Source organism: Erythrobacter sp. HA7-11 (assembly GCF_055693605.1).
Window position 1 is genome coordinate 2,313,751 of record NZ_JBVFUF010000002.1, and the last position, 56,225, is coordinate 2,369,975.

Here is a 56,225-nt window from a genome sequence, read left to right on the forward strand (position 1 = left end):
CCGTCACGGTGATTGTGAACGTGTCGCTGTCCGGATCGGTCAGCGTGTTGTCGGTCAGCTCGTAGGAATAATTGTAGACGCCATCGACCAGCGTTACCGTCAGCACGCCCTTGTCGGTGGTAACTGTGCCGCCTTCGGTGACATCGACACCGTTGATGACGAGCGATGCGACCGTATCATTGCCGGTGTTGACGCCGATAACGCCAGAGGTCGTTTCGGTATCGCTGGCTGCATCCGAACCCGCAGGCTCATCGCCGCGCGCATCAAGGCCGGCTTCGTCGACGGTGCTACCGCCTTCGAGAGCGAGCGACGGAGTGGAATCCTCAAGCAGATCGATCGTTACAGTCGCGGTGGACGTGTCGCCGTCGCTGTCGGTAATCGTGTAGTCGAAAGTGACCGTGCCCTCTTCGCCGGGCGCGGGTGTGTAGGTGAAGGTGCCGTCTTCATTGTAGACGAGCGTTCCTTCGCCGCTCAGCGAGTTGTCGACGACCGCAATTGCTTCGAGCGCAACACCATCTGCACCTTCGGTATCATTGGCGAAGACATCGACAGTGACCGGTGCATTCTCTTCCGTTTGCGTGGCGCTGTCATCGACCGCAGTCGGCACATCATCAACGACGGTAATGGTCAGAGTGTCTTCCGCGCTGTCGCCGTCAAGGTCGGTTACGACAATGTCGAAGTCAAAGCTCGTGTCATCGCCGTCAGTGTTGTCATCAAGCGTGAATTCGTACGTGATCGTGCCCTCGCCCGTTTCCGGGTCGAAGGTCACTTCCGTGATGATCAGCGTGCCGCCATCGACCTCGACTTCCTGAGGTTCATCGCTGATCGCAACCGGCTGGCCACCGATCGTGATTTCGCTGACGCCATCAGGAGATTCGAACGTGATTGTCGATCCGGTGGACTCGCTTGGATCGCTGTTGTTGTTAGGGTCCGCGTCTGCGCCCTCGCCGCTGCCGACAGGCTCATCGCCGCGCGGCGGCAAGCCAGCTTCCGCGACCTCAGTGCCCTCGCCAACGACCGGCACAAATGTGATCGCTGCCGGGGAATCGGCAATATCGATCGTCAGCGTCGCAGTTGAAGTCGAGCCATCAGAATCAACGATCGTGTAGGTGAATGTATCGGTTACACCGCCCGGCGTGTTCGGATCGCGGACATAGGTGTAGGTCCCGTCCGGATTGAGCGTCAGAACGCCGAACTCGCCTTGCAACGGCTGGCCAGGTTCAGCCGATCCGCCATCATTACTGAAGCCGGAAACCGCGCCACTGGCAGGGAAGCCATCCGCGCCCGGGACGTCGTTAACAAGCACGTCTCCCGAAATTGGATCAAAGCTGCCCGCGGGTACGCTGCCCGTATCATTGGCTGCGATTGGACCGTCATCCGCAATATTAATGGTCAGCGTCGCATTCGCTTCGTCGCCATCGGCGTCGATCACGGTGACATTAAAGATGTCGGCATCGCCGGGATTAGTGGTGTTGTCACCCAGCGTGTATTCAAAGCCGATTTCGCCGGTTACAGGATCAAAGCTCGTGATCAGAAGCGTGCCAAACGGGCTTGGAATTGTCTGACCCGGACCGGTGATTTCCGTGCCGTTGATCAGAATCTGCGAAGGACCATCGGGCGAGTCAAAAACGATTGTACCAGCGGTCGTCTCAGAGTCGCTTTCTTCATTCGTTCCGGCAGGCTCACCCTCGCGTGGTGGGAGCCCGTCCTCACCAACATTGGCGACAGCATTTTGCACACCAACAGGGTTATCCGGGGTCTGGATAACCACTTCCGGCTCTTCGTCACCCAGCGTCGGAAAGACTTCTTCTTCGCGCTCTTCGGGAAAGCTGAAATCGGTAAACGGAAGCAGATCACCGATTTCATAAGCCGCCTGGATCTCGCCTTCGTCGCCGGCAAAATTACCGCCTGAGCTCTGCGTTTGTCCGGCAGCAGGTTCCGGCTCGTTGCCGGTCAAAAGCTGGGCGATGTTGAAAGGCGGGACAGCGACACCGTTGACGACGATCTGCGGGACGAACACAGCTCCATCGGCAACAACAACGCGCGATCCATCCGACATGATGATGATCAGATCGCGACCATCAACCTCGAGATTTTCAAGCTCTACACCTGGGGGAAGCGTAACCACCCGATCTTGCGCCGGAACAACGACATCCTCGGCTGTCGTATCAGCATCAAAAGATGCATCGGCAGCGACATCTTGCGCGCCGTCTTGGGTGAATTCGTCTTCGAAATTAATCATGCTTCCGTCCTGATCTGCCCGTGGCAGTTAGTTGACGGATGCAAACCAGATGGACTCCAATTGCAAAGAGTGATCAGCAAATCATGCTTGCGACCCGTCGTGAATCTTGATCCATCGCCGAAGCGTAGACCCCTGTTTTTACGACCCTCTGTTGTGATTGAATTGAACAGGAATCGCACGTTATTACAAGCGCGTTTACCTTAGTTGTAAGATTTCGTTAACCGTATGATTCGTCACGCTTTTACGGACCTTCACTGATTTGAAAATAAGTAGTGTTGCGTAGAAGCGATGCGAATCGGGTCTGAATCTCGCGAATCGCCTGCACCGTGAAAAAGCCTTTCATTCCAGATCGAAAGCCGCGCAAAAGCGACTCGCTGATCGAGGCGATTGCTGCTAATACTGAGCACTCATCCGATTGTGGGGGCAGTCATTCGATGATCAACAGGGCAACACAAGGCTAATGGAGAGAGGCGCTCTCTCCGAACGGATGCTGTGGGTCTATTTCGCAGCGGTGGTCGTCGCGCTGTCTTACGTCGCTATGAAGCCGAGCGTAGACCGTGTGCTCTACGGCCCGACTTCCTCAATTGGTGGCGAACGCGACCGGGCGTTGGTCGCGAGTGACGCAACCGCAACCGCACCTTCAGGAACCGAAGCCGAGACCAGTGCATCGCCTGCCCTCGAGGATGGTCTGCCAGCCGAGGGGAACCGAGCGGATGCTTCCAATACAGATCTTGCCCTCGCCGAGGACCGCGATGGCGCAAGCTCTGCAAGCGTTGAGAACAATGCAGAAGTAGACGGCGATCTCGGCGTCATCCCGTCTGGCTTCGAACTGACCAGCACAGGCAGCCGCTCGAACTCAATCGAGGCTGACAATGCCGGTAACATTGAAGTGCGCAAGAGCGTGTATCTCGGCGGTGCCGCCATCGGGACGATACCTGTCACGATTGATCCCAACGCTCAATTGTTGCTCAACAGCCGTGACATTCGAAATCTGTTGAGCAATCAGGCAGGGATTGGCCGGCGCTTGAATACGCTGCCCGAAGACGGGCTCGTATCCTTCCAAAGACTTCGGAGTTCGGGAATTGATCTGCGCTATAATCCGACCGGCGACCGGATCGTTCTACGCCTGACCTAGCATGGATGCGTAGGGCAACCACAGCATGGCGAGGCCGCCTGTGGCAATTGCAATTCCGACCGGGATCTTCGCGAAATCATCCTCGCTTATCTCATCGCCGGAAGCCTTCATGCGTCGCCTGCGAATACGGGCTGCGATGATCCACGGAACCGCTATCACAAACATAGCAGCAGATGTGTAGGCGAGCAGTCCCAAGGCTTTGCCAATCGGAAAAGCCGCCGCGAGCGAAGCGTAGGTCTTCGCATCGCCGCCTCCGATAATTCCCATGGCAAACAGCGCAAAGCCGATGGCCAAGGCGACCACGGCGTGGAGCATCGCCCAGCCTAGGCCTGTCCATCCGAAACCGAGAAAACTGGCGACCACTCCGACCAGCAAAATCAGGCCAGCAAGCCAGTTCGGTAAACGGCGATGTCTTAAGTCGATCCACGCGGCCAGCAGCAGCAAAGCAGAAAGCAGGAGAGCGATAGCTTGTTCCATTTTCTATTCGCCGTCATGCGTGGGCTGGTCGCTGCCCTGGCCGCGTGGTCGCGTCGCTTCAGTCTCTGCCCAAAGCAACGCGAATGGGATAACCTGGTTTTGTCGAGGGGAACTCGATCGTTTTCTTAGTGCCCGCCTGCGCGACCCGAGCAGTCTGTTGCTCGATCCTCTTTTGCGCCACCAGACAAAATTCCGGCATCTCAAAGCTGGCAGCGATCGGACCGTCAATCATCGAGACCTCGGTCTTCTTGGCCTTTTCGACCTTGCGCGGTTCGCGCGTTTCAACTGTTACCGGGCCGGGGATTGCTTCCTCTCGCTTTGTGCGGGTCGCAACTTCGACGCTGGCAGGCTTACCGGCGGCTGCGCTCGCACCACCGATGAGGATTTCTCCGTTCGCGGCGCGCGAATGAGCAGTCTTTCGGCGGTCGATCGTCACTGCACCTTGCCGCACAAAATCTTCCGAAGGGGCGTCCAGTAACCCTTCGGTACGGGCGGCCTCGGTCGCGACCTCGGCGATCTTGCTGGCTTCGGCTTCCTTGGCAGAAGCAAGGCGCGCGACGTCTCTTCCATCGGATTGGTAGAGCCGTTCCAGGTTGCGGGCAAAGCGATCATCGCTTGGCTTCATCATGATCGCGACATTGAAGAAACGCTCGGCCAGATCGGCGCGACCCAATTGCGCATAGGCGACACCCATACCATTATAGGCATCGGGCGCAGTTACTGGATCAAGCACAGCGCGTTCGAAGTGGTAGATCGCGTTGCCCGGCGAACCGCTGCGAAGCGCAGCCAGTCCCAGCTCAAGCCTCGTGCCATCCGAAGCGCTCGCCATAGCGCTGCTATCGACAGAGCGATTTCCGCCCAAGCCGATTTTGGCAAGGACGCCTTGGCATCCACTAAGCATTACCAGTGCTGAACTGCACAGAACAAATTTGGCGGATAGTCTCATCTTATCACCCCCCTGCCATAGACGGAAAAACGTCACGGACGGTCAGCACAACCGCTGGCAATCCAAGTACGCCGATCATTGTCGGCAGCATGCACGCGACCAACGGAATGGAAATCAATACAGGCAAGCGGTGCGCCTTTTCCTCGGCCCGCATGCGGCGCGCCTCGCGCATTTCAGCGGAATAGACGCGCAAGGTCGTCGCAATGCTGGTGCCGAGTTTGTCCGACTGAATAAGCAATGTCGTAAACGAACGGATCTCATCGACGCTGGCATTGTCGGCCAGGCGGCGAAGAGACTCGTCGCGCGATGCGCCTGCGCGCATGAAGAGCACCGTCTCTGAAAACAGCGAGGATATGAGCGGGTGGCTTGTTGCGGTTTCGCGAGAAACCCGATCCAGCGAGGCTTCAAGACCCAGGCCTGCCTCAACACAAACCAGCATAAGGTCGAGGCTGTCCGGGAAACCGTTGATGATCTCACGGCGGCGGCCCGACGCTTTGATACGCACCCAGATATTGGGCAGGTAAATGCCGAGGAGCGCCAAGACTGCGCAGACAATATACAGTCGAAGGATCGAAGGGGCTTCGGTGAATGTGAAAGCAAAAAGCAGATAAAGACCAGGGAGCACAAAAATCATCAGCAACCGGACCAGCGTGTACACGCGAGGGGCTGAAGGTGACTGGTATCCCGCCGATTTCAGAAGCTTTGCGATCTCGCTATTGTTGGTGTCTTCAAGGTTGAGACCTGCCGCTTCGATCCGTTCGACGATCTTGTTCCACGCGGACTGCCTGTTTTCAGCCAACCCCTTGTTCGAGATGATCGCGCCGTTGTCTTTCATCGCGCGCAATTCCCGCGTGACACCAACGCGATTGCTCACAAAGTTCGCCAGTACGATCGCGCAAACCACCACGACAGCAAAAATCGCGAGCAGCACGCCCGTGCGGAAAACCCAGTTCGAAACAATCAGATCAATCATGTCACACCTTCAAGTCGATCATGCGGCGGATGGTGTAAACGCCGATAACATAGAGGATCAGCAACCCAATCGAGCCGTAAATGAAGATCGGGTCATCCGCGACGTCGAGATAGAATGACGGCGCTGCGAGAAAGGTGGTGACGAAGGCGAAGATCGGCAGAACAGTCAGCATCCAGCCTGTCATCCGTCCTTCAGAGCTCAGCGCCCGAACTTTCATAAACATCTGCGCGCGGTCTCGGATCACTTTCGAAATATTTTCCAGGATCTCGGCCAGATTACCGCCCGTCTGGCTCTGCAATGAGAGCGAGACGACGAACATACGGATGTCATCCAGATCCCAGCGCTCCGCCATCGACTGCAAAGCGTCGACCAGCTCGGTCCCGTACGCGACTTCATCGGACACCAAACCGAATTCGCTACCGATTGGATCTTCCATCTCGGTGGTGAGCAGGTCGATTGCAGAGGCAACAGGGTGACCAGTGCGAAGCGCGCGAACAAAGATGTCGAGGGCCACGGGAAATTGGGCTTCCATGGTCCTGCGCCGGCTTTGCGCCATGCGCTGGATGATGAGGATCGGAACAAACGCGCCAAGCGCGATTGCGAACATCAGCGCGATCTGGATCGCACCAAAGGTCAGCGTCGTGCCAATGAGCAGCGCCACCGAAAGCGTAATGACGAACAAGGCAACGCTCGCCACCACCAATAATATGAGGATGGTGCGAAAGCTCATCTGGATGCCCGACATGAATGTTGCGCGCTGGAATGACACCATCCATTTGCGCGCAAACTCGGGCAAGTTGTCGAAACCTTGCGGACGGCGCTTGATAAGTTCGCCAAGCACTTCGTCTCGATCGATCCCGCGCCCGATCATTTCCAGACGCTTGTTGATGGCTGACTTTTGGGTCTGGCGCTGGCTTAGCGCATCCAGCCCGACGCTGGATATCAGAAAGACCACCGCAAACACGGCTAGCAGGATCAGGATACGGACGATTTCCGGGTTCATATCCTAGCCGATCTTCAGCTCAGGACGGAACAAATCTGCCGAAAGATCGACGCCATATTCGGCAGCGATCTGCAGGAATTTGGGCCGGATACCGGTCGCTTCGAAGTGGCCCAGAATTTCGCCATCATCGCCTACCCCGGTGTTCTTGAAGCGGAAGATTTCCTGCATGGTGATCGTTTCGCCTTCCATGCCGGTGAGTTCGGAAACGCTGCGCACGCGGCGCTTACCATCCGCCAAACGCGAGACCTGAACCACGACATTGATTGCCGAGGCAATTTGCGAACGGGCTGACTTTCCAGTGATGTCGATACCGCTCATCCCGATCATCTGTTCCACCCGCGACAGCGCATCGCGCGCGGAGTTGGCGTGAACCGTCGTCATCGAACCATCGTGACCGGTGTTCATCGCCTGAAGCATGTCGAAGGCTTCGCCGGCGCGAACCTCGCCTACGATAATACGGTCAGGCCGCATCCGCAGCGCGTTCTTTACCAGGTCGCGTTGGCTTACCTCACCGCGCCCTTCGATATTGGCAGGCCGCGTTTCCAGCCGCGCAACGTGGGTCTGTTGGAGTTGAAGCTCTACCGAGTCCTCGATCGTCACGATCCGCTCACGCTCATCAATGAAAGAGGACATCGCGTTCAGCATTGTCGTCTTACCCGAGCCCGTACCGCCCGAAATCAGGACGTTGCGGCGTGATTTGACCACTGCCTCAAGCACTTCAGCCATCGGCTCGGGCACACTGCCCAATTCGATCAGCTTGTTCATGTTGATCGGGATTTTGGCAAATTTTCTGATCGACAGCAGCGACCCGTCGAGCGCCAGAGGAGCAACGATGGCGTTGACACGCGAGCCATCGGCAAGGCGGGCGTCAACAAAAGGCGAAGATTCGTCGATGCGGCGACCAACCGCGCTCACAATCTTCTGAATGATCCGCATCAGATGCTTCTCATCCTGGAACCGGGTCTTGGCCTGCTCCAGTACACCCGCCCGCTCAACGAACACGATGTTGCATCCGTTAACGAGGATGTCGGTGATGGTCTCATCCTTGAGCAGCGGCTCAATCGGACCAAGACCCAACAGCTCATCCATGACGTCGTCGATCAAGGCGCCGCGTTCTTCGCGGTTCAGCGGATGATCGAAAACAGCCAAAAGCTCTGGCACCAGGGCCGTAATCTCTGCCTTGATCTGCTCTTGCGGCAGCTTGTCCAGCATTGAGAGATTGATCTTGTCGAGCAACCCGCGATGGATCGCCATCTTGATATCAAGCAGGCGCTCTTCACGCTTGCTCAGCGTCGGATGAAGCGACACGGTCGCTTCTTCGACCGCGCCGGCATCGGCGTCAGGCTTTTCCTGTTCGTCGGTTTCAAACTCGTCAGCAATATCGCGCTTGATCTTCCACATGATCAGCTATCCCCTTCGTCATGCGACAGCAATTCGGTGATCATCTGATCCAGGGCTTTGCCGAATTTGGTTCGTTTCGATTGGTCCCAAACAAGCTCGCCGCGGTCATGCGCTTGCTCGATTAGGTTTGCCTCTTCAGGCAGCGAGGCAAAAATAGGGTGGCGCAAGGCGTCTTCCGCCTCGTCGACCTTCAGGGTTTTGAACATGCCGGTTTCCGCCTTGTTCAAAACGACCTTGATCGCCTCCTTGTCGATCCCGACGGACAGCAGAAAGTCGATCTGCCGCCGCAATTTGCGCAGGTGATGGACCGTCAACTTGCCAACCAGCACAATTGCCTGGCTGGCAAACAGGGTCGAAAGGCTCCAGCTTGTCATGGCAATTGGCATATCGGCGACAACCAGTTCACAGTCTTGGCGCGCCATTTTGAGGATCGGCGCCAATTGCTCGAACTCGATCTCTTCAATCGGCAGAATGTCCGTCGGCGCAGCGACCACAGCTGGCATGTAATCACGCGCGGTGATGACCGAATTGAACAATTCGTGATCGAGCCGCGTCTTCGCTTCTAGCAGGTCCTGCAGGGACAAACGGTTGCTGTAGCCAAGATAGCTGGTCGCATCGCCCTTCTGCAGATCGAGATCGATCAGCGTTGCCGGCAAGCCATCCCTCGCATAGGCGCCCGCAAGGTGCGTTGCGATAGTGGTCGTACCCACGCCGCCTGCGCAACCGATCACGGAGACCAAAGGCGCCAACTTGCTGGGCTCGGATGCCTTGCGGAAAGCCTCTAGGTTCACCTCTGCAAGCGATCCGAGAAGATCCTCGATCGAAAACGGGATTTCTAGCACATCGATCACGTCGCGCTTCATCAGTGCGCGGGTGCTCCTGACATCGAGCGCAACGACTCCTGCGATCACAGGGATGCCGGGAACAGTCGCGTTGACGAGCTCAATCCGATTGATCGACGCATCGAGTGACGGGTCCACTTCGATAACAACGATGTCTGCGTCTTCGAGCGCTTTGAGTGGAGGCGCTTCGGTCAAGCCGCATTCAACCAGCGCAAGCATATCCGCGAGCTCTCCAAGACCGACAATGGTGCGCGGCTGAGCCAGCACAACGACCCTGCCCGGCAGGTCCACTGCGCTCTTCATCGAAACCTCATATATGTCGTCAACTCTACCCACTTGCTGTGTGCCTCAATTTGCCACGCTGCCTTCGCTGTCCTCGGCGGTAAGCGAGTAGCGAAGGTTCGGAAGGTCTAATGTGCCGTCGAAGATGGCGAAGGTGATTGGCTGGTAATCCAGATCTTCGAGCCGGACAGTCACGATTGGCGCAACGTCCGGACCATTGGGATCACCTGAAAAGCCGAGGCCGGAATATTCGTAATCGACAACAACGTTGGCCGCAGTGATATCGCCTTTGATATCTTGCATGCGACCGACCAGCGTATCGAAGGCCGCCTGGTTGAGTGTGGTGTCGAAGCCGCAATTACCTGCGCATGTGCAGCCATTCTCGTCGCAGGAAACACCGGGGAATGCGCTTTGCGGCACAACTGTCCCTTGCGGAATACCGCCGCTGACGGCGAAACTGTAATCGGCAAGACCCGACGGCAAAATGTCGGTTGCAACGGCCCAGCGCGCACCGGTTTGCGTGGCTTTTTCGGCCTGGTTTATCGACCAGGAATACAAGCCGATGTCGATCGTGCCGAGAATGAAGAGCAACAACAGCGGCAGAACCAAGGCGAACTCGGCAGCCGATGCCCCGCTTTGATTTCGCAAGAAGCGTACAGTTGCGATACGTTTCGTCATATGCCGTTCACCACAGCTTCGGCGGATGCTCTCACCTCCGATTGATCGTCGATGTCGGTCAGCGTGTTGAACAGCGATGGATAGGACGCTGTTGCTGCCACCGTCACAACCGGAGCGCCGCCTGTGTTGGATTGAAAGACACCCGTAGTCGTCCCGCTGTTGCAGGTCATGGTCACAGTGATGTCGGAATTTTCCCAATCCGTGATCAACGGTGTCGTCCCGGTCAAACTGCCCGTGCGGGTCACGTTCTGGATTTGGGCGATAGCACCTGCGTCAATGCCTGCCGGGCATGTGTAAGAGTCAAAAGGCAAACGCCCTGCAAAGCGCGCGCCTTGGCGAACCGACTTCACAATCTTCTGCTCGGTGTAAAAGTAGTGCCCGGCCTCGAACGTGACAAAGATCAACGCCAACATAATTGGCAGCATCAGAGCCATTTCCGCGCCAGCCGCACCGCGCTCGTCGCGCTTCAAAGAGAAAAGTCGCGCGATCATTCGATGATGTACGGGACATCCTTACGGATGTCCTGCCCTGCGCTTGAGCCGCCACCCAAAGTGGTGGGCCCGACGACCTCCACATAAAGGTCGCTTTTCTCGGTAATCTTGTTGCCGCCATTGCCGCGATCAACCGACGGTTCGACCAGGAACACGTCGATAAACTCGACCGGCGTGCTGTCAAACTTGCCCGAATTGCCGCCACAATTGAGCACGGCCACGCTGATCACACGGCGATCGGGTGCAGCCGAATTGGGTGCGACGCCCGGTGGACCGCATACCGGCGCGCCATGCGCACGCAGACTGCCGACATTCTGCACCGCCAGTGTGCTCGCATTGGCGGCTTCGTATTTGTAGACGTCATAACGGGTGGAATTGGAGCTAAGCCCTGACGGCATGCCCGCTGGATAAACCCCAACATTGCTGCGGAAATAGGCGTTACGATCCCAAATACCGTCGCCAATCTGTCCGTTCGCGCACGCTCCATCATTGCTAATGGCGTGACACATATCACGAGGATAGCCCATCGGCTGGAGCGCATCCGCCTCGGCGTTGGTCAGCGGCGTAGTCGGCGAAGTCGGGCGATATGGATTGGGACCGACCTGCCAGCCATTGTTGCCATTCGTGCCGCAAGCATTGCCATTGCCTTTTAGCAAATCCTTGCGCGAAACAGCTGACGGAGGACAACTCGCCTCATCCCCGGGGCAGGCATTGTTGATCCCGTTCTCATAAATGTCGAAGCGGGTGTTGAGCGCGTCGAGCACGCTCACCTGAACGCCCGGCTTGGTGGTCACCATGTCGGTCCCGACGCAGTCGCCGGGGACTTCAGTGCGGCCCAGTGTCTGCGCCGTGTCAATCGCGCCGCTGCCCGCATTGGTCTCAAGATAACCAAAGTTGCCAGGCACAAATCCGCCGCCATCGTTCTGGACCAGCTTTACGCCCTTCCCGATGTAGAAACTAACATCGAAATTCGGATCGGTGCTCTCGCGCGGATTGCAAAGCATCAGCGGCGGCTGCTTGCATATGGCCGAACCGAGGCCAGCCAGCGCAATTCCCTGAATGTCTCCAGAAGTCAGAAGACCCGTGATCGGGAGCAGGACGTAGTCAACGCTACGCGCCGTGACGAACACCTCGATGAAATTCGCATTGCCATCATTGGTGGCTGCAGTGGTTTTGCCCTTATCCTGCCAGAAGCGGATTTGGCCGGTCGCATCGCAGCCCGTCTCGAGCGGCACTTCAACGGCATTGGCTCCGCTCGCCAGCAAGGTCTCATTCGCAACCAGCGCATTAGCCGCGGTTGCGGCCCTTGTGCATGCACCTGTCTGTCCATCAAGCTGGGTTGCACCTGCTAGCGAGGCCTGATCCGCCGCATTCTGCAGCTCGGAGTCCATCCCCGCCATCCGGGCATAGTCAAACCCCACGCCGGCAACCGCGATCAACCCGGTCAACGCCAGAGCATAAGTCGCCGCGGCTGCACCGCTTTGATCCTGCCAGAATTGCCGAATGTGTGTGGTCACGATTGCCTCTTTCGCTTGCTCTTATTCCGGCCCTTCGGACACGGCCTCAGTGGTTGAAATGCGATCCGGTTGCTCGACACGGCCCGCGCGATATCGATCAATCGCATTGGTTGCGTTGACTGCACTGGTGGCTGGAACCTGCGTGTCATATTCGGGATTGGGATTGATCACCTGCGCAGCCATCGTCGCCCGATTGGCTTCACCCCAGGTCGGATCCTGATAGCCGAAGGTTTCCTTATCGACCGTAGAGCAGGCGGACAGTGCCAATGCGCTCAATGTGAGCGCTCCAATTGCCTTAGAATTCATAGCGATCTCCCTCGCCTGCATCGGCAGGTGCATCTGTAGTCGGTTGCGCTTGTGCTGCTGTCGATGGCGGAACATCGGTCGCAATCGGTCCGGTTGCCTCGGGCCGATAAGCCACGCCGTTCAGGATCACATCGGCTGCCACAGGATCTTTCACCCGGTCGGTTGGCAGGCGTACCTGGCTCGGCTTGATCGGCGCAACGAGGCGCGGAGTGACGATAATCAGCAGCTCCGTCTCACCCTTTTGGAAGCTCGATGAACGGAACAGCGATCCGATGATCGGGATCGAGCCGAGCACCGGAACCTGGCGCACGGTGGTTTGGAAATCGCGCTGCAGCAGGCCCGCAATCGCAAAGCTTTCGCCATCGCGCAGTTCCAGTACGGTGCTGGCCCGGCGGGTTTGCAAACCCGGAATGGCAATACCGTTCAGATTGATCGACGCGGTCGGATCAATCGAGCTGACCTCCGGTTCAACCACAAGATTGATCGTGTCGTCAGACAGTACAGTCGGCGTGAAGCCCAGGCTGACACCGAAGGGCTTGAACTCGACGGTCACCGAACCGCCGATCGCTCCCGTGCCTCCTCCTGCGAGGCCGCCATTGTTCTGCACGACCGGGATCGGAAATTCACCGCCCGCAAGGAACGAAGCTTTCTCGCCGGACAGTGCGATCAAGGTCGGCTCGGCCAAGGTCTTGGACAGGCCGCGATCTTCGAGCGCATCAAGAACCGCCTCGATATTTAAGCCGGCGACATCGCTGAAGAACCGGCGGAAGATACCAAACGTGCCAGTGATCGAGTCCAACTGGACCACCCCTGCACCGGTATCGGGATCAGGGACCAACTGCGCACCGCTGCCAATCGCACCTTGCAACGCGCCGCCATTGGAACGGAAGAACGAGCTGACGCCCAAATCCTTGCCCACGCTGCGCGATACTTCGGCGAAGCGCACTTCGAGCATCACCTGCTGGCTGCTACCCAAAGTCATCATGTTGACGACCTTGTCGCCGGCATAGGCGCGGGCGAGTTGCACGGCGCGGTCGGCCACATCCGGGCCCGTCACCATGCCGCTCAAAATGATGGATTCGTTCGAGATGCGCGCGTCGATATCCTCGCCCGGCATCAGCGATCCCATCTGGTCGCGCAAGGCAATCACATCTGGCCCGACCGCAATGTCCATCACCGCCATCACGAAATTCTGGCTGTCGTAGAGCGTCAGGCTGGTTGTGCCCATCGACTTGCCCAGCACATAGACCGAGCTTTGCGAAATCGGGAAGATATCCGCGATCTCGTCATTACCGATCAACGCCTTGGCAATCGGTACCGATCGGCCGTGATGACCTGGCTTTTGTTGACCGGCACTTCGACAGCGCCAGCATGGATCGACACTTGGTCGCCAGTGCCTTGTGCGCTGGCTGGAGCAATGCCCAGAGTGCCTGCGATGAGCAAACTTGCGCCAGCAAGTGCCCGGAAGAAATTAGAACCCGCCATTGCGTCTCACCTGATAGTTTTCGCTTTCAACGCCGCGTACGACTGTCATAGACGGGCCGCGCGGACGCGCGGGAGCGCGCCGTGCTGAACCCCCTGAAGCAACAGGAGCACGAGCAGCTGGCGCCGGCGCAGCGCGGTACCGCGACCACGCTCTGGAATGAAAATGCCCGCACCGCCCAGATCGCGCGCCAGCACCGGAGCGGTTGCGCCAACGGTCTGGTTTTCGACATTGCGCAGCGCGAGGCTGAGCGAGCCAATTTGCGTCGCGAGCGAGAGTTTTTGCGAGCCGTAAATATCGGTTTGGAGTGTGGCTGTTTGCGCGACGACCGGCTCAGTGTCGTTTTCATCAGCCACCTGATCAATCGCGAGCACCTGGACATTTTCAAGCACCACCGTCGTCATCTGATCGGTTCGTTCAGCACCATCGCCCGGAATTTGCCGGGTCAGCATGACGTCAACGACATCGCCTGCGCGGACGAAACCGCCAACACCTGCGACTGCGTTTACGGGGATCGAGACCGCCCGCATATCTTCTGGAAGCAGCGCACCTAGCGATGCGCGACCGCCCTCTCCGCTGACCTTGGCAGCGAGCACCGGTTCGCCAATAACCATCGGGCGCAGCGCAACACGTGCTCGCCCTGCATGGCGTCTTCCACCGAGGTGAATGCCCCTGCCGGAACCGATCCCGCTGGCCAATTGGCCAAGCGCACATTTGTCGTCGTGATGGCTGTGCCAAAGCCCATATCCTGGCTGGCTACAACGATGCGGCTGACGCTTTCATTTTGAGCAATCTGTTCCTGCTGTCTCTCGTAACCGCTGAAATAGCTGTTAGCGAGATACACGGCGATGGCTGCAAGAAATACGGCTGCCCCAATGATGAGCAGGTTTCTGCCCTTCATGGCTCTTCCCCCCAGAGATTTAAAAAGTTGAAGACTCGCGACACACTGCCGCGAGCCCCCAAATGATCACTGATTAGGTGATTGCGCCTTGGACCAGCGTGGTCGCAGCATCGATCTCGGTGTCGATAGCTTGGCCGAGGAGCAAAGCAGCTCCAGCGATGCCAGCACCAACAACAGCCAGGATCAGTGCGTATTCAGCAGCTGATGCCCCGGACTCGTCACGGAGAAAGTTCTTAATCATAGTGTATTCCCTCACACAGTAAGGGTCAGCCCCCGGCTGACCACAACAATGTGGAGCCCCGGCTTCTATTTCCGGTTTGCCCCATCCCATGTGAAAATTGTCGGAATTCGGCGCGACCCTCTGTTTTTATGTTTCGGCTCACGCCGTCTTCGCACTTCATTCCACTGGAACGATCTTAGGATTTACCCATTGTTAAGTACAGTCAATCATAAAAACGTAACATTAAATAATCTATTATTTTCAGATATTTGATCTTGTCAATTCGTTAATACCCGAAGTTAATCAGGCAAATGTTAACCTGAGTTAGGTAGAGCGAAAGCTCAATTTTGTCGCAATTTTACAAGTGCGCGCCGCTCCGATTCGGAACGAAGTGATTCGGCAAGACCAAACGTAATGTGCTAAGGTATTTACAGTGAAAGCAATTTTTGAGCCTTTCAAACCTCTGTATGGCAGATGCGTCGCGGTCGCGTTTGAACGCAGCAAGGATGCGATCCACTTCGTCACCCACAAACTTTCTCTCATCGCAGCGATATGGCTCGGCTTCGTCGCGCTGCTTTCAATTGGCCGGATACTTCTATCACCCACTCCGGTCACCTCGCTCGGCTATGCGTTGGAGGTGATAATCCCCTACACGCTCGTCGCGCTGTCACCGATTGCCGGTTTTCTGCTGGCGCGCGCCGCGTTCAGTGGCCGCAACGCGCGGCAGCGCACAAGCTTCCGCTTCGCTTTCGTCGGTCGCTGGCGCAATCTCAGCGTTGTTGAGGCGGTGCGGCACCCAAGTTATGGCACGATTGGCTTCATGGCTTCGCTCACAATCGGCATGCTGCTCAACGTAGTTATACGGACTGGCGAGTATTTCCTCGCGATCCCGGCGCTCACCACTGCTGCCCCCGATTGGGGTATCACCCTGTACTGGATCGCGACGTTCGATACGGTTCTGATGAACTTCTTCTACATGGTGTGCTTCGCGATGGCGCTGCGCACCGTTCCGCTGTTCCCGAAAATGCTGCTGTTTGTCTGGATCCTCGACGTCATGCTCCAGCTCGGTATTGCCAATATCATGTCTTCCAGCAACGCGCCTGTCGCGGTCAAATCCGCGCTTCTTTCACTGCTGCACGGCAACATCAACAAGGTGCTGATCAGCGCGGCGATCTGGCTGCCCTATCTGATCCTGTCAGAGCGGGTGAACGTGACCTTCCGCCACCGCATTGCGACTTAAGGGCGGACAATGGCAGTGAGCGCCTTTATCAAGTCTCGCTCAGAAAATCGTTGACCACTCCGACGAAGCGATTGGACGCTGGCTCAGAACCCAGCAGCAGGTGATTGTTGCTCTCAAGGCTCACCAATTGTGCATCTGGAATCTTGGCCGCAATGGTCCGTCCCGTTGCAAACGGTATGCGCATATCCCCGCGGCTGTGAACTACGAGAGTGGGACACTCGATCTTGGCCAGATCGGCGCTGACATCGATATTCGAAAAAGCTTCAAGAAACCGGACGGCGTTTTCTGAACTGGTCGTCAGACGTTGAAATTCGTCAAACCAGTCGAGCTCTTCAGGGCTAGCATCCGGCATAAAAGTGCGGGAAAACATGTGGCGGTAGGCAGGATTGTCCATCCCCCAGCCGGTCTCGGTGAGGACCATTACCGCCTCGCGCTCCCTGACCTGCTCGGGAGTGGCCTGTAACCGCCAACCCTGATCGTAAGCCCCGAACAAGACCAGCTTGGTGACCCTTTCGGGATACATCGCAGCATAGCGGATCGAAACTGCAGCGCCTTGGCTGATGCCAAGCAAGGGAAAACTCTCAAGCCCTGTGGCGTCCACCACGCTTTCCAAATCTTCGACGAATTTATCGAAGCTTATCTCTTCCACATCCCAGTCAGAAAGGCCGCAGCCGCGCTCGTCATAGCGGACGAAATGATGCGTCTGGGACAGGCGTTTGAACAACGGACTCCAAATGGGCGCATCCCAATCGAGCTCTAGATGATTGAGCCAGTTTGCAGCCTTAATTAGGGGAGGATTGCGCGATGATCCAACGCTCGCCCAAGCGATATTGGTCGCATCGTACCGCCTTCACGAAACGGATGTTCTGCTCCGATGGCGCAAGCGAATGCCGTGCTGCTTTGGGCTGCTCTGTGCTGCTATCGAGCTCGAATTCCGGTGCCTCCATTCCAGCAAGCGCGAATTCCTCACTCAGCTTTCGTGCCAACCCCAATGCTGCTGGCTTACCGGAAGCATAGTGTTTGCATTCATACGCGCACTTGGCCGCTCCGCGAGAGAACGGGGCGGCTTTGAGCCAGCGTTCGGCCCATTTGTCGCGCACCTCCCACGGTAAAGCGCCATCTCTGGCATAGCGCTTCGCAATCAATATTCGCTGGCGGGTGAAATCCGCTCGCAAACTTTCGACCCAGATAGAGAATGACGAATGTTCGCCCAATTCAATGCCTTCGAGCGGCACGCCATTGAGCGCACGCCAGGTGCTGTCAGCAGCAGCTTCATCCACGGCAGCGCCATTGACAAGCTCGTTGCACGCGTCCTTGTCCACCGTGATCAGCGACATATCGCACCACACCAAATCGCGGCTGGCCTTGATCACCTCTTGCCCGTCTGCGTTGAGGTGATTTCGCAAGCGAGAAATGGCCCAGCGTAGGCCCGCCAATGGATCGTTCCGATCGTCCCAAAAAATCTCGCAGAGCGCCTGGCGCGTGTACTGTTTGCCAGTACCGACGAGATAGGCGAGCATCGCCCGCGCCTTGCGAGACGAAGGAAGCTCGACCAATTCGCCAGACCGGCGAAATTCAAGTTGCCCAACGATCTGAACGTCAAGTTTCATGATGTCTGATCCAAATCCGGCGCAGCGCGGGGCTCCCAATGTACGCCAGCAAAGCGGATCGCGGGCGCAATATGATGCGCACCATCTTCACCTTCGATAAGAATACCGCGCTCGGCCACATGCGGTTGATCAAGCGCTTCGCGAAAGTTCAGCACAGGGGCGAAAGCGACGTCTTTATCGGCAAACCATGCGATCCATTCTTCGCGCGTGCGAGTGCAGAAAGTCTCGCGCAGATAGGTAATCAGTTCCTCCTGTTCGCCGGCTTCACGCTCGGCATGAGAGATCAGATCTTCGCGTCCCAATGCGGTAAGCAAATTGCGCGCGAATTTGATCTCTCGGCCACCCAGCGCGACATGCTTGCCATCAGAGGTCCGGTAAACTTGGTAGAAGGCCGCGCCGCCAAGCGACCTTTGCCGTTCGGACACAGGGCCTTCGCCGCCTGCAATCGCGCTGCCAGCGGTATGCGCGCACCACGGCAGAAAGCTGTCGAACATGGCGCAATCGATGTAAGCGCCCTCCCCCGTGCGATCCCTCCCAAGCAGCGCCATCAAGGTGGCCGACAATGCCGTGAGCCCTGCCGCCAGGTCAGCGCTGGCTACACCGGGCACCACCGGCGCGCCATCCGGGCCATCATTGACCGACAGAAAACCCGCAAGCGCTTGAACGGCCATATCGTGTGCAGGATGGTGCGCGAGTGCGCCCTCCTGTCCGAAAGCGGAGATGGAGCAGTAGACAATGTCAGGTTTGATGCGCTTCACCGCGTCATAATCGAATCCGAGCCGTTTCATCACTCCGGGTCTGAAGCCTTCGACAAATACATCGGCCTGCTCGCACAGCTCTGCCAGCTCCGCTTTGCCTTGCTCGGATTTGAGGTTCAGCACGCGGGACTCTTTGCCGCGATTGAGGTTGGCGAACCAGACCGAATGGCCCGCCTCCATCGGCTCCATCTGCCGCGCGGGATCGCCGCCTTCGGGCTCGATCTTGATCACACGAGCGCCCTGATCGGCCATCATGACGGTCATCATCGGACCGGGCAGGAACTGCGTGAGGTCAACGACGGTAATTCCGGAAAGCTTGCCCATGTTTCGGCTACTCACACCAATCGGGTGCGAGTTCAAGCCGATGAGGTCGGCTTATCGAGGACAACGCGCGCCAGCATCGCGCTTTGTCAGCTATGCCAAATTGAGGCTCCAGTCATAGTCATAGCCGCTGATCTCGCTTGCCCCATTGAGCAGCGCCACCGTTGGTCCTTCGGCATAGTCGCGGGCATGATCGATCACGTCCTGCACCGAACCCCAGTCATCCTGATACCAATCGAAAATGCTGGAGGCGATAATCCGGCCCGGCTCACCACCAAACCCGCGCGGATGGTTGATGAAGGATCTGCTCGCGGCCTCAAGCATCTCTTCCAGCTTCGCGCCGGTATAGGCCTCACGCGCGAGGTTGGGGCAGCCAATCGAGGCGCAATTCACCGCATAGTGAATACGCACATCCTGCCATTCGGGGCGGAGAATATCGTGCTCGATATTGTCGAGGCTCAAGGTGCGGCCCGACACGGTAACAGCGTCGTCTTTCCACGGCCCACTGCCCAACAGCCCGATATCACGGATCGATTTGAGCGGTAGGTTCTTCAGGATCACGTCGACAGTCGCCGCATTGTAGAGATTGACCCAAAAGGCGAATTGTTCGTCAGCGCCAAAATCTTCGATCGCGACGGACTCCAGCGATTGGATGTAAGCCTCCACCTGATCGGCAGCCTCGCTGTTGAGGCGGTCATACTCCACCAGATTGACGCCGTTTTCGCCCGCAACCACGTATTCCTGCAGCAGGCTGTTCCATGCCGAATGATCTATCACCGCGCCCGATCCTTCATTTGATGCAAAACTCTCATCGCCCAGCCCGCCTGGACCTGAGGGACCGCACGCGGCGAGCACTGCGGTAGCGGGAACCGCTGCCAGGATAGTACGGCGCGACATTCTGGTCGCTGCGAGGGAGTCGATTGGGGCTGCGTGCGTCACTATGAAAGTCTCCAGATACCGGCGGTCTTGATCACAAGTTCGCCGCAATCAGCGGGATCGTTACACGAATATCAGCTTGAAAGTCGGGCACGTTCATTCGTCGGCCTCTTGCGTCTAATCTGATCAAAATCACCAAACGCTTCGCGCGCAATCACGAACAGGATTTTCCACCCCGCCAGAACGACGCCGCGCAATGTGCCCGAAATCTTCGAAACACCCACGCGTTTGCGATAGCTGACCGGACGCTCGGTCACCCTAAGTCCCAGTTTCGCAGCGCGCACCTGCATTTCAATCGTCCAGCCAAAATCGCGGTCTGCCATGTGCAATCGCGCCAGCGCCTCTCGGCTGATCGCCCGAAACGGGCCAAGGTCGGTGTAGCGCACGCCCCAGATCAGACGGACCAAGGCAGGCGCGAGCCAATTGCCGAAGCGTTGCGGCAGGCTCATCGCGCCAGGTTCGACTGTGCCCAATGCGCGCGAGCCGATGACCAACTGCGCCTTGCCGCTAATGATCGGCTCGATCAGCTGATCGGCGTCTTCGGGCACGTCAGAAAGATCGGCATCCATGAACAGGATGATGTTGGTGCGCGGATCGATTGCGCCCAAAGCTGCGAGACAAGCCGCGCCGTAGCCGCGTTCTGTTTCCGAGATGACGCGCGCGCCTGCAGCCTCGGCAATCGCCGCAGAACCATCGGTCGAGCCATTGTCCGCGACGAGGATTTCGAGCAGCCCGGTTGGTGCAGCGGCCTTAATCCCGCGCACGGTCTCGCCAATGGAGCCCGCTTCGTTGAGCGCGGGGATTACGATGGAAACGCGAGGGCTCTCAATCGCCTGGACGGTAGAGCCGTGCGGGTTGGATCGCTTGCGGCTGCGATACATATCAAAGGCAATCGCGCCCCCGACAAGCAACCATTCAGCCCTCAGCGCAAGCGGATGCACTTCGAACTCTTCGAGCGTGTAGAGCTCAAGGTTCAGGCCGGTGAGGTAAGACAGCGGAAGCACCGCACTAGCGACGTACGGCCAGACCTCGCGGCGCCCCACAGCGAAGGGGAGCAACCACAGCACATACCAGGCGTTCACCGCTGGGGCGAACAGCAGGATCACGCCAAAGATCGCGGCCAGCGGGACGTCATCAAAACCTTTGGCTGAAGCGTGAAACCACAGCACAAGCAATCCCGCGATAACGAGCGCGAGCAACCGGGCCCAGGTAGGTCCGAACACGGTCAAAAGCGCTTCAAAGGCGAAGGGGTTGAAATACCATTGGGTCGCAAATGTCTCGGTTGAATCGAGCCCGACGCCCATCCCTTGCACCGCGAAAAAGCCGTACAGCATCGCTAGAACGAGTATCGCGGACGCCACCGCTTTTGGAGCGAGACGCACCAGCATCGGCCACGCCGCAAAGGCGACCAGTTTGGCTCCGGTGGCCGCAGCGAACAGCGCTCCGGCAATTACGGGATGGCGTCGCCCGGCCAACAGCCCTGCAAACAGAAACAGCGCCAGGATGATGTCGGGGTGCAGATGCAGCGTGCTTTCGGCAACGACCACCGGGTTCCACGCAAACAGAGCAACTTGGCCTGGCGAATGCTTGCGCAGCAGCAGCGCGGTCAAAACGAGCGCACTGGCCGCAAACAACAGCCTCAAACCGATCTCATCGCTTCCTGCAAAAAGACTTACGAAGGCGAACAGAAACTGAAGGACGGGGCCGTAAATCGTGGGCAGGTATGCGTAATTGATCCATTCAAGCACGCCTTGCATATCAGGCGGCACTGCTGGATCATCGAGGAAATCGGCTGGCGCCAGGCCATAAGGCGTCCCTGTTTCGAGGACCCGCCAGCCATCCCAGATAAAGCGGTAATAATCGTCTTCGAAGATTGTGTGGCCAAACAGCGCGATTGCATGACCAACCACCGCAACCGCGAAAACGCTTCGCGCTGAGAGAGGCGCCCGCCGCCATAGCAAGAGGGAGACCAAGGCACTGCCGCCTGCGAGCACGACGACATAGCTCGTAATCGGCGGTGCGACAGCGCGCGAAAGCGCCACCAGAAAGCCGACGCTCGCAAGGAAAACAAGCCCAGCAAATGCTGCGTGCGCAACACCCTGAGGACGAGCCGGAGGGATGCTCACACAGCTAACCGCATGCCCGGCGCTTCACTGATCGTCAGACGCCGTAGCGACTGCGGAGAAAATAGAGGACAGCTGTGCGATCGCGGTCCTTGAGATTGAATTTGCCGTTGCGAACACCGTTTGCGACCTCAGAGGCGGTCTGGCGATTGAGCCGCTTGTGATATTCGCATTTCTTGCAAGTGATGCGCTTTTTGACCTGCGATTGTCCGCGGCGGATCAGGCGGTCCTCCTCGGAAACCTGAGGGACATTCGCGCCGCTACCGAAGCCTCCGCCCCGACTACCCGAACCAGATCCCGAAGCGAGCGCGGGTGTTGACGTAATGGCGACAGCCATAAGCGCGGCTGAGACGATTGCTTTCTTCACGTTCGATGTCCTTTGGTGATGACCTTGCTACTACCCTCTTCGTGCGAACGGCCACATTGGTTACGACTTCCGACGATTTTTCTTCCAATCACCCCGTCTTTCCTTCCCGGGTGAAAGGGCGGATCAGATAGTCACGCCAGCCGGTGAGTGGCTGGTATCCATCGATACCGGTGGGATGGAACGTCTCGTCGCGCGGCATATGCTGGGTTCCGAAAATCCGGTCATAGAACGAGAAGAACGAGCAATAATTGCGCCCCCAATGCTCGATCTCTCGCGAGTGGTGATAATGATGATAGACATTGTCCGCGAGCACATGGCGAATGACAGGCGGGAATGACATCGCCGGATTATCGGTGTGCATGTAGTAGTTGGAGACGAGATAGAACGTCGTTAGCAGAGCGATGTGCTGCTGCGGGCTTTCGATCAGGAAGATCAGCGGCACGGTTATCACCGCCAGATAGAGCGCATCCTGCGCCCAATGCGAATAGCTCCGCGCAGCGTTCATCTCTTCGATCTGGTGGTGGATTGCGTGCAGCCGCCACAACGAAGGCACGTCATGCAAAGCCCGGTGCAGCCAATATTCGAAAAACCCGATGACAACCATGTAGAGAACCGGGAAGATCACCAGCAGAGGGCCGAGGTCGTCTGCCTGTAGCAAGGGCGTGATCTCGAACTGGTAGAGCCATGAGAAAGCGAGCGCTTGCAGACTGATCGCAATCGTTAATCCGATTGAGGCGTAGATCAAACCTTCGGCATAGCGCTTTTTGAAGCCATGAAAGTTGAAATGCCGCCACTCGAAAAAGGCGAACAGGGCAATCAGCGCCACCAGTGACATAAGGCCGTTGGTCAGGGCTGCGGCAAGACTAGCAGCCGCATATGGCAGGCCAAGATCGAGAACCGCAAATCCCACACTATCCTGAACAAATGCCACACCGCGCAACAGGCCTTCGGCTGCCGCCAACATCACCCCAAATGTCAGTGCAAAAACGCCCAGCGAGCGCGGCTTGTTCTCGGGCGCTGTCCCGACTTTATCGCTGGCGCTCGCCAATCCTGTCACCGCCATCCTCGCAACCCTCAGTGTCTTACCGCACCATATGATGTTCGCAATCAAGCATCAAAGGGTTACAGCTTGCGGGTGAGACCAATGCGCGCACGCACAGTCTCGAAGGCAATCGGTGTCACTTCAGCGGGTGAGAAGTGGATGCTCGGGTTTAAGTGCGACCCTTCATCCCGGTCATCTTTGCACCCGGCCTGATCCGTCACCGGACATGAGTTTTTCGACCTCTGGCACTGTGACGCGGTTGAAGTCGCCCATGATCGTGTGCTTGAGCGCGCTGGCAGCAACCGCGAACTCGAGGCTCTGCTGACGATCCTCGTAAGCGTTGAGGCCGTAGATCAGCGCCGAGGCAAAGCTGTCGCCGCCGCCAACGCGGTCAACGATATCGGTGAGTTCGTACTTCTTCGACAGCATAAAGCCGTCGTCTCTTGTGCGCAGGCAGGCCGACCAGTTGTTGCGATCCGCGCTCAGGCTTTCGCGCAAAGTGATCGCGATGGTGTGCATGTCGGGATAGATGTCGAGCACTTTCTGGCCGAGCGCTTCATACTTCTTCGTGTCGAGCTCACCGCTTTCGACATCGACATCCACCGATATATCGAGCGACTTCTGGCAGTCTTCCTCGTTGGCAATGCCGACATCGACATACTTCACCAGCTCGCGCATGACCTCGGGCGCGCTCTTGCCGTATTTCCACAGCTTGCCGCGGAAGTTGAAGTCGCAAGAGACAGTCAGCCCTGCTTCCTTCGCCGCCTTCACGCAGGCCATCGACAGGTCCGCTGCCGACTGGCTCAGCGCTGGCGTAATTCCGGTGATGTGCAGCCATTTGGCTCCGGCAAAGATCGCCGGCCAGTCAAACTCGTCCAGCTGCGCATTGCAGATCGAGGAGTTTGCGCGGTCATAGACGACTTTGGATGGCCGCTGGTTCGAGCCGGTTTCCAGAAAGTAGATACCCACGCGCTCACCCGAGCGGCTGATATGCGCGGTATCGACCCCGAACTTGCGCAGCTCCATAATCGCGTTTTCGCCGATGTCGTTATCCGGAAGCGCGGTCACAAAGCCTGCATCCAGCCCGTAATTGCTGAGCGCGACTGCGACATTGGCCTCGCCCCCGCCAAAGGTCGCCTCAAACAAAGGCGACTGGAAAAAGCGCTCATGCCCAGGCGTCTTCAGCCGCAACATGATCTCACCAAACGAAAGAAACTGGGTCACGAAAAAATCTCCATGTCGCGCTTACGGCAACGAAACATTGCCCTTGCGCGGGCCAGACCCTGCAAAGAGCATATCTGTGTTAGCGAATGTCATCCGCATTGTGTCGAACTTGCCCGATGCATGATCGCGGTCGGCAAAAGGCCACGCTTCCGGGCTGGCCGAATAGCGGGACAGAAAGGCATGCGCTGTCTGCAAGCTACGCCCGTCTTCGAGCTTCGCGCTCCAAAGATCCATGCCGGTGCACTCGCCAATGGTCGCGAGCCGCGCAGCACCGCCCACGACAAAGTTTGAATAGTGCCAGCTGCGCGTTCGCTTCAGCTCTTCGATGAAACGTCCCTGGCGATCCATTTGCACGCCGAGCCGGTAAGCCGGAAAATTCTGGACGATGTTCGCGGTCACTCCGTCAAGCCCGGCAAAGATCGCAAAATGCGCGAGATAGAAATCGTAGAAAACGCCGTGATTGTTGCGCTTCTGCATTTCTTCTTCGCCGTTTTCGCTGGTCGCCATCCAGGTGGCAAAATCGGCATACCATTGCTGCAGAGCCGCCTGCTCTTTGCCTGACCATGCGGCTGAGGGAGCCAGCAGTCCGACGCTTTCGACAATCGTCGACAGGTCCGAAGCCTCGATTATGCCGACCCCGCGCCCCTTTACCTTGCCGGGAATGCCCTGAGCAAAGTTCATATTCGGGTTCATCCGGGTTGAAGGATCGAGGAACCAGACACGCAGCAGCGTGGCCGCGTGATCTGCATATCTCTCGTCCTCGGTGATGAAATAGGCGACCGAGAGAGCTTCCAGATCATTGCCCAATTGGCTCAGCCGCCGCTTGTCGAATTCTGGCCCATTGCGCTCTGGATTGACCTCTCCGTCGCGGCGAGCATAGGGTAGGCCATCCTTGCTGCTCTCATTCGGCCACCAATATGGACCGATGGAGGCGTAATCATTGGGCGATGCCCCTGGTACCGGCCGTGGCTTGTCGGTTACGCTATACGGCCCGCGCGAGAGCGCCCTATCCGCTTCAGCGACATATTCGCGGCTCTGCTCCGCGTCGGCTTCGATCGCTTCGAGCCATTGTGGCCGCCAGAGAAAGGTGCGCCGCCCGCCAAAGTCCGCAGCATAGCCGGCCGAGCCGCGGCATATCGGCCCGTCCTCGGGATAAGCAAAATCGGGTACGCTGGCTGACGCCGGGAAGTGGGCGCTGCTGAGCGCAAACATTCCCGCCGCTGCCAAGAGTGCTCTCACTGTACCCCCTCCACGTGCCGTCACGTCACCCGGCTATCTTGCCAACCATCCACCATCGACCGCCAAGACATGCCCCTGGACATATCGGGCGGCATCAGACGCAAGAAAGACCGCCGCACCGCCCAAGTCGGATGGGTTTCCCCACCGGCCCGCCGGAATGCGCTCAAGGATTTGCCGATTGCGCGTTTCATCAGCTTGCAGCGCCGCCGTGTTGTTGGTCGCGATGTAGCCGGGAGCGATCGCGTTTACCGTGATGTTCTGACCGGCCCACTCATTGGCGAGCAGCTTGGTCAGGCCACCAACCCCGCTTTTGGAGGCAGTGTAGCTCGCCACACGAATGCCGCCCTGGAAAGTCAGCATCGAAGCGATGTTGATGATCGATCCACCGCCATGCGCGATCATGTGCTTGCCCGCAGACTGGCTCAGGAAAAACAGCACTTTGAGATTGGTGTCGAGCACCGCATCCCAATCATCCTCGGTGAACTCGGTCGCATCATTGCGGCGAATGATCCCGGCATTGTTGACCAGAATATCGAGGCGGCCAAGCCCGCTTACGGCCTCTTCAACGATCCGATCGCATGGCTCGATCGACGAGAGGTCTGCTTCGATAACAAGCGCCCGCCGACCGGCCTGCTCGATCAGCTTCACAGTCTCGGAAGCATCGCTGCGCGCCACCAGAGCGATATCCGCACCCGCCTGAGCAAGCGCAACGGCAATGCCTTGGCCGATGCCAGTATTGGCCCCGGTGACAACGGCAACTTTGCCGGAAAGATCAAAAGGATTGGCGTTAGACATGTCAGTTCCCCTCAGGAGCCCGGTCGCAATTCTCGCTAACCTTTAAAGCCCGCGCAGATAATTGCTGATCTCGTCGTCCTGTGAATTGGGATAGAAGAACTCGGCAAAGTGCTCACCCGCGATTGCAGATTTGAGCAACTCCTGATCGACGTTCTTAAGAACGCTCAGCATGTCATGACACGCCGCCGCCTTCATTTCCGCCAGAATGCCGCGATTTTTCGCCATGATTGCCGCGCGCTCCTTGGGATAGCCGACACCGCTCTCGCCCTCGAACAGCTTGCGATAGCAATCCTCCAGGTTGAGTTCCGCTGCCCAGCCAAAACCCTTGGCATATGGCATCGAAATCGCATTGCCATCGTTGATTTGGGCGAACAGAAAAGCGTCGGTTGGGTCGATGACCAAGCCACAAAAAACTCCCGGCATTGAATTGCAGGCGAGCATCGAGCCCATCCCCGTGCCGCAGCCGGTGACAACAAAGTCCGCCGCCTTAGAATTCAGCAGAATACCCGCGAGCAGCCCATTCATATTGTAAGTGAGCTGGGCGTCGTCTTCCGCGCTATACATGCCGTAATTGAAGACCTGATGGCCGAGCGGCTCTGCCACTGTTTTGAGCGCCGTGTGAATCACTTCATTCTTCGCGGCCTGACTGTTTTCGTTAATCAAAGCAATTTTCATAAATGCCATCCCTCTTTTTGCTAGCAATCCAACCCTGAACGGGCCGCCTGACTATCGCAAATTCAATTTATTTGGTAACCGGTGTCATTTGACGATGCAAGCGCTCATTTCGGACATTGCAGAAGTGCCGTTTCATTCGTCGGGTGGCGCGGCCACAGAGTCACGTTTAATCAATTCGGAGGGCAGCAATGATTCCGAGATTGGCGGGTCGCTAGGCTGCGCCATCAACTTAAGCGCGGCGATACGCGCCATGTCCGCAATCGGCCACTTAACCGTCGTGAGGGGCGGCCAGACATGACTGGACATTGGCGTATCATCGAAGCCGACGATTGAAAGACCGCGCGGCACTTCGATTCCCTTACGCCGCGCGGCTATCAAGGCGCCAATCGCCATCTCGTCATTCGATGCAAAGATTGCGGTGGGTCGCGCAGGTTTGGCCAGCAATTTGAGCGCGGCTTCTACGCCGGACTCAAACGTGTATCCGCCCTGCTCGACCAAGTCAGGCTCGACTGAAACCCCGGCTTGCTTCAGCGCATCTTCATAGCCAGCACGCCGCTCAATCGCAGATCGTGAGTTGCTGCGTCCCTCGATCAAGGCGATGCGTTTGTGACCCATTTCCGCAAGATACGTCACCGCTTGATGTACCGCATCGCGGTCGTTCGACGTCACGATCCGCTCCGGTTCGTCGACTTGCGCCGAGGCCATACGGATGTAACGCGCGCCAAAATCGCGGCAAACCTCAGCCAGTTCATCCTTTTCGGAGATTGGCGGAAGCAGGACCACGCCATAGGGTCGCTGGCGCTCGAGAAAATCCCGCAGGTCCTGTGCAATGGTTGGTGAGTTTCGATCGACAGGCTGAACCATCAATCCGAAATCGGTGCCCTCCAACGCCTCCAAGACTCCCTTTTGCACGTTCACCAGAAACTGCGCGTTGGGATTGTCATGGACAGCCGCGATGATGAAGTTCCTTCGCAACGCCAAGGCCCTCGCCTGAGGATTGGGGACAAACCCGATCTCTGCGATAATGTTTTCAACGCGCTTGCGTGTCTTCTCGCTCAACAACGGCGAATTGTTGATCACCCGACTGACAGTCTTTTTCGACACCTTGGCCAGACGCGCGACATCGTTGATCGTCGGTTTCTCCCCTCGCTTCATAATCACCCCCAGCTGAGCTCGCTTTCCTTCTTAAGCGAACTCGTGACGAAAGCGATAGTCACAAAGCGGCGGGAAGCGACAGCGAAAGTGCCGGAACAAATGTGATCAAGGCGAGCGCAGCGAGTAGCGTGAGATAAAACGGCCAGATCGTCTTCACCATCGTCGGGACAGGAATCTTGCCGACCGCCGATCCGACAAAGAGCACCGACCCCACTGGTGGCGTGACCAAGCCGATGCCCAAGTTCAGCATCAGGATGATGCCGAAATGAACCGGATCGACACCTGTCGCCATGGCGACAGGGAGGAAAATCGGGGTCGTGATGACGATCAGCGGCGCCATATCCATAAAAGTGCCGAGCGCGAGCAACATCACATTGATGATGATCAAAGTCAGGATCGGGTTATCGGTCATCAAAGCGATCAAGCTCGCCAAGGCAGCGGGCACTTCGAGCAGTGCCAAAGCAAATCCAAACGCGCTGGCAGCCGCGATGATGAACAGAACCATGGACGCGGTCCGGACCGATTTCTGGGCCGCTTCGACGAAGCCTTTCCATCCCAAACTGCGATATACGAAAGTGCCGACCAGCGCGGTGTAGATGACGGCGATGGCCGAACTTTCGGTCGGGGTAAAAAAGCCGCTCAGAATACCGCCAATGATGATCAGGCCCGTCATCAGGCCGGGAATCGCGTAAACGAACGCAAAGAAGAATGCGCTCCAGCCCGGGAAGTGGCCCTTTGGCAGGCCGCGTTTCCGCGCGACCAGCCAGGCAGTCAACATCAGCATCGCTCCGGTCAAAATGCCCGGAATGATGCCCGCCAGAAACAGATCACCGATTGACACGCCGATGCCTGATGCAGCCGAATAGATGATCATGTTATGCGATGGCGGGATCAGCAATCCGACGACCGCCGCAGTCACTGTGACGTTGACCGCGTAATCCTTCGGGTAGTCTTTTTCCTCCATCAACGGCACCATGGTTGATCCGATCGCTGACGCGCTGGCGATGGCCGAGCCCGATACAGCACCGAACATCATGGACGCCCCGACATCCACAAGGCCGAGTCCCCCACGGACCCGTCCAAGAGCGGCATCAGCCACTCTAACCAGACGGTCGGCAATCCCTGACCTGTACATCAGATCGCCGGCAAAGATGAAAAACGGTATTGCCATCAGCGTGAACACGCTGATCCCGGCGGCCATGCGCTGGACTGCGACCACCAGCGGAATGTCGATCACCAGGAATGTCGCGAGCGCAGCTCCAAACAGAGCGAATGCGACTGGAACGCCCAAAAACAGCAGAAACAGCAGAACGCCCAGCAGGACCAAGATTTCCATTAGGCTTCCCCGCTTTCAGGCCCGCTTTCAGGCCCGCTTTCAAGCCCATCTTCAAGCGATCCGCCGCCATTTTCATTGACGAAATGACGCGCCGCAAAAATTGCGATGAGTAACCCGCACAAGGGGATCGGAATGTAGGCAAAGCCCCGGCTGATACCGAGACCGGGCACGACGTGATCCCGCACCATCCACGCGAGACTTGCGCCAAACACCATCAGGATGAGACCACTGAATACCACCAATGCATGGATTATCCGCCGGACCAATCGCGCATTCTTGTCTGACAGCTTGTCCTCGAACAGCGCGATGCGGATGTGAAAGCCTTCATACACGCCCGCTGCTGCGGCGAAGAACACATACCAGATCATCAGGATAAGCGCGGCTTGCTCCGACCATGAAGGGCTTGCGTTGAGCACAAACCGACCAAAGACCTGCCAACCGATGATCGCAGTCATCAGGACGAGGCCTGCCGCTCCCAACTTAATCAGAAAATCCGATAATTTGAGCATCATAGCCCCCCTTCGCGCAGCGAAAGAATACGGTCGACGAGCTCCTGCTCGCGCGGGGAATCGATGAAGTCCCCCCACATCCCCATCATCTTGTCAGTGAAAGGAGCGGGATCGACCTCGTTCACCTCCACACCAGAGGCGAGCACGATCTCCATGCTCTTGGCGACCTGCGCATCCCACAACTCGCGCATGTATGTGACCGATTCCTTGGCGGTCTGGCGGACGAGCGCCTGATCCTCGGAACTCAGCTTGTCCCAGCTGACCTTGGACATCACGAACACTTCCGGCGCGAGCAAATGGCGGGTCAGGCTGTAATAGCGGGCAACCTCGAAATGCTTGCCGCTTTCGAATGACGGCCAGTTGTTTTCCGCGCCATCAATCACGCCTTGGGCTAGCGATTGATAAACCTCATCGAGTGGCATCGGCGTGGCATCTGCACCGAGCGATTTGATCATGCCGACATAGAGATCCGAACCCGGCACTCGCAGCTTCAACCCCGCCATATCTTCGGGCGTGCGGATTGGCCCGCGCGTATTGTAGAAGGAGCGCGCTCCGGAATCGTAGAAGCAAAGTCCGATCAACCCGTGCGGCTCGAGCGAAGCAAGGATTTCCTCTCCGATTTCACCATCGACAGTGGCGCGCATATGTTCGGTGGATTCGAACAAGAATGGCAGTGCTGCAACTCGGGTCAGCGGCTCAATCGAGTTGAGCGGAGCCAGGTTCACGCGGTTGAAGTCCAACCCGCCAAACGTCGTGATCTCGAGCGTATCGCGCTCATTGCCCAGCTGCCCACCAGCATACATCTTAAGGCCAAGTCGCCCATCAGTGCGTTCGCTCAGGACCTCTCCAAAGCGGATGACCGCTTGAACGGTAGGATAGCCAAGGACGTGCGTGTCTGTCGCGGTAAAGAGATTGGAAAAGCGCGCATTGCAAGCCGCCAGCAAAGCTATCGAACCGCCCAGCACAGCGCGCCGTGAAAACTCAAAATGTCCTGCGGACGCGATGGATTTCGACTGCTCAGCCATCAGGCAGGGGTCGCGACTTCGAGCGAGAGCGAGAATGATCCCAACCGTACTGAAAGAAACGTGCGAAACCGCGCCGGGCTCTGCCTCGTGGATTCCGGTGATGGCTCCAGTTGAAACATATGTGCCGACTGGAACCTCAAAGCCTTTGCGGTCCGCAAGTGACAAGAGAAAGTTGGTCGCCCGATCCGCAGAAGCGGCAACGTCTGACACTTCGCGCGATCCCACTGGAGCATAATCCAGCATACATTCGACCTGCACACGCTCTATCCCGCTTTCGCGCCAGTCGATGACTTCAGGACCGAGAATGAGCCCGTTATTGTTGCCAAAATCGCAGATAACGGCGATTGGGCCAATGCCATTGATGCCCGCCATTGGACTGCTCGCAATCTCGGCTCCGATGAAAAGCCGGTCTTGCGCGCGCGTCTCACCCAGCTGGACAATGAACTCGGGTTCAACCGCCGCAAAACCACCGTCGAAGACCGGCATTGTCGCCTCACCCTGATCGGCGACGCGCTTCACAGACCTGGCAAAGATCGGCCCAACCAAGTGTGTCTCGTTGAATTTCGCGATGAAGTCAGGCGGAACGCCGCCCACTTTCCAGCCTACGACATCATCGTCCCAGCTTTGTCGGGACAAAGACTGAACTACGTAGGCGTCGTCGAAATTTTCAGGCAACGCACCGGGAAAGCCTGGCAAAGCGGTGGCGGATCGCCGCGCCTTCAGCAGATCGCTGGAGATTTCCTCCAATCTGCTCTGACTGGAGGTCACGCGAGCATCCATCACCGTTTCACCAACCCCTCTCTTGCTCAGAACCGGCCCCGGAGACCGAGGAAGTAACGACGCCCCGAGAAATCCGCTTGCGACACACCATCACGCGTTGGGCGCGAGAAGATGTTCGGCTCGTCGAGAATGTTCAGCACCTGAGCTCGTATCTGTATGTTGTCGGTAATATCGTATCCGGCAGAGAAATCGAGGAAATCCTGCGCCCGGGTGAACCGGTTCGAACCATTGCGGAAGGGCTTAAAGTAGTTCGAGCGGAATTTATAGGCGACACGCGCATTGAAACGATCACGCTCGAAAAACACCGTGGCGTTACCTGTATGCCGTGAAAAGCCCACGATATTCGCAGGATCGGTAAAGTCAGCCAGAGCAAGGCCGCTGACCACTACAGGATCTTCAAACTCGAAATCGGAGTCCGCAAAGTTGTAGCTCGCCTGGAAACCAAGGCCGAAGTCAAATTTGTGCTGCGCCGCGATTTCGAAGCCCAGCAGGGTGCTTTTCTCGTCAGAGTTAACCGACCGTCCGACGACAACTTCTTGAGGTCCGCCATCAACGATGAGCGTCAGCGGAGTTACATCGGTCTCAACGCCGGTCTGCAATTGCTTGGCGTATAGCGCCAGCGACAGCGATGAAGTCCGCGATGCATACCATTCAAACGAGACATCCGCGTTCCACGAAGCCAGCGGCTCCAGGAACGGGTTGCCTGCCGCGCTCACAATGCTGCCCAAATCGCCGAGATCAGCTTCATCATCGAATGTGAGCGCGCCCGACAGGCTGAAAGCATCCGGACGAGCAATTGCGCGGTATGCCGCGAGCCTCAACAGCTTGTCGCTATCCAGTTCGAGGATCAGGTTTGCGCTCGGCAACCAATTCCAGAATGAATTGCGCTCGATATTGACGATCGGATCACCGACTTCGGTCACCGTAATGGTGTCCGGCGATGGCCCCGGGCTCGTCTCGAGCGCAGAGCTGATACCGAGTGATGTCACCTCGGTGCGAACACCGCGAAGGCCAAAATTGCCGCGAGCCGGCACATTGAACATCGTGGTTTCGAAATTCGCCTGAAGGTAACCAGCATAGGTTTTCTCAGAGACATCGGTATCCTGCGAAGACAGCGTTGATACACCGCGCGCAGGCAGGCCCGCATCAGGATCACCGGTTAGTGCCGCAAACAATGCAATAGGATCCCAAGTCGCAAAGGTTAGTCCTTGGACATTGGTGCCATCTGCGCCTTCAAACAGGTCTCGCACCAGGAAGGTGTCATTGCGCGCGGCAATTGCGCCCGGATCGTCATATCCGGCGACCAATGACAAGGTCGTGTCGATACCGTCGTCCTGGATGCGCTGACGATCTGAGAAACGGAACCCCGCCTGGAAGGTGTCGAAAAAACTGCCCCCGACATCATAGGTCGCATCGAGCCGAACCGCGAAGATGCCGTCATCGACGTTTTCGAGGCGGCGACGCGCCCGCGCGCCGTTGGTGTAGATATCGTGGTTGTTGAGGTCGAACGGGAGACCCGTGTTCGACTCCACTGCGGAGACATCTGTCAATGTAAGGCTAGGCACCTCAAGCCCGCGGGAATCAAGCTCAAAGAAAACGCGGCGGTTGGTCCGGATGCGCATGTCGAGTTCATCCTGACGACGCTGCGTCTGCGAGTACGACACATCTGCATCGAGCTGCAGACGGCCAATCGTCCACTCGATATTGGCGCCCGCACCGATATATTCCTCGGTCCGCTGGCGCCAGACTGACTGGTTCTCGAGACGCGTCTCACCGCTCCAGGCCAGCAATGCCCCTGCGGGCGAAATCTCGATCGGAGCGATGTCGCGCCGACCGTCGGCGATCACCAGGTTCGCACGCTCTTCGATATCGTCACGGAACGAATATTGCCCATCCAGAGTAATCTGAAAGTTGGGGCTCGGCGCCATCTGGATCGTCGCCATGATCGCATCACGATCCGCCTCGGTTGCGAGCGCGCGGTACTGATACTGGTTCGAGACGAAATAGGTTTCTGACGCGCCATCGGGGTTGCCATCGCTATCGGTCGAAAATGTGCAGTTGTTGCTGCGGTCCACACCCTCGATCGTGTTGCAAGGCCGGTAGGTCGAGCTGCTGGTGAAGATGTCTTCCGGGGCGGTATCGCGGCGCAGCTGGCCGCCGATTGCGATACCCAGTTCGCCATCCCCAAGCTGGAATTGATCGACATAAGATGCGGTCAGGCGATAGTTGAACGGATCGCCATCAGTCACACGATCCTCATATTCGCTGAAGCCACCAAGCGCTTGAATTTGGATGCGGCGTTTGCCGTATTCGAGCGGACGCAAGGTCTGCAGTTCGATGATGCCCGAGACACCACCTTCAACGAACGAAGCCTGCTGCGATTTGTAGATGATCGCGCCATTCACAAGCTCGGATGGAAACTGACCAAAGTTCACATCGCGGCCATCACTGCCGGACGAAATCTCGCGGCCATTCAGGAACGAAGCGCCCAGAAACGCGCCGAGGCCACGAATGGAGAGCTCTGATGCGCCGCCCTTGAAGCGGTCCGATGTCACGCCAACGATGCGCTCGAGCGTTTCAGCCACAGACAAATCAGGCAGATCGCCGATATCGTCCCCTACGATCGCATCGCCGATAACATCGAGGCTGCGCTTGGCAGCAAGTGAGCTTTCGATCGTGCGACTGATCTCGCCGCGAACAACGATCTCGCCTTCGCCACCAACATCCTCTTGCGAGGCATCGGCCTCGGCATCCTGAGCGTAGGCTATGCCGGGCGTAGCAAGGGCAATGGCGGAAGTGAGCAAAGCGGCGCGAAGCGCCGATGTGCGCATGCGAACGCGCGGAGCTGAGCCAGCAGCAGATTTCTTCATGATTCTCTCCCTGTATCTGCACCGTCCCATGTGCAGCCCGGCCTTTGACACCGGTTACCCAACAATTGACACCGGTGCCATTGAAGGTCAATACCTGTGTTGAAAAAGATGATAATGTTACCGAGAGGATATCGGCATTGGGAAATTTTCGTAATTCTATCGGCATGGTGGCGGGATCACTGATGGCGTCGGCATGGATTGCGACACCCGCATTCGCGCAAAAAATGCCGCAAATTCTCGCCGACGAAGAGGTCTCGAGCGAGCAGATCCTGCCCGACTTCTCCTATGCCGGATACGGCTATGGCGTCGAAGAAATCCCAAGCGTCGAGGCCGAGATCGATGTCGCTGACTACGGCGCGATCCCTGATGATGGAAAGGACGATAGCGTCGCTTTGAAAGCGGCGCTCGCAGCAGCGCATGAGATGGATGGGCCGGTGCGCGTCCAGCTGCAGCAAGGCCAATACCAGCTCACAGAAATTCTCTGGATCGAGAAGAGCGGCGTCGTCCTTTCCGGCATGGGGTCAGGCGATGGTGGCACCCAGCTGTTTATGCCGCGCCCACTGAACCAGATTGACGATGGGGGCGCGCTCAAGGAGATTCGCGAGTATCTGGTTGAAAACGACAAATATGAGCGCAGGCCGGACGACAATCTCAATGTTCTTTTTTCCGAATACAGCTGGAGCGCCGGCTTCATCTGGGCGCGCTATCCCGGAGGTCGCCACGCAACCTACCTCGAACGTTACGATCGGCTCGATCAAAGAAGTCACCGACATCTCGGCGGGCAGCCAATTCGCCAAGGAGGTAACTGTCGCCAATCCGGGCGCTCTTAAGGTCGGCGATGTGCTTCAGATCCACTGGCACAACCGGCAGGGTCCAGACGGAGCTCTCGTAAAATCACTCTACGGCGACACAGACCTGAAAATTGGTAGCCGCCATTGGGAGATGCCCGACCGGTACCGTTGGTCCGTCAGGCCACCCGGATCGAGGCGATCAATGGCGACCGCGTGACCATCGCAGACCCTCTGCTCCACGATATTGATTCGAGCCTCCCTGCCTATTTTGCGCAATGGGATCACATCACCAATGTGGGCATCCAGGACCTCGCACTGACGTTTCCGGACAATCCCTATTTCGGCCATCACAACGAAGCCGGATATAACGGGATCTACTTCACCGGCGTCTTTAACGGCTGGATCAAGGACGTCAGGATAAGCGAAGCCGATGCGGGCATCCTGACCGATGACCTCGCCAATGTGACGATTTCTAACGTCGTGACCGATGGCACCCACAAGGCGCACTATGCGGTGCATATCGGCAATGTGCACAATGTTCTGGTCGAGCGGATGACCGTATTCAACCCGACGCAGCACACTTTCAGCTTCAACACGCAGGCGACGAAGTCAGTTTACAAGGACTCTGTCGCCTGGAACCAGCCCACGCTCGATCAGCATGCAGGGGCGAACCATCAGAACCTCTATGACCGTCTGACCGTCCACGTGGTGCCTGATCAAACCACCGAAGATGGCAAGCCGATGTATGATCTCTACAAGGCCGGCGGGGCCGGGTATTGGAACCCGGGACACGGTCGTTACAACACGACCTGGAATCTCAATGTCATCGCCAAGGGCAATGTTTCGCCAAACGAACCGCTCGTGATCCTTGCCGGCTCTGAAGGCCCTGACGCACGGATCGTGAGCATGTACGGCAACCGCGAGATCCAGCTTGACCACACACCCGAGCCTTATCTTGAGATGCTGAACGAAGAAATCATCAGCGTCTCTTCGCTCTATGATTACCAGCTTGGCAAACGGTGACTGCCGGCTGCGATTTTTTGATAGAGCCATCTCTGCCAGCACTTGGCCTGATTGAAAGGCACGAAGAGCGCTGATGCGCTCGCACTGTTCTGCTTGGAAGTGATCCAACCCCATGGATCAGGTTTCACTTGCGCTCAAAAACCGAGATTGCGGCAGCAGGACGGGAAACCGCGTGAATCCGAGGTCCTATTGGCCCGCTTTGCCGGGCAAGAGGTCAAAAGTGAAATTTGGGAGTGTGGCGGAGACGGTGGGATTCGAACCCACGATACGGGGTTACCGTATACACACTTTCCAGGCGTGCGCCTTCGACCACTCGGCCACGTCTCCATTGGGTTGTGCCCTCTAACCGCACGAGTGTTGCTGCGCAAGCCGCTTGCTGCCAAACTGCTGATATGAAGCATTCATTCCTCGCCGCCGCTGCGGCGTTCGCACTTGCCCTGCCCGTTTCCGCTCAAGAAAAGGCTGAAACATTCCCATCACCCAATGAAATCGTCGACGCGGCACCGCAAAGCGAATGGGTGAGCATCGCCGCTGAAGACCTTTTGGTGATGACGCTCGCGCCGGACCGTGACGGCAGTCCGCGCGAAGTTGTAATCCAACTGATGCCCGCACCGTTCTCGCAAGGCTGGGTGAGCAACATTCGCACTCTCGCGCGCGCCGAGTGGTATGACGGGATTTCGGTGAACCGTGTGCAGGACAATTACGTCGTGCAATGGGGCGATCCGGGGTACGACAATCCTGAAAGCGGCGAGACCGAGACCAAGCCTCTGCCCGAAGGGCTGAACGTAGTTGGCGAAGATGCTTACTCACGCGACTTCGCGCCGTCGCTCTTCGATTCGATCTGGTACAATGGAAAGCGAGAGGCTGTGGTGGAGATAGTCCCAGTCCCGCCGCCAGTCGGTCCGGTGACACGCAACAGCGATCCTTATGCTCGAGCGTTTTCCTACATTGGCCCCATGCCCTTAGCTGTTGAGCTGATGAGACCAGCTTACAAATCGCGAAAACTAATATCTGAGCCGAGAAAGGTCTGGCCCGTGCATTGCTATGGCATGGTCGGCGTGGGACGCGATTACTCGCCCGACACCGGCTCGGGCGCGGAACTCTACACCGTGATCGGCCATGCGCCGCGGCATCTCGATCGTAACATCTCGCTGGTCGGGCGCATCATCGAAGGGATAGAGCACCTTTCCTCATTGCCGCGCGGCTCGGGCGTGCTCGGCTTCTACACCGAAGAAGAAGCGCACAAGCGCACCCCGATCCTGTCGGTTCGCGTCGCGAGCGACTTGCCCGAAGGCGAGCAACCCAGCTTCGAATACCTCTCAACCGAGAGCGAGGCATTCGCCCGCTATGCCGAGGCGCGGGCCAATCGCCGTGATCCATTCTTCATAAAGCCCGCTGGCGGCGCAGATATCTGCAATATCCCTGTTCCCATCCGGGCCGTCACAAGTGACTGAGACGGTGCGCCACACCGGCCCGATCTGGGTCTGGCGCGCACAGGAAAAGGGCAGCTGGCATTTCGTCACCATCGATGGTGAGGCTGGCGAAACGCTCAAGGGCATCGCGCTTATGCGGAGGCTCGAAACCGGCCGACGCGCGGGCTTCGGCTCGCTCAAGGTCCATGCGCGCATCGGTGACAGCAAATGGAACACCAGCGTCTTTCCCGACAAAAAACGCGGGTGGCTACTTCCTATCAAGGCCGCGATCCGAAAAGCCCAAATCCTGGCCGAAGGCGACACGATCGAACTCGAATTGCGCGTGATGTAAGCCACACTTCAGCACTTTGCGGGGAACCACCCAGCTTTCCGTAGCGTTCCTTGTCCTATCCAAGGCTTTTGCAGGGAGCACGCGCTATGAGAATTTCCGACCGCACCGAGTTTCAAAGCAAGGCTCCGCCCCTCACCTGCTCTCCTGATACGACCGTGTATGATGCCGTCACACAGATGGCGGACAAGAACTTCGGCTCTATCTTCATCACCGATCCCGACGGGCGCGTGCTTGGCGTCATGACCGAGCGAGATATCTTTCGCCGAGTGATAGGCGCAAGTCTCGATCCAAAATCGACTTCGGTCAGTGATGTTATGACCACCGAAGTGCGCATGGCGAACAAGGACGATGAAATCCTGCCCTGGCTGCAGATGATGTCGAATGAGAGGTTCCGTCGCCTGCCAATCGTCGATGAAGACAAGAAACTCGTCTCTGTGATGTCTCAGGGGGATTTCGTCAGCTACACCTGGCCGCAACTGCTCACCCAATTCAGCCAGATGGCGCAAGCGACTTTGGCCCCAGCATTCAATCCGATCATGATCGTGGGCGGCGTGCTGGCTTATTCGCTAATCTTGGTCATTGTGCTGGTGAGCTTCACATAGGGACGCGCTGCATCAGCTCGATCCGGTTGCCGAATGGATCGAAGGTGAAGAAGCGCGCATAGCCATCGACTGGTTTGTCGTCGCGCGTTTCGTATCCGGCTGCATTGAGCCGTTCGCGCAATTGATCGAGATTGTCGACCAGCAGGGCCGGATGCGCTTTACGCGCGGGTGCGAAGTCGGGATCGACGCCGATATGCAGGCTGACCGAGCCGCGCTCAAACCAGCAGCCTTGCGATGAGAGGTTATCGGGCTTGGGGACCTCATGCATGCGCAGCAGGTCGCCGTAAAACGCGCGGGACTTGTCTTCCCCGCCTACCGGAATGGCGATCTGGATATGGTCGAGCCCGATAATCGCCATCGCCGCCCTCCCCCTTAAATACGCTCGGCCTGCGCGACCGCATCGCTTGCTCTGAGCGCGCTCAGGATACGAGTGAGGTGAGCGAGATCCTGAACCTCGGCATCAATCTCATATGTGGTGAACGGATGGTCGAGCTGCACCTGATTGAGGCTCGTGAGGTTCGTCTTGTTCTGGGCAAAGATGCCCGCCATCTCGGCCAAGGTGCCGGGGCGATCGTACAGCGTCACTCGCAGGCGGCCAACGGCACCCTGTGAGCGCTTGCCCCAAGACAGATCGAGCCAGTCTGTGTCGATCCCATTGGCAAGCTCTAGGCAATCGATCGAGTGCACCAGAACCGTCTCGCCCTTGCGGCGCAGGCCGACAATCCGGTCCCCCGGCACGGGGTGACAACATTCAGCCAATTCGAATGCGACACCGGGCGTCAGGCCGCGGATCGAGATAGCCTTGTCGCGCTTTGACCAGTCGGCATCCTCGTCGAATTCAGCGGTGCAGCCCGGCACGAGCGCTTCCATCACTTCGCGGTCGGTCAGCTTGGCCGCGCCAATCGCGTACATCATGTCTTCCGGGCCATCGAGTTCCAGCCGCTCAATAGCATCGCGAATGGCCTTCTTGCCGATCCGCGCGGGCACTTTCGCAGCAATCTCGTCGAAGAGCTTCGAGCCAATCTCGGCGACCTCGGCGCGCTCTTTCAAACGCACGGCACGGCGGATCGCTGCTCTCGCCTTACCCGTCACCACAAAGCCGAGCCATGATAGTCGCGGCTCGGCATGCTTGCCTTTGATGATCTCCACCACGTCGCCATTGTTGAGCGGTGTGCGCAGCGGCATGTGCCGCCCGTTGATTTTCGCGCCGACAGTCTGCGCGCCCAGATCGGTATGCACGGCAAAGGCGAAGTCGACCGAGGTCGCCCCCTTGGGCAGCTGGAACAGCGCGCCTTTGGGCGTAAATGCAAAGATGCGATCCTGATAAATTGCGAGGCGCGTATGCTCGAGCAGCTCCTCGGCGTCATGGCTGGCATCGACGATCTCGATAAGGTCGCGCAGCCAGCCGACCTGCCCGTCGGCCTCGTCTTTTTGCTTGTACGCCCAGTGTGCGGCCAGCCCGAATTCGTTGCGGCTGTGCATTTCGCGCGTGCGGATCTGCACTTCGACCCGCATCGAGTTTTCATACATCAGCGAGGTGTGAAGCGAGCGGTAGCCATTTGATTTGGGGGTCGAGATGTAATCCTTGAACCGGCCTGGCAGGAATTGCCACGTCGTGTGGAGCAAACCCATCGCGGCATAGCAATCCGCTTCGGTTTCGCAGATCACGCGGAAGGCCATGATATCGGTCACTTGCTCAAACGAGACATGGCGCTCGGCCATCTTCTTCCAGATCGAATAGGGGTGCTTTTCGCGGCCCGACACTTCGACTTTCAGGCCCGCTTCGGCCAGCGCCTGCTTGATCTTCAGCGCAATCGCATCGACCTGCCCACCATCCTGATTCCGCAGCTGCTCCAGCCGCTTGGTGATGGTGGTGAAGGCTTCGGGCTCAAGCTGTTCAAAGGCGAGCGCCTGCATCTCGCGCATATATTCATACATGCCGATCCGCTCGGCGAGCGGCGCGTAGATATCCATTGTCTCGCGCGCGATCCGCTGGCGCTTTTCCGGCTTTTTGATGAAATGGAGCGTGCGCATATTGTGCAGCCGGTCAGCCAGCTTAACCAGCAACACGCGAATGTCTTCCGACATCGCTAGCAGGAATTTGCGCAGGTTCTCCGCCGCGCGCTCATTCTCCGGCATCGCCTCGATCTTCGAGAGCTTGGTCACGCCATCGACCAGCCGCGCGACATCAGGGCCAAAGTTCGCCTCGATATCCTCTATCGTAGCCAGCGTGTCCTCGACCGTATCGTGGAGCAACGCAGTCATGATCGTTTCCTGATCGAGCTGCAGGTCCGTCATCAAGCCAGCAACTTCTACCGGATGAGAGAAATACGGGTCGCCGCTGGCGCGCTTTTGCGTGCCATGTTTCTGCACGGTGTAGACGTAGGCACGGTTGAGCGCCGCCTCGTCAGCGTCCGGGTCGTATTTCTTGACCCGCTCAACCAGCTCATATTGCCTCAGCATGGAAATGAATGTGCGCAGGTGACGCGCCGATTGCAACGCTATTTTGCAAGTGCGAACCGATCTTTAGGTCACTCCTGGCTCGCGCGAATACCTATCTGGACGTCAAGTCGAACGCATAGAGTATCAGCGTATCGTTCGACGCATGGTAACTTCTAAACCAACAGCGCTTGAGCGTTTCTTTGGCGCGTCCGGGCTTTTGACCTTGATCGCGGCCTTGGCTGGCATCGGGATAATCGCGCTCGGCATCATAGGCCACGAGACGATGATATACGCAGCGGAAGCAGTCATTACGGGCCTGCTGCTTGCCTTAGGGTTGAGAGAGCTCAGCGCGCGCCTTCATGTACGCCGACAGACATTCGAACTGCGCGCGCGCATGCACGAAAGCGAAAGCAAGAACCGCCTGCTGAAACTAACCGAAGCTGCGACGAAGGTAGGACATTGGCGGCTCAACCTCACCACAGATGAAATATTCTGGTCCGACGGGACCTTCGCCATCCATGGCAAAGTGCCGGGAGAGGTTCCTGCGCTGGAAGAGGCGATCAACCTGTATCACCCGGAAGACCGAGAGATCGTGAGTCAATCTATCGCATCGGCGCGCGAGACCGGCCAGCCTTACACTTTTCAGGCGCGCCTGATCCGCGCGGACGGCGCGGTTCGTCATACCGAAGCTGTGGCGCGGGTCGAATTCGATCCGTCCGGCAAGCCGATTGCGATGTTTGGCGTGTTCCGCGACCGAACTGACGAGGAAATCATGCAAGAGGAACTCCGCGCAGCCCGTGATGAGGCCCGCGCGCTCGCAGATGCAAAAAGCGCTTTCCTCGCCAAGATGAGCCACGAAATCCGTACGCCAATGAACGGTGTGATGGGATTTGCCGATCTGCTTCGCAACAGCGAGCTGAACCCCGTTCAGCAGCGCCACGCCGACTTGATCGTCGATTCAGGGAAAGCATTGCAATCGCTGCTCGACGATATCCTCGACCTGTCGAAGATCGAGTCAGGACATATGACGGTGAATGCAGAACCGACTGATATCACCCATGTCATTCACCGGGTCGTGCAAATGATTGAACCGATGGCCCATGAAAAAGCGCTTCGGGTGGAGCGCATAATCGACACTGCACTGCCACCGATGATGCTTGTTGATGGTCTTAGGTTGCGGCAGATCATCACAAATCTGATGCACAACGCCGTCCGATATACGGATGAAGGCAAAATTCGCCTGTCTGCGCTCAAGCGCGGCGACCGGTTCGAAATCGAGGTTGCTGACACCGGCATTGGCATTGCTGACGACAAACAGGACAGCATATTTTCTCCGTTTGCTCAGGCCGATGATTGCATTGGCCCAGCGCGCGGAGGATCCGGACTTGGCCTTGCGATCTGTCGCCAGCTGGCCGAACTGATGGACGGATCCCTGGCCTTGAAGAGCATTGCCGGAAAAGGCTCTGTTTTTACTTTATCTCTACCGCTTCTTGAAGCGCACGCTTCGAGACCTGGCGAAAAAAGCGAGCGCGCCAGCCAGAGTGAACGACACCAGGCGATTGAGACGAAAATCATGCCGAGGCCTGAACTGGCAGATCGGCGCGTTCTGCTGGCTGAGGACTTTGACATCAATCGTGAGTTGATGTCGCAAATGGCGCGGCAGATCGGCCTCACGTTCACAATGGCCGAAGACGGGGCAGAGGCAGTGCGCATGGTCAAAGAAGCGCACGAACGCGGCGAACCCTTCGAAATGGTGTTCATGGACGTGCGCATGCCAAATATGGACGGGCTGCAGGCAACCAGGCTTATGCGAGAGCGCGGCTTTGATGCTGCGAGTTTGCCGATTGTCGCGCTGACCGCGAATGCATTCGAAGACGACATCGATGCCTGCATTGCCGTCGGAATGCAGGAGCATTTGGGCAAGCCCATATCAATAGACACTCTGAAAGAGACTATCGAGCGCTGGCTACCCGACGATCGCAAGCACGCTGCCTAGCGCGCACCCATTTGGGTCAAGACCACGTCGCGCGCGGTGGCAGGCTCATCAGGATTGCATCAATGTTGCCGCCGGTCTTCAGGCCGAACAATGTGCCGCGGTCATAGACGAGGTTGAACTCAGCATAGCGCCCGCGATACTCAAGCTGCTGCGCGACATCTGCATCGTTAAAGTCGCTCTCCATCCGCTTGCGCACCAGCGCCGGGTAGATGTCGAGAAAGGCTTTGCCGACATCCTGCGTGAACGCGAGATTGCGGTCGAAGCTTGGCTCGTCCTCGCATTCGAGATGATCGTAGAAAATGCCGCCAACGCCGCGATGCACTTCGCGGTGAGGGATGTAGAAATACTCATCCGCCCACTTCTTGTAGCGCTCATAATAGGTCGGATTATGCGCCATGCAGGCCGCGCGCATACTCGCGTGGAAAGCCTCGGTATCGTCCTTATAGGGAATTGGCGGATTGAGGTCTGCCCCGCCGCCGAACCACGCCTTGCCTGTCGTCAAGAACCGCGTGTTCATATGAACCGCTGGCACATGCGGATTGGTCATATGCGCGACAAGCGAAATGCCTGTGGCGGAAAAGCTGGGATTCTCGGCGCTAGCTCCATTCACTTGGGATGCGAATTCGGGCGAGAAATTGCCGCGGACGGTCGAGACATTGACCCCGACCTTCTCGAACACTTTGCCCTTCATCAGGCCTTGGACCCCGCCGCCGGGATCATCATTACCCGCTTCTTCGCGCGTCCACGGCGTGTACTCAAAGCTCGCATCGGACCCTGCTTCGCGCTCGATCGCTTCAAAAGCCGCGCAAATGGAATCGCGCAAGCTTTCAAACCATTCTTTCGCGCGGTACGGTGTGCGCTGCCCAATCCGTCATCAACTCGATCCCCAATTCACTTCTGGCTTGACCATGACCATTACACCTGGGGTGTCAACGGAAATTGACGCGGATCAAAGCCCTTGCAAAAGCGCTTGCACCGCTTCAAATGAGAGGCATGGTTCCCGTTTCGTTCGCCCCTTTTGACTTCGCCGGAGAAGAGCTGGTTCTGACCAAGTCGAACGCGCTTTACTGGCCGCGTGAAGGCGCACTGCTGGTCGCAGATCTGCACCTTGAAAAGGGCAGCTTCTATGCGCAGCATGGACAAATGCTGCCGCCTTATGACAGCCGCGAAACACTGGAACGGATCGCAGACACCGTGAAGCAGACGGGTGCGCGCCGGGTCATCACTCTTGGCGACAATTTCCACGATGATGACGGGACGCACCGGCTCGATCATTATGCTGCAGGCATGCTCGAATCGCTCACCCGCGCGCTCGACTGGGTTTGGATCACCGGCAATCACGACGAGAATATGGGACGCAGCTTTGGCGCTACCTTGGTCGAGGAGTTGGACCTGTCCGGCATCATCCTGAGGCATGAAGCGAAGCGCGGCGAGACAAGGCCCGAGCTGTCCGGTCATTATCACCCCAAGATGCGGGTAAAGGTCCGCGATCGGCATATCAGCAGGCCGTGCGGGGTGATCAGTCGCAGTGAAGCACGCGCGGATCGCATGATCCTGCCCGCCTTTGGCGCCTACACTGGCGGCATGGATGCAGGCGCTCGTGAGATTTTGGACGCGCTTCAACCCGCCAACGAAATCGACGCAGTACTCGCCGCAAAGGGGAAAATGCTACACTTCCCGATATTTCGCGCCGCCGCGTAAGACTCAACTGGCGTTTCTGCCCGACACACCTTACATAGCGCCCAGCACACTATGGCTATCACAGGAGAATACACATAGCCCGTCCACCTCGGCGTCAGATGGCCCCGCCAACTAAAAGCGGCCCTCGTTATGATGACTATATCCAAGTTCCCAAGGTCCGCGTGATCGACCATGAGGGCGAGAATCTCGGCCTTATGAACACCAGGGAAGCGATTGAGCAGGCGGCGGATGTTGGCCTGAACCTCGTCGAAGTCTCGCCCAACGCAGACCCGCCCGTGTGCAAATTCCTCGATGTCGGCAAATACCGCTACGAAGCCCAGAAAAAGGCCAACGCAGCGCGCAAGACGCAAAAGACGCAAGACATCAAAGAAGTAAAGATGCGTCCGAACATCGACACGCATGATTACGACGTGAAGATGCGCAACGTGAACAAATTCATCGACAACGGCGACAAGGTGAAGGTTACGCTTCGCTTCCGTGGGCGCGAAATGGCGCACCAACATCTTGGCATGGATCTGCTCAAGCGGGTGCAGGAAGATGTCGAGGAGATTGCCAAGGTCGAGGCATTCCCGCGGCTCGAAGGTCGCCAAATGCTGATGGTGCTCGCGCCTAAGTGATAGCAAGCACTTTGAGTTTAAGTAAATTGAGGGCGGAGGCGTTTGGCGCTTTCGCCCTTTTGCTTGGACTGTTGGCACTGAGCGCGTGCGCTACGACTGGCCAATCAGAACCCAGCCGCCCGAGCGCATTCGAGCCGAACGCAGATTACTCGATCTTCATGGCACGCATCGAGAGTATGAAATTTACCGGACTGCCTGAATGTCCGGAAGGCTACATCTGCATGAACTCGTTTTACGACTTGAGGCTGACCCCGATCGAGTACCTTGCGGGCAACAATACGATTGGCACGCACACTTACGCCATCAGCCAACACTCCGCATACAGACGTGGCCTCATCCTTCTGGTTCACGCCAAGCGTGATGGCGAGGGTTTATGGCAATTGGTGGATCGGACAACAGTCTCGCTTGAGGCATGCCTTGGTGATGACGCGATTGAAGGCGCCAAAGCCATTAATGCCGGAACAAGCACTTGGGATACGACCGAAAACGAAGAGACCGAAGAAGTTTGTTTCAATCGGATTTTTCTGCCCGAGGACGAATAGGCAAGTTCGCTTCAAACTCGACGAATATCATTCCAAATCCGACCAATTGCATCGCTACGAAGCCCAATTGATGTAACACAATCTCAAGAACGTCGCCGACCTCCCCTCATGGCGAACGGTTCCGCCGCGCCACCTGCCCCCGGCTGGCGCGGCAATTTTTTATCTACTCCAGTATTGATGCTTTCGCGAATTGACGCCGCGCGCGGGGTTGCACCGCGCCCGGTGTCCTGCGCATAAGTTGGATGGAAGAAGGCAAGAAGCGTGCCATCACGCGAGGGGACTGACTCAGAATGACCGCGCAGCGCATCGGGCGTATTCTCGGGCCCCTGATCTTCGCCATCACCGTGTTCACCGCGCCGCCTGCCGGAATGCCGGAGGGCGCTTGGCTGGTCGCAGGATTAGTCGTGTGGATGGCAAGCTGGTGGATGACCGAGGCTGTCCCGCTGACCGTGACCGCGCTGCTGCCATTTGTAGTGCTGCCCTTTGCCGGGGTCTCGAGCGCGGGCGAAGTCGCCAGCACCTATTACTCGCCAATCCTATTTCTGCTTCTGGGCGGCGCGTTTCTAGCGCTCGCGATTGAGCGGACGAGCCTGCACAAAAGGTTGAGCCTCGCAATCCTGCGCGTTGTCGGCAGCGGTGGCGGGCAGACGCAATTGCTGCTCGCGTTCATGATCGCTGCTGCGCTGCTTTCGATGCTGATCTCCAACACCTCAACGTCGCTGATCATGATGCCAATGGCATTGGCAGTTTTGTCAGGAGGCGCGGTTGCCCGCGCCGCCGTGCCTCCCGAGGTTTCGGTGGATGCCGAAACCGCACCCGATAAAGAAGGCCTTTCCGGCGCGCTCCCCATGGGCATTGCGTTCGCTGCGAGCGTTGGTGGACTCGGCACGCTCGTTGGCTCCCCCACCAATGCCATCGCGGTTGGCCTGCTTGACGAAATGATCGGGGTCGAGATCACCTTTATCGAATGGACGCTTTACGGCCTGCCCATCGTGATCGTCGGCGTGCCGCTCGCCGCGTGGATCATCGCCAGGTTTCAGCGCGTGGCCGACCACCCGTTTGACGTCGCCGCCGCGCGCCAAGCCATCGACACGCATGCCGCCTGGACCAGCGCAGAGCGCCGCCTGATCCCGGTCGTTGCCCTCACCTTCCTCGCATGGATGACAGTGCCGTGGGTCAAGCTGCTGCTCCCCGACGGATCATGGACTAACGGGACGATAGCGATCATCGCCAGCTTCGCGCTGTTCCTTCTGCCCGATGGCACGGGCCGCCCGCTGCTGATCTGGAAAGAGGCCGACCGCGCGCCGTGGGGCGTGATCATGATGTTCGGTGGAGGGCTGGCGCTGGCGGCAGGAATGCAGGCATCGGGCCTTGCCACGTGGCTGGCAGAGGCACTGTTGCCGCTTGAAAGCCTGCCCCTATTCGTGGTCGCTTTGTGCGTCGTGGCGATGATCGTCGTCATTACAGAGTTTGCGAGCAATGTCGCGACGGCAACCGGGATCATCCCAGTGGTCGCCTCTCTGGTGGTCGCGCTGGGAGCGGACCCGCTGCTGCTCGCCATACCTGCCGCGCTCGCGGCTAGCTGGGGCTTTATGCTTCCCGCCGGGACCGGACCCAACGCGATTGCGTGGAGCACCGGACGCATCCGGATCGAGCGTATGGTCGGCGCAGGACTTGTGCTCGATGTACTCGGCGTCTTCCTGATTGTCGGGATGGTGTGGGGAATCGCAGCAGTGGTGTGAGCAAGCACAATGCAGGCCGTTGCAACTGCAACGACTTCGCGATAATCGGGCTTAATTGCATGGGCCGGGCGGAGAGGCGTTCCTGCGGAGGTTAGGAACGGGGGCCGCGCCAGCCTTACCAATCAGCTCCTGCCTTCCTGGGAGCGCGCATTTAAGGAAGGACGCCCGCCCATGACGGAGGCAATCGACCCAACCGACACCCCCACCCCGCGCCGCAACCCAAAGCCCAAGATCACGACCATTGATGGCCGCGAGATGAAGCCAAGCACGCTGATGATGGGGCATGGCTTTGACCCGGCTTTGTCCGAAGGCTCGCTGAAGAGCCCGATCTTCCTCACCTCGACTTTCGCGTTCGAGAATGCAGCGGCGGGCAAGCGCCACTTTGAAGGGATCACCGGCAAACGTCCGGGCGGCGCCGATGGGCTCGTCTACTCGCGCTTCAACGCGCCCAATCAGGAGATCCTCGAAGACCGGCTAGCGATTTGGGACGGTGCGGAGGAAGCGCTCAGCTTCTCCAGCGGCATGACCGCGATCGCGATCCTGATGCTGGCAGCGTGCAAAGCGGGCGATGTAATCGTACACTCCGGTCCGCTCTACGCGGCGAGTGAGGGCTTCGTCGCCAAGATCATGGCGAAGTACGGTGTGACCTATGTCGACTTCCCCGCTGGCGCGACGCGCGAAGAGCTGGACGCGGTGATGGCGAAAGCCAAGGCGCAGGCCGAAGCACAAGGCTGCGAAGTGCCGCTGATCTACCTCGAAAGCCCGGGCAACCCGACCAATGCGTTGGTCGATATCGAGGCAGTGCGTGATGCGCGCGATGCGCACTTCGAGGCCGATGCCTGCCCGATCGCGATCGACAACACCTTCCTCGGCCCACTATGGCAGCGCCCGCTGGATCACGGCGCGGATCTCGTCGTCTACTCGCTTACCAAGTATGTGGGTGGCCATTCCGATCTCGTCGCAGGCAGCGTATCGGGCAAAAAGCGCTTCATCGATGCGATCCGCGCGCTGCGCAACACAATGGGCGGCATTTGCGATCCGAACACCGCGTGGATGCTGTGCCGCAGTCTGGAAACGGTCGAGCTGCGCATGCAGCGTGCGGGCGAGAACGCGGCGAAGGTGTGCGACTTCCTGTCGAAGCATCCCAAGGTCGAAGGGCTCGGCTATCTCGGCATGATAAAGGACGCGCGCCAGCAGGACATCTATGACCGGCATTGCCTTGGCGCTGGATCGACCTTCAGCGTGTTCATCAAGGGCGGCGAGGCCGAATGCTTCCGCTTCCTCGATGCGCTCAAGATCGCGAAGCTGGCGGTAAGCCTCGGCGGAACCGAGACGCTGGCGAGCCACCCGGCCTCGATGACGCACCTGTCTGTTCCACAAGGGCGCAAAGACGCGCTAGGCATCACCGACAATCTGGTGCGGATCAGCATCGGGATTGAGGATCCGGACGATCTGATCGCTGACTTCGAACAGGCACTGGAAGCGGTGTGATCGCTGCCCTACACTCCTCACCGGTTCGGTAAGGAGTGACGCATGACTGACAACCGTAGACCCGTGATGCTCGTGATTGGCGCAGGCGCGGGGATTGGCGGTCATGTCGCCAAGCGCTTTGCAGCGGGCGGCTATCACGCGGTGCTAGCAAGGCGGTCTGATGAGGACGGCCTGGCGAAGCTGGTCGGCGCAATCGAGGAAGCGGGCGGTTCGGCCAGTGGAACACTGCTCAATGCAAGCGACGATGGGTCGATTGAGGAACTGGTCGAACGGATCGAGCGCGATATCGGGCCGATTGATTGCGCGCTCTACAATCTGGGCGCGCAGATCGGGAACCGGGCGCTTGCCGATACGCCGCGCCGCACGTTTGAGCTCGGCTGGCGGCTCGGGTGCTTCGGGCTGTTCCGGCTTGCCCATGCGATGTTCCCCGCGATGGTGGAGCGAGGCGAAGGCAGCTTGCTTGTCACATCAGCTACCGCCGCCGTGCGCGGAAATGCCGGACAGCACAGCCATGCCGCTGCGATGGGCGGGCGGCGCATGCTTTGCCAGACGCTCAATGCCGAGTTCGGCCCGCAAGGCATTCACGTCGCGAATGTCGTGGTCGATGGCTCGGTCGATGCACCTGACACTTTGGGCAAGCTGCTTGGCGAAAATTTCGACGCCTACAAAGCCTCAAAAGGCGAAGATGGCGTGATTGACCCGGCAGCGCTGGCGGAGACCTATTGGCACTTGGCGCAGCAACCCAAGAATTGCTGGACGCATGAGATCGACGCGCGGCCCTGGACCGATACTGCCTGGTGGAATGACAATCCGATCACAGCGATCGATACCGGCGCGAAGAAGTAAACGGCTTGCGCCCTACCCCTTCCACTCGCGGCGTTCTTCGGCCTGACGCAGCACTTCGTAGCTCACCTGGATCGCCTGAAACTGCTTGGCGGCTTCCTCATCGCCCGGTTTCACATCGGGATGCACTTCTTTAGCCTTCGCCCGGTAAGCCTTCTTCACCGCTGCAAAATCCGCATCGGCTTCCAGCTCTAACACTTCGAGCGCGCGCATCTCGTCATCGCTGCGCGATCCATCGCCGGACCCGGTCCAGCCATAATGCGATGCCTCGGCATAGCCTGAGTTATCGCGCCGCTCGGCCTTGGCGCGCTCGGCTGCCTCTTCCTTGTCGAGCCCTTCGAAGTAATCCCACTTGCGATTGTATTCAGCCGCATGCTTCTGACAGAAGTACCAGCGGTCGGGGTTGTTCGGTGACTTGGGCGCCGGGCAGTCGCCCTTCTCTTCGCAGCCATGCCGGTCGCACAGCCGCACCGTCGCGGCCTCGCGCGATTCCTCATAGCCCCGCCAGCGCGGAAAGCCCCAATCGTCGGAACGGCGTGCCTTAGGCATGGAAATCCAGGCGCATTGCTGTTGGTCGAGAGAACATGGTCTCTTGTCTAGGGATGGTGGAGCGGAATTGGAAGGTGTGGGAACAAGTTGCGATACGAAATGTTGCATTGCAACGAAGCGTTCATGATTGGACGATAAAGCACACCCGCTTTCAAAGGCTTGAGGACCAAATGAGCCCCCAACTTGCTATTTCCAGCGTATTCTCGGTTGCCGCTATGGCTGCGCTTTCCGTGGTAAGCGTGAGCACTGCGGATCGTGCGCCGATGGGCCAATCACCGTTTGCGGTGCAGGCCGAGATGCCGAGCCTTCCTTCGCTCGGTCCCGACCTGCTCCCTTAAACCCGCAAATCAGTTAATGACGATGCTGGCAGCGCGGCGGTTCTGCGCCCACGCAGCTTCATTTGAACCGAGTGCGACCGGGCGCTCTTTGCCATAGCTAACGGTGGTGATGCGGTTTGCCGGAATACCCAGGCTGACCAGATAATTCTTCGCCGAGTTCGCGCGCCGCTCACCTAGAGCGAGGTTGTATTCGCGCGTGCCGCGCTCGTCAGCATGGCCTTCAATCGTGATCCGCACCTGCGAATACTGGCCGAGATATTGCGCCTGCGTTTGCAACTTCGCCGCATCCTGGCTGTCGATGTTAAAGCGGTCGGTGTCGAAATAGACCACCGTGTTGCTCGCACCAACAGAATCTTCGAAATGCGCTTGCGTGCCGGGGCCAGCAACGCTGGTCGTCGGCGCGGTCGAAACTGGCGGCGCCTCGGTTGCAGAAGGCGCTGGCGGAAGATCTTCGGGCGGCTTCTTTGCGCAAGCCGCGAGTATGCTCACGGTAGATAGCAACGCTATCGCTGCGATACGTCTGCTTGGGACAGTCATGGCAAATCCTCTCTTTCTATTATTGGCCGAAGCGGGGTTTCCGGCCTTTGGTGTTTTACTAGCACATTAGTCGCGGATCGGGCCCCATGCAGGGTCCGATGCGTCAACCGGGGTCTGCAAACGGCGTTCATTGCGCCCGGTCAGATCGACCTGGTGCAGACCGGAACGACCAGAATTGCGCGCTGTACGAAAGAACTGAATGATCCGTCCGTTCGGTGCCCATGTCGGCGCTTCGTCCTGCCAGCCATTGGTTAGCACCCGAAGGTTACGTCCCGCTGGCGTCATGACGGCAATGTTAAAGTCGCCTGCAATACGGGTGAAGGCGATCTGATCGCCGCGCGGGCTCCATTCTGGCGTCGCACAACGTCCGCCGAAGAATGTGATGCGGCGCTGGTTCGATCCGTCCGCGTCCATGACATAACATTGCTGCGAGCCGGATCGGTCGCTTTCAAAGACGATCCGGCGACCATCAGGCGAGTAGGATCCGCCAATGTCGATGCCTGGAGTGTCGGTCAGCCGCACGCTGCGCCCGCCACCGGCGGACACACGGTAAATGTCCGTATTGCCGTTCACCGCCATCGAATAGAGGATGCTGCGACCATCGGGCGACCAGCGCGGGGCGAAGGTCGGGTTGCCGGTCTCGGCCACCAGGGTCTGCTTACCCGTGCCGATATCATAGACATAGATGCGCGGATTGCCGTCGACATAGGACAGGTAGAGCAGCTGCGAGTAATCGGGCGAATAGCGCGGGGTGAGCGCGGTCGCGCTGCCGAGCGTGAGGAACCGGTGGTTAGCCCCATCGCTGTCCATAATCGCAAGCCGCTTTACCCGATTATCTTTCGGCCCGGTCTCCGCGATGTATGCGATGCGGCTGTCAAAGAACGGGCTTTCACCGGTCAGCCGCGAATAGATGAGGTCAGAGCACTTGTGCGCTGCACGCCGCCAATCCGCAGGGCGCACTTCCCATCCCCGGCGCTCCAGCTCGCTCTGCAACGCGACGTCGTAAAGGTAGCAGCCGACGGTGAGATTGCCGTTTGGTGCAGAGGTAACAAAACCCTGCACCAGCATTTCAGCGCCGCGACCGCTCCAGCTGCCCCATGATGGCGCTTTGATTTGCGGGAAGCTTGGCTTGGGCAGAGCGTCCGGCCCGGTCGGCTTGAAGATGCCATTGTTGCGCAAATTGGCGGTAATGACGCGGGCGATCTCCTGACCCAGAGCGGCGGTGCCATTGGCGTTGGCCGGAGTTGGCCGGTCGCGATCGGTGGCGAAAGCGGGAATGGCGATGCCGAGGTCTTCCCAATCGCTTTCATCGGTGACCGAACCGGTCAGCCCGCCTTCTTCGGCTTCTTCATCCCCGAAGGCGGTCGAGACAGAGCCACCTTCACCCACCGGCTCGCCCAGGTCTTCGTTTTGGGCAGCCAATGGCGCCGCGAAAAGCGCGAATGCCAAAGGAAGGGATAAATGCGTGAGAGTGAATCTCATGGTCGTCAAAGCCTTCTATCGAAACGCCAAGCTGAAATGGTTTTCCAGCCGTTGTAATACTGATCAGGAAGATCGAAAGGTGCGGCAAGCTGAATTGCTTTAATTACACGTTCGCAGTGCAAATTCGCCTGTGGTCTGTTGGACGGCGTGATCGTGTTCGCCTGTGTTGTGCAGCGTGGGCGGCCATTCAGAGAGCCATCGGGGTTGAGCCGCCATGAGGCAACCGACACCAGCTTTTCGGCGTCCACACCCTGTGGCGCGCTCCAATGCGGGCGCAATTGCCGCGTAATCTCAGATCGCAAACTCGCCTGCGCACTTGCGCCGATCTGCGAAGCGGGAATGCGCGTATCATCGGTATTGGTCGAACTTCCCGAGCCGCCCAGGAAATTGTCGCCAATCCGGCTTCCCCCACCCGTCCTCGGTGTCTCGCTTGATCGCGGGGTCGGCGTATTGCGCGGGGTTGGCGTATTTCTGGGAGTTGGCCGCGCGTCCGGCGTCGCCTGAGTGGTGTCGGGCTGAACATCAGGCTGCTGCTCGGGCGGGGCGATCTCGTCCGAAACCTCCGGCGCAATCGCTGCGCGGCTATCCGCCACCGGGTCGGGCGCGGTCGATTCCAGGCTGACTTCGGTGGCCAAGCTCACCGTCATCCGCTCGGGGATCGCGATCAGCTCATCGCGCACGGGCTGGAGCAAGAGCAGCGCAACCACGCCGACATGCAGCGCCAGCGCAACGATCAGACCGATGCGCTCTTCGCCGCGAAATCCGGCTGGTTGAGTGGCAAGCTCGCTCATTTCTCCCTCAACTGGCTATGGCGGCGTAACTGAACCGCTGGTGACCAGCGAAATCGAGGAGAACCCGGCGCGGTTCAACTCACCCATGACAGCCATCACTCTGCCGTAATCGAGTGTCCGGTCACCGCGCAGCACGATTTGCGGCTGCTCGCCAGAGGCCTGACGGTCGATTTGTGCGAGTGCTTCGGGGAAGGTGCCCGGTTCGACGCGCGCATCGTCGATGTAGATCACGCCTGCGCCGTCGATGGAGACCGTAATCTGTTCGGGTGTTTGATCGATTGGGTTGGCGCGGCTTTCGGGCAGCTCAATCGGAACACCTGAGGCCAGCAGAGGCGCGGTCACCATGAAGATGATCAGCAGCACGAGCATTACGTCGACGAACGGCGTGACGTTGATCTCCGCCATCGGCGCCCGGCGCGAACGGCGGGATTTGCCGCGCGAAGGCATGGATATAGCCATCAGGTTTTATCCAACTCGCGGCTGAGCCCGGCATGAAACCGGTCGGCAAAGCGCTGCAAGCGCGCTTCGAACCGGTTAACCCGCTGGCTAAAGCGGTTGTAGGCGATGACCGCCGGGATCGCCGCGAACAGACCGATAGCCGTCGCAAAAAGAGCTTCTGAGATACCCGGCGCGACCACCGCGAGCGAAGAGCTTTCCTGCGCGCCGATCTGGAAGAAGCTGTTCATGATGCCCCAAACCGTGCCGAACAGGCCGACAAATGGCGCGACCGATCCGGTTGTCGCAAGAAACCCGAGCCGCTCCGCCAATTCATCCGCCTCGAACGCCACCTGGCTCTCCATCGCCGATGCGATCCGCTGACGCGCCGCATCCTTGTCGACGCTGACCGCCTTGGTCGACGCCTTCCATTCGCGCAGACCTTTTGCCGCGACGCGGGCCGATGCGACCTCTTTCTGCGAACGTTTGCCGAGCACCGCTTCGTAATCGTTCGCCTCGAAGAAATCCTCTTCATATCCGCGCGCCTTGCGCTCCATTCCGCCGATGCGAAGGCTGAATGAGACGATGATCATCCACACCCAGATGCTGGCGAGGATCAGGCCTGCCATCACCAATTGCACGACGATATCTGCGTCGAGAAACAGCTCGACCGGATCGAGCCGGGTCGGCGCGCTCGCAGCCAAAAGAGAAAGCGTAGTCATGTGTATTGGGCTTCCATAAATGAATGAAAAGCGGCGCGCCATTCTGCCGGTTGGCGGCGCGGACGGCCTTCAAGAGTGATAAATCCGACGCGCAAGTGCGCCTCGCACAAGACATCATTGCCGCGCCGGGCGATCTGGTGCATTCGGCAACTCGCTGCGCCAAGCTCAGTGCAGGTCGTCTCGATCACCACATCGTCATCGAGCTTTGCGGGCCGCACATATTTGAGGTTCACCTCAGACAGAGCGTAAGCACCCTCGCCCGATTCAATCGCAGCGCGCTGGTCAATTTCCAGCAATCGCAAAAGGTCGGAACGTGCGCGCTCGAACCAGCGCAGATAATTGGCGTGATAGGTGATGCCCGACAGGTCAGTGTCCTCGTAATAGACGCGCACGGCGTAAAGATGCCGCGTGCCGTCGATAAGTCCACCGGGAGGAGCAGGGTTAACCATCGCATGTCACCTAACCCAGCGCGGAATCGCTGGGAAGAGCGCATTGCTATGCGATAGATGAACGGCGATGAAATGAATCTGGCGTGCGGTCAGTTGCGCTTATCGCTTCCAGATCATCGGTCCCAAAGGCTCACCGCCAAAAATATGCACGTGCAGGTGCGGCACTTCCTGCCCGCCATGCGCGCCAATGTTCGCAAGCAAGCGGTAACCCGGCTCGACCAGCCCCTTTGCCCGCGCCACTTTGCCAACCGCGCGCACGAAACCGCCGATTTCGGCATCCGACGCTTTGGTAGAAAAATCATCCCAGCTGACATATTTGCCCTTGGGGATCACCAGAGTGTGCACCTCTGCCTGGGGGTTGATGTCCTCAAACGCGAAGGCCCACTCATCCTCATAGACTGTGTTCGACGGAATTTCCCCGCGCAGAATCTTCGCGAAGATGTTGTCGTCATCATAGGGAAGCGTT

57 protein-coding genes, 1 tRNA gene and 1 pseudogene (2 of these 59 only partly in view) are annotated in these 56,225 nt (G+C 58.3%); 15 read left to right on the plus strand and 44 right to left on the minus strand.

Annotated features, from left to right (window positions below; all coding sequences use genetic code 11):
- Positions 1 to 2,242, minus strand: partial view of a beta strand repeat-containing protein gene (locus tag ACZ1GU_RS11775; protein ID WP_472648176.1) — the start only. It extends 3,221 nt beyond the left edge of the window; only the first 2,242 of its 5,463 coding nucleotides appear in the window; its start codon is at positions 2,240 to 2,242; the stop codon falls past the left edge of the window.
- Positions 2,243 to 2,702: 460 nt separating this feature from the next.
- Here ACZ1GU_RS11775 and ACZ1GU_RS11780 point away from each other — a divergent pair, with 460 nt between their 5' ends.
- On the plus strand, positions 2,703 to 3,377 hold the full coding sequence (locus tag ACZ1GU_RS11780) for a hypothetical protein (protein ID WP_472648177.1): 675 nt from the start codon (positions 2,703 to 2,705) through the stop codon (positions 3,375 to 3,377).
- On the opposite strand, the gene ACZ1GU_RS11785 is transcribed toward ACZ1GU_RS11780, so the two are convergent.
- From ACZ1GU_RS11785 to ACZ1GU_RS11855, 15 genes are all read right to left on the minus strand, one after another.
- On the minus strand, positions 3,363 to 3,854 hold the full coding sequence (locus ACZ1GU_RS11785; RefSeq protein WP_472648178.1) for an A24 family peptidase: 492 nt from the start codon (positions 3,852 to 3,854) through the stop codon (positions 3,363 to 3,365). The two genes, ACZ1GU_RS11780 and ACZ1GU_RS11785, sit on opposite strands and share 15 nt — an antisense overlap.
- A gap of 58 nt (positions 3,855 to 3,912) precedes the next feature.
- Positions 3,913 to 4,800: a tetratricopeptide repeat protein gene (locus ACZ1GU_RS11790; RefSeq protein WP_472648179.1), complete on the minus strand. Its 888-nt coding sequence runs from the start codon at positions 4,798 to 4,800 to the stop codon at positions 3,913 to 3,915.
- A 4-nt stretch (positions 4,801 to 4,804) separates the two neighbouring features.
- Positions 4,805 to 5,773, minus strand: a complete 969-nt coding sequence (locus ACZ1GU_RS11795; protein ID WP_472648180.1) for a type II secretion system F family protein — start codon at positions 5,771 to 5,773, stop codon at positions 4,805 to 4,807.
- A gap of 1 nt (position 5,774) precedes the next feature.
- Positions 5,775 to 6,776, minus strand: coding sequence for a type II secretion system F family protein (locus ACZ1GU_RS11800; protein WP_472648181.1), 1,002 nt, complete (start codon positions 6,774 to 6,776; stop codon positions 5,775 to 5,777).
- A 3-nt stretch (positions 6,777 to 6,779) separates the two neighbouring features.
- Positions 6,780 to 8,177, minus strand: a complete 1,398-nt coding sequence (locus ACZ1GU_RS11805) for a CpaF family protein (RefSeq protein WP_472648182.1) — start codon at positions 8,175 to 8,177, stop codon at positions 6,780 to 6,782.
- Positions 8,178 to 8,179: 2 nt separating this feature from the next.
- The gene (locus ACZ1GU_RS11810; RefSeq protein WP_472648183.1) at positions 8,180 to 9,322 is read right to left on the minus strand and encodes an AAA family ATPase; all 1,143 of its coding nucleotides are present in this window, start codon (positions 9,320 to 9,322) and stop codon (positions 8,180 to 8,182) included.
- Between the two features lie 45 nt (positions 9,323 to 9,367).
- Positions 9,368 to 9,979 (minus strand): TadE/TadG family type IV pilus assembly protein, encoded by a 612-nt coding sequence (locus tag ACZ1GU_RS11815; protein WP_472648184.1) that lies wholly within the window; start codon positions 9,977 to 9,979, stop codon positions 9,368 to 9,370.
- Positions 9,976 to 10,470 carry a TadE/TadG family type IV pilus assembly protein gene (locus ACZ1GU_RS11820; protein WP_472648185.1) on the minus strand — a complete coding sequence of 165 codons (495 nt, stop codon included), beginning with the start codon at positions 10,468 to 10,470 and terminating at the stop codon, positions 9,976 to 9,978. Before ACZ1GU_RS11820 ends, ACZ1GU_RS11815 begins: the two co-directional genes overlap by 4 nt.
- Positions 10,467 to 11,987, minus strand: a complete 1,521-nt coding sequence (locus ACZ1GU_RS11825) for a TadE/TadG family type IV pilus assembly protein (RefSeq protein ID WP_472648186.1) — start codon at positions 11,985 to 11,987, stop codon at positions 10,467 to 10,469. Before ACZ1GU_RS11825 ends, ACZ1GU_RS11820 begins: the two co-directional genes overlap by 4 nt.
- A 21-nt stretch (positions 11,988 to 12,008) precedes the next feature.
- Positions 12,009 to 12,293 (minus strand): hypothetical protein, encoded by a 285-nt coding sequence (locus ACZ1GU_RS11830; protein WP_472648187.1) that lies wholly within the window; start codon positions 12,291 to 12,293, stop codon positions 12,009 to 12,011.
- A complete protein-coding gene (locus ACZ1GU_RS11835; RefSeq protein ID WP_472648188.1) occupies positions 12,283 to 13,593 on the minus strand; it encodes a type II and III secretion system protein family protein in 1,311 nt (436 codons plus the stop codon). Before ACZ1GU_RS11835 ends, ACZ1GU_RS11830 begins: the two co-directional genes overlap by 11 nt.
- Positions 13,590 to 13,778, minus strand: a complete 189-nt coding sequence (locus ACZ1GU_RS11840; RefSeq protein ID WP_472648189.1) for a hypothetical protein — start codon at positions 13,776 to 13,778, stop codon at positions 13,590 to 13,592. The genes ACZ1GU_RS11835 and ACZ1GU_RS11840 overlap by 4 nt, the downstream gene beginning before the upstream one ends.
- A 45-nt stretch (positions 13,779 to 13,823) precedes the next feature.
- Complete coding sequence (gene cpaB / locus ACZ1GU_RS11845; RefSeq protein ID WP_472648190.1) at positions 13,824 to 14,390, minus strand: Flp pilus assembly protein CpaB; 567 nt, start codon at positions 14,388 to 14,390, stop codon at positions 13,824 to 13,826.
- Positions 14,327 to 14,677 carry a hypothetical protein gene (locus ACZ1GU_RS11850; RefSeq protein ID WP_472648191.1) on the minus strand — a complete coding sequence of 117 codons (351 nt, stop codon included), beginning with the start codon at positions 14,675 to 14,677 and terminating at the stop codon, positions 14,327 to 14,329. Before ACZ1GU_RS11850 ends, cpaB begins: the two co-directional genes overlap by 64 nt.
- 73 nt (positions 14,678 to 14,750) lie before the next feature.
- Positions 14,751 to 14,918 (minus strand): Flp family type IVb pilin, encoded by a 168-nt coding sequence (locus ACZ1GU_RS11855; protein WP_472648192.1) that lies wholly within the window; start codon positions 14,916 to 14,918, stop codon positions 14,751 to 14,753.
- A 412-nt stretch (positions 14,919 to 15,330) separates the two neighbouring features.
- On the opposite strand from ACZ1GU_RS11855, the gene ACZ1GU_RS11860 reads away from it, so the two are divergent.
- A complete protein-coding gene (locus ACZ1GU_RS11860) occupies positions 15,331 to 16,137 on the plus strand; it encodes a DUF2569 family protein (protein WP_472648193.1) in 807 nt (268 codons plus the stop codon).
- A 28-nt stretch (positions 16,138 to 16,165) separates the two neighbouring features.
- Here ACZ1GU_RS11860 and ACZ1GU_RS11865 read toward each other — a convergent pair whose 3' ends face one another.
- The 16 genes from ACZ1GU_RS11865 to ACZ1GU_RS11940 form a co-directional block, all read right to left on the minus strand.
- A complete protein-coding gene (locus ACZ1GU_RS11865; protein WP_472648774.1) occupies positions 16,166 to 16,966 on the minus strand; it encodes an alpha/beta fold hydrolase in 801 nt (266 codons plus the stop codon).
- Positions 16,920 to 17,747 carry an AfsR/SARP family transcriptional regulator gene (locus ACZ1GU_RS11870; RefSeq protein ID WP_472648194.1) on the minus strand — a complete coding sequence of 276 codons (828 nt, stop codon included), beginning with the start codon at positions 17,745 to 17,747 and terminating at the stop codon, positions 16,920 to 16,922. Before ACZ1GU_RS11870 ends, ACZ1GU_RS11865 begins: the two co-directional genes overlap by 47 nt.
- Positions 17,744 to 18,829 (minus strand): CaiB/BaiF CoA transferase family protein, encoded by a 1,086-nt coding sequence (locus tag ACZ1GU_RS11875; RefSeq protein WP_472648195.1) that lies wholly within the window; start codon positions 18,827 to 18,829, stop codon positions 17,744 to 17,746. The genes ACZ1GU_RS11870 and ACZ1GU_RS11875 overlap by 4 nt, the downstream gene beginning before the upstream one ends.
- Positions 18,830 to 18,919: 90 nt before the next feature.
- Complete coding sequence (locus tag ACZ1GU_RS11880) at positions 18,920 to 19,723, minus strand: DUF547 domain-containing protein (protein ID WP_472648196.1); 804 nt, start codon at positions 19,721 to 19,723, stop codon at positions 18,920 to 18,922.
- Positions 19,724 to 19,836: 113 nt separating this feature from the next.
- The gene (locus tag ACZ1GU_RS11885; RefSeq protein WP_472648197.1) at positions 19,837 to 21,888 is read right to left on the minus strand and encodes a glycosyltransferase family 2 protein; all 2,052 of its coding nucleotides are present in this window, start codon (positions 21,886 to 21,888) and stop codon (positions 19,837 to 19,839) included.
- A gap of 34 nt (positions 21,889 to 21,922) precedes the next feature.
- Positions 21,923 to 22,252: a hypothetical protein gene (locus ACZ1GU_RS11890; RefSeq protein ID WP_472648198.1), complete on the minus strand. Its 330-nt coding sequence runs from the start codon at positions 22,250 to 22,252 to the stop codon at positions 21,923 to 21,925.
- An 88-nt stretch (positions 22,253 to 22,340) separates the two neighbouring features.
- A complete protein-coding gene (locus ACZ1GU_RS11895) occupies positions 22,341 to 23,315 on the minus strand; it encodes a sterol desaturase family protein (protein ID WP_472648199.1) in 975 nt (324 codons plus the stop codon).
- A 171-nt stretch (positions 23,316 to 23,486) separates the two neighbouring features.
- Complete coding sequence (locus tag ACZ1GU_RS11900) at positions 23,487 to 24,518, minus strand: PfkB family carbohydrate kinase (protein ID WP_472648200.1); 1,032 nt, start codon at positions 24,516 to 24,518, stop codon at positions 23,487 to 23,489.
- Between the two features lie 21 nt (positions 24,519 to 24,539).
- Entirely contained in the window at positions 24,540 to 25,757 is a 1,218-nt protein-coding gene (locus ACZ1GU_RS11905) for an alginate lyase family protein (RefSeq protein ID WP_472648201.1), read from the minus strand.
- A 33-nt stretch (positions 25,758 to 25,790) separates the two neighbouring features.
- Complete coding sequence (gene kduD, locus ACZ1GU_RS11910; protein ID WP_472648202.1) at positions 25,791 to 26,552, minus strand: 2-dehydro-3-deoxy-D-gluconate 5-dehydrogenase KduD; 762 nt, start codon at positions 26,550 to 26,552, stop codon at positions 25,791 to 25,793.
- 42 nt (positions 26,553 to 26,594) lie between these two features.
- Positions 26,595 to 27,227 (minus strand): RpiB/LacA/LacB family sugar-phosphate isomerase, encoded by a 633-nt coding sequence (locus ACZ1GU_RS11915; protein WP_472648203.1) that lies wholly within the window; start codon positions 27,225 to 27,227, stop codon positions 26,595 to 26,597.
- A gap of 132 nt (positions 27,228 to 27,359) precedes the next feature.
- Positions 27,360 to 28,382 carry a LacI family DNA-binding transcriptional regulator gene (locus tag ACZ1GU_RS11920; protein WP_472648204.1) on the minus strand — a complete coding sequence of 341 codons (1,023 nt, stop codon included), beginning with the start codon at positions 28,380 to 28,382 and terminating at the stop codon, positions 27,360 to 27,362.
- Between the two features lie 58 nt (positions 28,383 to 28,440).
- The gene (locus ACZ1GU_RS11925) at positions 28,441 to 29,718 is read right to left on the minus strand and encodes a TRAP transporter large permease (RefSeq protein WP_472648205.1); all 1,278 of its coding nucleotides are present in this window, start codon (positions 29,716 to 29,718) and stop codon (positions 28,441 to 28,443) included.
- Complete coding sequence (locus ACZ1GU_RS11930; RefSeq protein WP_472648206.1) at positions 29,718 to 30,230, minus strand: TRAP transporter small permease; 513 nt, start codon at positions 30,228 to 30,230, stop codon at positions 29,718 to 29,720. The genes ACZ1GU_RS11925 and ACZ1GU_RS11930 overlap by 1 nt, the downstream gene beginning before the upstream one ends.
- Positions 30,227 to 32,020 (minus strand): TRAP transporter substrate-binding protein DctP, encoded by a 1,794-nt coding sequence (gene dctP, locus ACZ1GU_RS11935; RefSeq protein ID WP_472648207.1) that lies wholly within the window; start codon positions 32,018 to 32,020, stop codon positions 30,227 to 30,229. The genes ACZ1GU_RS11930 and dctP overlap by 4 nt, the downstream gene beginning before the upstream one ends.
- A 38-nt stretch (positions 32,021 to 32,058) precedes the next feature.
- Positions 32,059 to 34,902, minus strand: a complete 2,844-nt coding sequence (locus ACZ1GU_RS11940) for a TonB-dependent receptor (RefSeq protein ID WP_472648208.1) — start codon at positions 34,900 to 34,902, stop codon at positions 32,059 to 32,061.
- 137 nt (positions 34,903 to 35,039) lie between these two features.
- On the opposite strand from ACZ1GU_RS11940, the gene ACZ1GU_RS11945 reads away from it, so the two are divergent.
- Both ACZ1GU_RS11945 and ACZ1GU_RS11950 read left to right on the plus strand, forming a co-directional pair.
- Positions 35,040 to 35,732, plus strand: a complete 693-nt coding sequence (locus ACZ1GU_RS11945; protein ID WP_472648209.1) for a hypothetical protein — start codon at positions 35,040 to 35,042, stop codon at positions 35,730 to 35,732.
- Positions 35,733 to 35,837: 105 nt separating this feature from the next.
- Positions 35,838 to 36,716 (plus strand): hypothetical protein, encoded by an 879-nt coding sequence (locus ACZ1GU_RS11950; RefSeq protein WP_472648210.1) that lies wholly within the window; start codon positions 35,838 to 35,840, stop codon positions 36,714 to 36,716.
- A 236-nt stretch (positions 36,717 to 36,952) separates the two neighbouring features.
- Here ACZ1GU_RS11950 and ACZ1GU_RS11955 read toward each other — a convergent pair.
- Positions 36,953 to 37,043 (minus strand) — tRNA-Ser (locus ACZ1GU_RS11955).
- A 65-nt stretch (positions 37,044 to 37,108) separates the two neighbouring features.
- Here ACZ1GU_RS11955 and ACZ1GU_RS11960 point away from each other — a divergent pair.
- The 3 genes from ACZ1GU_RS11960 to ACZ1GU_RS11970 all read left to right on the plus strand — a co-directional run bounded on the left by ACZ1GU_RS11960 (position 37,109) and on the right by ACZ1GU_RS11970 (position 39,082).
- The gene (locus tag ACZ1GU_RS11960; RefSeq protein WP_472648211.1) at positions 37,109 to 38,170 is read left to right on the plus strand and encodes a peptidylprolyl isomerase; all 1,062 of its coding nucleotides are present in this window, start codon (positions 37,109 to 37,111) and stop codon (positions 38,168 to 38,170) included.
- Positions 38,163 to 38,480: a DUF1905 domain-containing protein gene (locus ACZ1GU_RS11965; protein WP_472648212.1), complete on the plus strand. Its 318-nt coding sequence runs from the start codon at positions 38,163 to 38,165 to the stop codon at positions 38,478 to 38,480. The genes ACZ1GU_RS11960 and ACZ1GU_RS11965 overlap by 8 nt, the downstream gene beginning before the upstream one ends.
- Positions 38,481 to 38,566: 86 nt before the next feature.
- Positions 38,567 to 39,082 carry a CBS domain-containing protein gene (locus ACZ1GU_RS11970; protein WP_472648213.1) on the plus strand — a complete coding sequence of 172 codons (516 nt, stop codon included), beginning with the start codon at positions 38,567 to 38,569 and terminating at the stop codon, positions 39,080 to 39,082.
- On the opposite strand, the gene ACZ1GU_RS11975 is transcribed toward ACZ1GU_RS11970, so the two are convergent.
- Both ACZ1GU_RS11975 and ACZ1GU_RS11980 read right to left on the minus strand, forming a co-directional pair.
- Positions 39,075 to 39,440 (minus strand): VOC family protein, encoded by a 366-nt coding sequence (locus ACZ1GU_RS11975; RefSeq protein WP_472648214.1) that lies wholly within the window; start codon positions 39,438 to 39,440, stop codon positions 39,075 to 39,077. The genes ACZ1GU_RS11970 and ACZ1GU_RS11975 overlap by 8 nt on opposite strands.
- Before the next feature lie 14 nt (positions 39,441 to 39,454).
- Positions 39,455 to 41,545: a RelA/SpoT family protein gene (locus ACZ1GU_RS11980; protein ID WP_472648215.1), complete on the minus strand. Its 2,091-nt coding sequence runs from the start codon at positions 41,543 to 41,545 to the stop codon at positions 39,455 to 39,457.
- Positions 41,546 to 41,687: 142 nt separating this feature from the next.
- Between ACZ1GU_RS11980 and ACZ1GU_RS11985 the strand changes: the two genes are divergently transcribed.
- Positions 41,688 to 43,520 (plus strand): ATP-binding protein, encoded by a 1,833-nt coding sequence (locus ACZ1GU_RS11985; protein WP_472648216.1) that lies wholly within the window; start codon positions 41,688 to 41,690, stop codon positions 43,518 to 43,520.
- A 16-nt stretch (positions 43,521 to 43,536) separates the two neighbouring features.
- Here ACZ1GU_RS11985 and hemF read toward each other — a convergent pair.
- Positions 43,537 to 44,395, minus strand: a pseudogene (gene hemF / locus ACZ1GU_RS11990) (oxygen-dependent coproporphyrinogen oxidase).
- Between the two features lie 118 nt (positions 44,396 to 44,513).
- Here hemF and pdeM point away from each other — a divergent pair.
- From pdeM to ACZ1GU_RS12020, 6 genes are all read left to right on the plus strand, one after another.
- Positions 44,514 to 45,221, plus strand: coding sequence for a ligase-associated DNA damage response endonuclease PdeM (pdeM, locus tag ACZ1GU_RS11995; RefSeq protein ID WP_472648217.1), 708 nt, complete (start codon positions 44,514 to 44,516; stop codon positions 45,219 to 45,221).
- Between the two features lie 98 nt (positions 45,222 to 45,319).
- Positions 45,320 to 45,838: a translation initiation factor IF-3 gene (gene infC, locus ACZ1GU_RS12000; protein ID WP_472648218.1), complete on the plus strand. Its 519-nt coding sequence runs from the start codon at positions 45,320 to 45,322 to the stop codon at positions 45,836 to 45,838.
- A 176-nt stretch (positions 45,839 to 46,014) separates the two neighbouring features.
- The gene (locus tag ACZ1GU_RS12005) at positions 46,015 to 46,380 is read left to right on the plus strand and encodes a hypothetical protein (RefSeq protein WP_472648219.1); all 366 of its coding nucleotides are present in this window, start codon (positions 46,015 to 46,017) and stop codon (positions 46,378 to 46,380) included.
- 290 nt (positions 46,381 to 46,670) lie between these two features.
- Positions 46,671 to 48,122: an SLC13 family permease gene (locus ACZ1GU_RS12010; protein WP_472648220.1), complete on the plus strand. Its 1,452-nt coding sequence runs from the start codon at positions 46,671 to 46,673 to the stop codon at positions 48,120 to 48,122.
- Positions 48,123 to 48,293: 171 nt separating this feature from the next.
- Positions 48,294 to 49,613: a cystathionine gamma-synthase family protein gene (locus ACZ1GU_RS12015; RefSeq protein ID WP_472648221.1), complete on the plus strand. Its 1,320-nt coding sequence runs from the start codon at positions 48,294 to 48,296 to the stop codon at positions 49,611 to 49,613.
- Positions 49,614 to 49,655: 42 nt separating this feature from the next.
- Positions 49,656 to 50,459, plus strand: coding sequence for an SDR family NAD(P)-dependent oxidoreductase (locus ACZ1GU_RS12020; RefSeq protein ID WP_472648222.1), 804 nt, complete (start codon positions 49,656 to 49,658; stop codon positions 50,457 to 50,459).
- 12 nt (positions 50,460 to 50,471) lie between these two features.
- On the opposite strand, the gene ACZ1GU_RS12025 is transcribed toward ACZ1GU_RS12020, so the two are convergent.
- Complete coding sequence (locus ACZ1GU_RS12025) at positions 50,472 to 51,005, minus strand: J domain-containing protein (RefSeq protein ID WP_472648223.1); 534 nt, start codon at positions 51,003 to 51,005, stop codon at positions 50,472 to 50,474.
- 170 nt (positions 51,006 to 51,175) lie between these two features.
- Between ACZ1GU_RS12025 and ACZ1GU_RS12030 the strand changes: the two genes are divergently transcribed.
- Positions 51,176 to 51,343, plus strand: a complete 168-nt coding sequence (locus ACZ1GU_RS12030; protein WP_472648224.1) for a hypothetical protein — start codon at positions 51,176 to 51,178, stop codon at positions 51,341 to 51,343.
- A gap of 9 nt (positions 51,344 to 51,352) precedes the next feature.
- On the opposite strand, the gene pal is transcribed toward ACZ1GU_RS12030, so the two are convergent.
- From pal to ACZ1GU_RS12065, 7 genes are all read right to left on the minus strand, one after another.
- Positions 51,353 to 51,880 carry a peptidoglycan-associated lipoprotein Pal gene (pal, locus tag ACZ1GU_RS12035; RefSeq protein WP_472648225.1) on the minus strand — a complete coding sequence of 176 codons (528 nt, stop codon included), beginning with the start codon at positions 51,878 to 51,880 and terminating at the stop codon, positions 51,353 to 51,355.
- A 66-nt stretch (positions 51,881 to 51,946) separates the two neighbouring features.
- Positions 51,947 to 53,362: a Tol-Pal system beta propeller repeat protein TolB gene (gene tolB, locus ACZ1GU_RS12040; RefSeq protein WP_472648226.1), complete on the minus strand. Its 1,416-nt coding sequence runs from the start codon at positions 53,360 to 53,362 to the stop codon at positions 51,947 to 51,949.
- A gap of 5 nt (positions 53,363 to 53,367) precedes the next feature.
- The gene (locus ACZ1GU_RS12045; protein ID WP_472648227.1) at positions 53,368 to 54,153 is read right to left on the minus strand and encodes an energy transducer TonB; all 786 of its coding nucleotides are present in this window, start codon (positions 54,151 to 54,153) and stop codon (positions 53,368 to 53,370) included.
- 15 nt (positions 54,154 to 54,168) lie between these two features.
- Entirely contained in the window at positions 54,169 to 54,612 is a 444-nt protein-coding gene (gene tolR, locus ACZ1GU_RS12050; protein ID WP_472648228.1) for a protein TolR, read from the minus strand.
- Complete coding sequence (gene tolQ, locus ACZ1GU_RS12055) at positions 54,612 to 55,310, minus strand: protein TolQ (RefSeq protein ID WP_472648229.1); 699 nt, start codon at positions 55,308 to 55,310, stop codon at positions 54,612 to 54,614. The genes tolR and tolQ overlap by 1 nt, the downstream gene beginning before the upstream one ends.
- The gene (locus tag ACZ1GU_RS12060; protein WP_472648230.1) at positions 55,307 to 55,759 is read right to left on the minus strand and encodes a YbgC/FadM family acyl-CoA thioesterase; all 453 of its coding nucleotides are present in this window, start codon (positions 55,757 to 55,759) and stop codon (positions 55,307 to 55,309) included. The genes tolQ and ACZ1GU_RS12060 overlap by 4 nt, the downstream gene beginning before the upstream one ends.
- A 99-nt stretch (positions 55,760 to 55,858) precedes the next feature.
- Positions 55,859 to 56,225, minus strand: the 3' portion of a protein-coding gene (locus tag ACZ1GU_RS12065) for a histidine triad nucleotide-binding protein (RefSeq protein WP_472648231.1). It continues 14 nt past the right edge of the window; the window shows 367 of its 381 coding nt (coding positions 15-381); its start codon lies off the right edge, out of view — the gene reads right to left on this strand; its stop codon occupies positions 55,859 to 55,861.

Bases quoted from the DNA above. Each gene is read 5' to 3' on its own strand.
- pal (WP_472648225.1), bottom strand. From the start codon at position 51,880: ATGACTGTCCCAAGCAGACGTATCGCAGCGATAGCGTTGCTATCTACC.
- ACZ1GU_RS11915 (WP_472648203.1), bottom strand. From the start codon at position 27,227: ATGAAAATTGCTTTGATTAACGAAAACAGTCAGGCCGCGAAGAATGAA.
- ACZ1GU_RS11895 (WP_472648199.1), bottom strand. From the start codon at position 23,315: ATGGCGGTGACAGGATTGGCGAGCGCCAGCGATAAAGTCGGGACAGCG.
- ACZ1GU_RS11810 (WP_472648183.1), bottom strand. From the start codon at position 9,322: ATGAAGAGCGCAGTGGACCTGCCGGGCAGGGTCGTTGTGCTGGCTCAG.
- tolR (WP_472648228.1), bottom strand. From the start codon at position 54,612: ATGGCTATATCCATGCCTTCGCGCGGCAAATCCCGCCGTTCGCGCCGG.
- ACZ1GU_RS11815 (WP_472648184.1), bottom strand. From the start codon at position 9,979: ATGACGAAACGTATCGCAACTGTACGCTTCTTGCGAAATCAAAGCGGG.
- ACZ1GU_RS11800 (WP_472648181.1), bottom strand. From the start codon at position 6,776: ATGAACCCGGAAATCGTCCGTATCCTGATCCTGCTAGCCGTGTTTGCG.
- cpaB (WP_472648190.1), bottom strand. From the start codon at position 14,390: ATGGTTATTGGCGAACCGGTGCTCGCTGCCAAGGTCAGCGGAGAGGGC.
- ACZ1GU_RS12025 (WP_472648223.1), bottom strand. From the start codon at position 51,005: ATGCCTAAGGCACGCCGTTCCGACGATTGGGGCTTTCCGCGCTGGCGG.
- ACZ1GU_RS12005 (WP_472648219.1), top strand. From the start codon at position 46,015: ATGAAATTTACCGGACTGCCTGAATGTCCGGAAGGCTACATCTGCATG.
- ACZ1GU_RS11930 (WP_472648206.1), bottom strand. From the start codon at position 30,230: ATGATGCTCAAATTATCGGATTTTCTGATTAAGTTGGGAGCGGCAGGC.
- tolQ (WP_472648229.1), bottom strand. From the start codon at position 55,310: ATGACTACGCTTTCTCTTTTGGCTGCGAGCGCGCCGACCCGGCTCGAT.
- ACZ1GU_RS11795 (WP_472648180.1), bottom strand. From the start codon at position 5,773: ATGATTGATCTGATTGTTTCGAACTGGGTTTTCCGCACGGGCGTGCTG.
- ACZ1GU_RS11785 (WP_472648178.1), bottom strand. From the start codon at position 3,854: ATGGAACAAGCTATCGCTCTCCTGCTTTCTGCTTTGCTGCTGCTGGCC.
- ACZ1GU_RS11970 (WP_472648213.1), top strand. From the start codon at position 38,567: ATGAGAATTTCCGACCGCACCGAGTTTCAAAGCAAGGCTCCGCCCCTC.
- ACZ1GU_RS11870 (WP_472648194.1), bottom strand. From the start codon at position 17,747: ATGAAACTTGACGTTCAGATCGTTGGGCAACTTGAATTTCGCCGGTCT.
- ACZ1GU_RS11780 (WP_472648177.1), top strand. From the start codon at position 2,703: ATGGAGAGAGGCGCTCTCTCCGAACGGATGCTGTGGGTCTATTTCGCA.
- ACZ1GU_RS11875 (WP_472648195.1), bottom strand. From the start codon at position 18,829: ATGGGCAAGCTTTCCGGAATTACCGTCGTTGACCTCACGCAGTTCCTG.
- ACZ1GU_RS12010 (WP_472648220.1), top strand. From the start codon at position 46,671: ATGACCGCGCAGCGCATCGGGCGTATTCTCGGGCCCCTGATCTTCGCC.
- ACZ1GU_RS12020 (WP_472648222.1), top strand. From the start codon at position 49,656: ATGACTGACAACCGTAGACCCGTGATGCTCGTGATTGGCGCAGGCGCG.
- tolB (WP_472648226.1), bottom strand. From the start codon at position 53,362: ATGAGATTCACTCTCACGCATTTATCCCTTCCTTTGGCATTCGCGCTT.
- pdeM (WP_472648217.1), top strand. From the start codon at position 44,514: ATGGTTCCCGTTTCGTTCGCCCCTTTTGACTTCGCCGGAGAAGAGCTG.
- ACZ1GU_RS11880 (WP_472648196.1), bottom strand. From the start codon at position 19,723: ATGTCGCGCCGTACTATCCTGGCAGCGGTTCCCGCTACCGCAGTGCTC.
- ACZ1GU_RS11855 (WP_472648192.1), bottom strand. From the start codon at position 14,918: ATGATTAAGAACTTTCTCCGTGACGAGTCCGGGGCATCAGCTGCTGAA.
- ACZ1GU_RS11790 (WP_472648179.1), bottom strand. From the start codon at position 4,800: ATGAGACTATCCGCCAAATTTGTTCTGTGCAGTTCAGCACTGGTAATG.
- ACZ1GU_RS11980 (WP_472648215.1), bottom strand. From the start codon at position 41,545: ATGCTGAGGCAATATGAGCTGGTTGAGCGGGTCAAGAAATACGACCCG.
- ACZ1GU_RS11820 (WP_472648185.1), bottom strand. From the start codon at position 10,470: ATGATCGCGCGACTTTTCTCTTTGAAGCGCGACGAGCGCGGTGCGGCT.
- ACZ1GU_RS11975 (WP_472648214.1), bottom strand. From the start codon at position 39,440: ATGGCGATTATCGGGCTCGACCATATCCAGATCGCCATTCCGGTAGGC.
- ACZ1GU_RS11925 (WP_472648205.1), bottom strand. From the start codon at position 29,718: ATGGAAATCTTGGTCCTGCTGGGCGTTCTGCTGTTTCTGCTGTTTTTG.
- infC (WP_472648218.1), top strand. From the start codon at position 45,320: ATGGCCCCGCCAACTAAAAGCGGCCCTCGTTATGATGACTATATCCAA.
- ACZ1GU_RS11920 (WP_472648204.1), bottom strand. From the start codon at position 28,382: ATGAAGCGAGGGGAGAAACCGACGATCAACGATGTCGCGCGTCTGGCC.
- ACZ1GU_RS11850 (WP_472648191.1), bottom strand. From the start codon at position 14,677: ATGAAGGGCAGAAACCTGCTCATCATTGGGGCAGCCGTATTTCTTGCA.
- ACZ1GU_RS11940 (WP_472648208.1), bottom strand. From the start codon at position 34,902: ATGAAGAAATCTGCTGCTGGCTCAGCTCCGCGCGTTCGCATGCGCACA.
- ACZ1GU_RS12045 (WP_472648227.1), bottom strand. From the start codon at position 54,153: ATGAGCGAGCTTGCCACTCAACCAGCCGGATTTCGCGGCGAAGAGCGC.
- ACZ1GU_RS11985 (WP_472648216.1), top strand. From the start codon at position 41,688: ATGGTAACTTCTAAACCAACAGCGCTTGAGCGTTTCTTTGGCGCGTCC.
- ACZ1GU_RS12030 (WP_472648224.1), top strand. From the start codon at position 51,176: ATGAGCCCCCAACTTGCTATTTCCAGCGTATTCTCGGTTGCCGCTATG.
- ACZ1GU_RS11960 (WP_472648211.1), top strand. From the start codon at position 37,109: ATGAAGCATTCATTCCTCGCCGCCGCTGCGGCGTTCGCACTTGCCCTG.
- ACZ1GU_RS11840 (WP_472648189.1), bottom strand. From the start codon at position 13,778: ATGGCGGGTTCTAATTTCTTCCGGGCACTTGCTGGCGCAAGTTTGCTC.
- kduD (WP_472648202.1), bottom strand. From the start codon at position 26,552: ATGTCTAACGCCAATCCTTTTGATCTTTCCGGCAAAGTTGCCGTTGTC.
- ACZ1GU_RS11805 (WP_472648182.1), bottom strand. From the start codon at position 8,177: ATGTGGAAGATCAAGCGCGATATTGCTGACGAGTTTGAAACCGACGAA.
- ACZ1GU_RS12060 (WP_472648230.1), bottom strand. From the start codon at position 55,759: ATGGTTAACCCTGCTCCTCCCGGTGGACTTATCGACGGCACGCGGCAT.
- ACZ1GU_RS12015 (WP_472648221.1), top strand. From the start codon at position 48,294: ATGACGGAGGCAATCGACCCAACCGACACCCCCACCCCGCGCCGCAAC.
- ACZ1GU_RS11830 (WP_472648187.1), bottom strand. From the start codon at position 12,293: ATGAATTCTAAGGCAATTGGAGCGCTCACATTGAGCGCATTGGCACTG.